Genomic DNA, 57671 nt, shown 5'->3' with positions numbered 1-57671 from the left:
GTTAAAAGTTGTGAACTTAGCAAATATATGCTGAATTTATGAGGTTTTTATTTAAAAATCTAAAAAAAATAGCCATTACCATCATATAATTAATTTATGTTACTAAATTGAATTTGCAATTTTGCCCTTTAATTTAAATTTAATCTAACTAGAAGATAAAGACTAAGTTTGTTTGTAGTAAATTTCTATTATTTTTCAATTTACCATCAGATTTATTTATTTTCAATGGCAGATGAAAATTTATTTCAAATTAATTGTCTTTCTAAGCTTTAAAATCTAGCTAAATATGCTATTTTTTTGGTTGTCCCTATCTTTTTAAGAAATTGGACGTGATATTAATCTATGTGGATTCGTTTATAAATGATAAAAATGCCTGGTTCTGCCACAAAAAATTCAATGTTAGCAAAAATTACTACAGAGTACCATTTATATTCATAAATCAGTTATTAATCTTGCTTTTTTCAACATAAAATTTAGCGCTGTTTCTTCTTTAGAAATAATATCGGCTTTGGCATTCATGCCTGGTTGAATACGGCATTGGTATTTACCATTTCCAAACGAAATAGTGTCAGGTTTAATTGTCACTTCAAAATAGCTGGTAACAGGAGTTGTAGAAACTGGTATTGCTACACCTATATTACTGATTTGAGGTGTGATTACATCTGGAGAAATAGCGTTGACAACACCATTAAGAGTGCCGTAATTAGGATAGGGGCAAGCATCAACGCGCAATTGCACTTTTTGACCAACTGTAACTTTTTGAATTTCTGCTGTAGGAATCATCGCCTTAATTACTAGAGGACTATTCTGAGGAACGATTTCAGCAATAGATTCGCTTGCACGCACTACTTGACCAGGGTTTCGTAAATTTAGCTTGAGGATGATGCCGTCACTGGTGGCGCGAATAATGCTACTTTGCAGTTGCATTTCCAGTTGCTGGAGTTCTTTTTGATATTGCTTGACTTGGTTTTGCATTTCAACTCGTCGCTGAATTAAAGATTGTTTTTCTTGGTTCAAAGTAGCGATTGTTGCTTCACCTCTAGCAGTTTCTTGGGCAATGCGTTCTCGGGCAATCGTAATTGTTGCCGTAGTAGGATTGATAGCTGCTTTAGCTGATTGAACTTTAGCTTTGGCAATGTTAACAACTTGTTTTTCGGCTTTAAGTATTAATTCTGTCTGCTCAACGACTAGTTTTTTCTGCTCAAATTCACGCCGACCGATTGCACCAATTTGCGCTAGCTGCTCATAGCGATCGCGATCCATCTTCGCAAATTCTAAATCTGCTTGGGCTTTTTGCAAATCTGCCTTTGCTTTTTCCAAGCTTGCCTCTGCTGCCAGCAATTCGCTTTGAGCGGTAATTTGGCGCGTTTGATAGTCCCATTGGTTGCGGGCTAAATCTGCTTTGGCGGATGCAACAGTTCGCGCTATTACTCTCCCCTCAGCTAGAATCTGGGCTTCTAAATCCCTGTTTTGGGCATAAATTTGAATTATTTGTAACCTAGCCTGTTGAATATTGTCTTGCAGTTGGCTCTTTTTGATTTGCAGTTGCTCAGTATCAAGATAAGCAATCTCATCCCCTTGTTTGACAATTTGATTTTCTTTAACGAAAATACTTTTAACAGTGCCGTCCTTTTCCGGTTGCACCAGACGAATTTCACCCATAGGACGCACAGTAGCAGCCGCTTTTACCGTTACATTGTATTTCGCCCATGAAGAGAGGCTAACTCCAGCAACAACAGTCCCGACGAGAATCATTCCTGCTAAGGATGTCCAACGGCTAATAGGAGGAAGAAATTCCTCAGTTTGAATCGATGGTAGGAGTTTTTGATTATGGGTGTAGAGCATATTATTTTTATATAATTAAGGAATTAAAAAATCCAAATGGTCTCCTGGTTTGGCTCGTAGATCCTCCAAATAACCTTGAAGTTTTAACCTTCCCTGATCTAGCAATACAACCCAATCAGCCCGATTAATTACCCTGGGACGGTGGGTAATTAAAATCGTGGTTTTACCTCGGCGATGCTTAAATAATTGATCCAAAACTTGAGCTTCACTCACTGGATCTAGTCCACCAGTTGACTCATCCAAAATTAGAATAGGTGGATCTGTGACAATAGCTCGTGCTATTGCCAATCGTTGCCGTTGTCCACCAGAAATATTAGCGCCAAATTCACCCAAAATAGTTTGATATTTTTCAGGAAGTTTACTAATAAATTCATCAGCCTCAGCAATTTGGCAAACTTTGACAATCTGCTCAAAGGTAACATAAGGTGCTCCTAAGCGAAAGTTCTCTACGATAGAACGACTCCAAAAGTGAGCATCTTGGGGGACAAGTGCCACCTGCTGCCGGAGACAATCAAGAGAAAGATCTTGTAGGTTATAAAGTCCAATCTGAATATTGCCCGATTGCAGTGGATATAATCCAGCAATTAGTTTAGCTAAAGTACTTTTACCACAACCAGATTTACCAATTAGTGCAGTAACTTTACCACCAGGAATTGTTAAAGAAAAATCTTCTATTAGGTCAAGCCGACCCATATAGTGAAAGTTAATCTTAGTGAAAACTATGTCAGCATCATTAGAAATATTAGCAAAAGGTTTCTTACCATCGCCTTGATTTTCTGGGGTGGCATCTATAACTTCTGTCAGACGTTGTGTGGCAGTTCTCGCGTGAGTAAATTGATCAACAAAACTGATAATAGTACCAATTAATCCTAAAAAATTACCGTTCATTGAGTTAAATGCAAGTAGTTGCCCTATACTCAGATTTTCAATCGGGTTAATTACCAAATTGCCGCCAAACCAGAGCAAAATAATGCCACCAATAGCAGAAATAAAACTAGAAAATGTATTATTAATAATGCCAATTTGCATTGTGTTAAATGTGATGGCAGCAAGCCGACCAAATCGGCTTTGTAATTCATCCAAGAATTGCGGACTAGATGTGGTAGTTTTGAGAGTAAGTGCGCCTTTAAAGGTTTCTACTAAAATACCTTGTGTTTCTGCTTCTGTAACTAAAAGCTCACGGGTTTTTTGCTGCAAAGTCGGCTGAAACACAATAGTAGATAGGGTCATCACCACAGCAAAAATTAAACCTACAGCGGTAAGTTTCCAGCTATAAAAAATCATCAAGCCTAGAGATATTAGCGCAATAAAAAATTGGCTGGGTAGACTGATAACGACTTGAGCAACTAATTGATTAATCTGTGCGATATCTTGCAAGCGGCTAACGATTTCGCCACTGCGACGAGCTTCGTAATAACTTAAAGGTAATCTAAGAATTTGCCGCCCAAATTCTAGAACTAGCCCCAGTTGCAGACGCTGAGCAAAGTGAGCAATTAAGTTAGACTGCACAAATGAAAGGCTATTAGAAATCAAATTCATCACTACTACGGAAATTGCCACAGTAGTGAGTAAATTGGTATCACCCCGAACCAGGACATCATCGGTGAGTAGTTGTAGCAGAAAAGGGGAAGCTAAAGATAGCAATCCTAAGAGCAAATTCAGGGGTAAGACTTGAGCTAAAATGGCTCGATAAATCCAGACGCGCTTGAAGAAACGCCAAAAGCCACCAATTTGATCATCCTTTTGGGCAAAAAAGCGAATTGGATCTGGTTCCAGTAACAGGATTAACCAATCTGTCCAACCTTCTGCTAAGTCTTGTTTAGAGAGATAACGGATGCCTACTGCTGGATCGACAACTAGACACTTTTTGCCTTTCTTGCCGTATAAAACGACCCAGTGATTCCCTTTCCAGTGAATAATGGCTGGTAAAGGTGCTTCATTCATTCGGTCGAGAAGTTCTGCTGAAGTTTTGACTGAACGAGCATTAAACCCAAGTGTTTCTGCTCCCCGCTTTAGCCCTAATAAAGTTGTTCCAAATTGTCCGGTGCCTACGGCTTCACGGACGTGGTTGAGGGTAAAACTTCGTCCATAATGTTTGGCAATAGCAGCAAGGCAAGCAGCCCCACAGTCTTCTTCACTATGCTGTTTAACAAACTGATATTTCATAAGCAAAGCACCCTACAGAAAAAATCAGAAGACAGAGGTAATGTCATTCTGTATATATATTTCTGGAATTATTGAACATAATAAAAGATAAAAAACAGCAACGAAAATTATTTTGGCTATCAATTTATATGATGAAGCTTATACTACAATATAGCAGGATAAAAATGTTTCTACTGCTCAAAATTTAACTAGTTCAGCTAAATTGCAGTACTTAAAATTATAGAATATTTAATTTCTAAATTTTAAATTTATTTGCGAAAACTTATATCTAGTTTCTTGTTTGTTATTAAAAACAATATCTCCTACGGAAATATTATTTTCTTGACTAGCATAAGTCTCTATATCTATCTTGTTAAAAACTAAACGAAATGGTTTTAAGTTAGAAAAAAAACCGCCAGATACGGCTTCTTGTTCCTGCTCAGACAATACGATAAATAAATCCGAATTTTGGTTTTTGATGTTATCAGACATTGTGTTGACTCAGCTATCTAGTACTATATACAGGTTTCTAAAACACGAATATGACACATTGATGTGTTAGTAGAAGGGGTCAGCTATCAGCAAGAGGTATTAATTAATCTCATCTCCGGAAATACTTTATAGCTGATAGCTGACCAAAAAGCAAAATCGATATCGATTAGAATGAAAACAGAATGCAATGACTTTATGTTTTTTCCCCGTACTAAACTAAACTTCTAATTTACACATTGAGCTAGAAAAGCGTTTGGCGTAAAATTTAGAAGGCAGGAGAAGTGATGTAATTTTGTTTAGGCAATAAATTAAATAAAACTTATTGCCTAATCTAATTACTGACTTATATGAGAACGATAACTTATGCTAATTTGAGCTTGTAATACTTGCTAGCGTCAGTCTTGATGTTCTCAGAAGTTGTGTATTGTTTAATCTGGCTACCATTCTTGTTGGAGGATACATCGCTAATGAGGGTGAAATTTTGTTGGTAGAAGTTAGTGTTTAGATAATCCTCAACTTTTGTGCCAACTGAACCACCAGATACAACTTCTTGTTGTTCGACAGACAATTCGGTAAATAGTTCGTAAGACATGGTAGAAGTTTCCTTGATTTGGATTATCGCTGAGAGTAAATCACCACTTTCTGGCTGCTTAACTCCCCGCTTGTTAATACAATACCGCCAAGTAAATAGCTAATTCATTTACATTTTATGCAAACTTAATTACCAGGTTTACAAACCTCAATTACATAATTAAGCCAGTGCAATTTCTGAAAAATACAAAAAATAAAAATCCCTCTTTGGCCTGTTTACTTCCAAGAGGTTAATCAATATCTTCCCAAGTATTCAGCTAGTAAATAAAATTTTTTGTTCCACTATAAGTTAACAAACTGAGTTTATGTTTACCTTCAGACTGAGATTTCCTTGCTCTAACCTCAAGACACCCGATTTTCTAGATTTCATCCATCTAAATGTGGCAGTACTAAAGCAGAATCGCTAACAAAGCTGCTTGCCAACGCTTACCTCATATCATGTGCGTCAAATTGCCCACAATAGCGGTTATTAGAAATTTTCAACTGGACATGATTTTGGAGGGCTATCTCTCGTACTGAGTAAACCCGGCGTTGTCAAATTGGAAAAGCTAATTTTATTTCAACCGGGCAAACAGAGACCCTGTGATTGTTTGTAGGGAAACCACAGGAGTAATGTAGTCCGTCTCTCAAGGCTTGTCAGCTGCTTGGTGAGGGCTAATCAACGGAAGATTATCGATCAGCCGCTCGCAAATCGCTGTTAGTTGCTCTGGAGTGCTAACCGGGCTTCGCGGCTGGGGCAGTTCGGTATTAGGCCAGTTGGGTAGATTATTACAAGGACATAACAATGCTGGCATGCCAACGCTGCGTATGGGTACTGGCATAGCACAACGTCCGCAAGGTAGCATCTCCCATGCTGGTGTCAGCAGTTCGGCAATAGTTTCATGGGTGCCCTCCAGGTAACAGTCACCAGTTTGCGGTGAGAGGATGCTTTGCCAGCACTCTTCAAACTCTTGACTATAGCGATCGCCTTTTAGCACTTGTTGCGGCAAAAAGCTTGTTTTACCGTTGCTCGCCATAACTTTCTTCCCTAACTGAAACCAGTAGGCAAGATATCCTTTTACTTCTTGTTTGGTTGCCATAGCCTAATTTTAGATTTTAGTTGGGAAATTTTAGTTGTTGAATCTTAAATTTTGAATTAAGACTTTGGTACTGGTAAGGTTGAACCAAGAAGGCTGAGATTGAGAACATGGCCGCCAGTGACTAAATAAACGGCTTCACAGGTTGCACCTAACTGGCGTACTAAAGAACCAAGGCGATCGCGAAATTTCCTTCCAAGGGGATAAGCTGGCACTATACCCCAACCTGTTTCTTCGGCTACAAATAGCATATCAGCTGCGACCAACTGCACTGTTTCTAGCAACTCTGAGAGGGTGTTTTCCCATTTCTGGTCGTCTTGTTCTAAAAGATTAGCCACCCAAGTTCCCAAAGAATCAACCAAAAGGCAGGTATTTGGTTTGGCATCAGCCAGGGTAGCAGACAGTTCCACGGGTACCCAGAGAGTCACCCAATCTTGAGGACGGCGTTTTTGGTGTTTTTGAATGCGTTGCTGCCACTCTTGATCATCTGGGTGATCACTAGCTGTTGCTACGTAAACTACTGTTTTTCCTGACTGCATGGCTAAAGTTTCTGCCCATTCACTTTTACCTGAGCGTGCTGGACCTGTAACCAAAATAACTTTGCTCATATTAATTTAATGGTAATTCTACCAGATTTGACAGCAGATAAACTTGCTGTGTCGGTTTTCATCACTGTTTCCGATAGTATGTATAAGAATAATATTTTTTTTCAAAAAAAAATGACGTACTCCTTAATCTTCTAGAACCCTGTTGCTTATTGTCGGAGTGCCTCTTGCCTGCCTACACAAGTAAGTTTATTAATCAAATCGGACTCCCATAGATTTTGCACCCTTGCTGTGAAAATTTATAATAATAGTCTGCCTTAAAGTATTATTCCCGCTATAGAATCAGGAAAAGTCACTCAATATTTGCCCTTTTAACAACTCTATTGTCAATTATTCAACGCCACTGGGGACAGAAAACTTGAGGTTATTTTTATGAAAGCAGGCTTAAAACGCATTGAAGCTACTCTACATGATTTAGGGAATCGTGGCACTGCCCTATCGGCAGAAGCAGGTGATTCAGCCAAGCGGTCTTTCTCCTTTAGGATCAGTATCAGCGCCACCGAATCCACAGTACATACACCGTCTTCATCTGATGAGGAAATAAAGACAGTTGACCTCAGCCCAGATACCGCAAATAGCGATCCCCCAGAAACAAATTTATTTCCCCAACATGAATCTGTGCAGACCTTTCCTGCACAAGACGGCGGTAGCAAAACACCTAGCTTACCCAAATTTAAAACTCCCAGCTTCAGTAGCCATCGTCATGGAGCCAATCCGGCTCTGGCAATGAATTTATTGCAAGAAATTCAGGAAACAGTCGCCAATTGGCAAGTAGAACTGCAAAAAATCCTCCAGCAAATTCAAGACATTTATTTAGAAGGTCCGATTGTTAATGGCTGGTTAGAATCGAATCCGCCAGAACCAGAACAGGCTGGAACAGCAACTCTGCGTCATGCAGAAGTTGACCGCCTGATGAACTACGTAGAAGAAATTTGCGGAAATGGTAGCACAGTATCCTATCAATCACCCCTTCAGGGCTACCGCCTTTGTGGTTTGGATACTGCGGGTAAAGTCTGGTCGCGTCCATGTCCACCAGATCAGGTTCCCACGGTTGGAATTGCGATCGCCCGTTACCAAAAATTACGCCAACTCCTAGGACGCAAGCAATATCTAGAAACTCGTCTGGGTCAACTGGCTGAAACTCTTGTAGTTTTACACAGCCACATCCAACAAGCGTGAAGTTTAAGAGATTATTTCCGCAAAACCTCGGTTGGTGGATTGTTCATTTTTGTTTTAAATTAACAGGCAATAGGCGATTATTAGATTGGCGATTCGATCTCAAATTCAAAATTTAAAATGCACAATCAACCCCATGCCAGAAACCCAAATCTCTGCCATTATTTGTACTCATAATCGAGATACCTATTTAGGTGCGGCGATTGATAGCCTTTTAGGGCAGGATTTTGCTGCTGACTTTGAAGTTGTGGTGGTAGATAATGGGTCTAGCGATCGCACCCGTGAAGTTGTAGAACAAAGAGCCGCCAATTCCCGCCTGAAGTATATATTTGAACCCATCATCGGTTTGTCTGTCGCCCGCAACACTGGTGCCAGACTTGCTAGAAGTGAGATTCTTGCTTATTTGGATGACGATGCCGTAGCTAGCCCTGGCTGGCTACAAGTTTTGTATTCTGCCTATCAAAATAATTCAAAAATAGCGATCGCCGGCGGCAAAGTTACTCTATTATGGCCCCAAGGAATCCAACCACCACGCTGGTTATCGCCCGGATTAGCCGGAAATTTGGGGGCATACGACTTGGGGGATAGCATAATCTACATTGATCAGCCTGGTTCTACCCCCAGAGGCTTGAATTACTCCATCCGTCGCAGTTTTTTGGAAGAAATTGGTGGTTTTGATGTTCACCTTGGACGTGTGGGCAAAAACTTATTATCTAATGAAGAACTGCAAATGACCGAATTTGCCTTAGAGCGTGGCTGGCAGGTCGCTTATCTTCCAGAAGCCATAGTTGCTCACAATGTCGCCCCAGAGCGTCTCAACCGCTCCTGGTTTTTAAACCGAGGCTGGTGGCAGGGTATTAGTGAGTGCTATCGGGAACAACTCGCGGGCAAAGCTGGTATTTCTCAATTGCCACGGGGTGGCGAAAGGTTTTTGCGTGGATTATATAAAGCATTGCAATATTTTTCTGATCCAGCAGAACGCTTTGATAAACTGGTTTATGCCTATGGTCAGATTGGTTACTTAAACGCTGCTATTCAAGGTCTGTTATCTACAGCAAATAAGAAATAAGAAATAATAACTTATATGTCATCAAAAATCCCAGTCACCGTAATCATTCCCGGAAAAAACGAAGAAGCAAACTTGCCTGCCTGCCTCACCAGTCTTCAGAATGCAGATGAAATATTTCTGGTAGATTCTCAAAGTAGTGACAAGAGCGTCGAAATTGCTGAGAGTTATGGTGCAAACGTCGTGCAATTCGATTTTAATGGACAATGGCCGAAAAAGAAAAATTGGTCACTAGATAACCTTCCTTTTCGCAACGAATGGGTACTGATTGTAGATTGTGATGAGCGCATCCCCCCTGAACTTTGGGAAGAAATTGATCAAGTAATTCGCAATGACGAATATGCAGGTTACTACCTCAACCGCCGTGTATTTTTCTTAGGAAAATGGATTCGCCACGGGGGAAAATATCCCGATTGGAATTTACGTTTATTTAAACATCAAAAAGGCCGCTACGAAAACCTCAATACTGAAGATATTCCCAACACTGGTGACAACGAAGTTCACGAACACGTTATCTTACAGGGAAAAGTTGGCTATCTCAAAAATGATATGCTCCACGAAGACTTCCGCAACCTGTATCACTGGTTAGAAAGACATAACCGCTATTCTAACTGGGAAGCCCGTGTTTATCTTAATTTGCTTACAGGTAAGGATGGAAGCGGCACTATTGGCGCTAATTTATTTGGTGATGCGGTGCAACGTAAGCGCTTTCTGAAAAAAATATGGGTACGCTTACCATTTAAACCATTATTGCGGTTTATTTTGTTCTACATTATTCAGCGCGGTTTTTTGGATGGCAAAGCTGGATATGTTTATGGACGCCTACTGAGTCAATATGAATATCAAATTGGGGTGAAACTTTACGAATTACGCAACTGTGGTGGTCAGCTAAATACTGCAATCACTCCTAAATCTGCTACGCCATCCTTAACTCAAGAAATTGAGCAAACAGCAACTTAGAAAAAGTTGAACCATGATTAATGACCAATGACCAATGACTAATGACTAATGACTAATGACTAATGACTAATGACTAATGACTAATGACTAATGACTAATGATGAACCTTTTGTAGATTTACGCAAGTATGACCAATCTTGGTTTGATCGGGGGCGTCCAGGTTGGTATATTTTAATATGGTGGCTGGTGCAGGCGATCGCCTTTCCCTTGACTCCCCAACCACTAAATATTTTGCGTTGTGCCATCCTGCGGCTATTTGGTGCTCACGTTGGCAAGGGCGTATTGATTCGACCCACAGCCCGCTTTACTTACCCTTGGAAAATCACCATTGGCGACTACAGTTGGATTGGAGATGACGTAGTTTTATACAGCCTTGATGAAATTCACATCGGTACACACTGCGTCATTTCTCAAAAAAGTTATCTCTGTACTGGGAGCCATGATATCCAAGACCCTGCTTTCGGTTTGAAAACAGCGGGGATCACTATTGGCAATGGGGCATGGGTGGCAGCATATTGCTTCTTGGGTTCAGGAGTGCAAATCGGGGCTAATGCTGTAATTGGCGCTCGTAGTAATGTTTTTACGCACATGCCCTCTGGGCAGGTTTGTTGGGGAAACCCCTGCCGTCCCCAGTATCCGAGGCAGAAACAAGAGAGTCAACAAATTCTCTAAGGCTTTGCTGAGACAATAGGTTCTGCTGCAACATCATCAAATTGGAAGCTCGCCAACAAATTTTGCCACTCTGCCTGAAGTGCTAGATCTTGGGGATATTGCTGGCGCAGTTCTGCTAGTTTCGTTAGTGCTTCATGCCAGACGCCATTTTGGGCGTATATGGCAACTTGTTGTTGCGGTGTTGCTGTTTTTAGCTTTTGGGCAACTTCCTGACTGAGGTTGACTCGTTGAATTACACCTGCAACATAAACATAAACTGGTAGTGATTCCTTGTTTTGGTTACAGTTGACGGTTAAAAACCAACGGTATCGTTTGCCCACTTCTAACCGGGAAGTATTGGCAGGCAGAGAAACGCGGATGATTCCTGGCTGATCTGGTAGGGAAAGAGGCACTATTTGGTAGATAGAGTTATCTTGCTCATCTTGCAAGACAAATTCAGCTGTATAGGCAGAAGCCTTGGTATATGGCACATAGAATAACCAGGTTGGGTTTTCTTCAGTCGTTAATCCCCAAACATCGGTCACGTAATCGGGTTCCTTGCCTTTCTTGGTAAATGGCACTAATGCAGTGAGTTCAGTATTGACTTTTGGACACTCACCACGCTTGGCTCCTCCACGGGAACGCCCACCAGGAGAAGGACCTGGCGGAGGTGCGGGTAAATTAAAGCTGGCGATTTGAGCGGTAACCGTTTTGCTATTAGTGCGATCGCTAAGTAGGCGACCAGACTTTAGTGGGGCTGGTTTCGCTAAAACTGCGGTCAGGCTACCCAGGAAGCTGGTGCCGCTCAGGGTTAGTGCTAAAAACAGTTTTATTGGTTGTGAACTTGGCTTCATAAAAATTTTCCCTTCCGTAAAAAAATCTTTTGGATTCAGCAATAACCAGAAACACGACAGGGAGACTTGAAAATCAGCACTTAAAACATCAAGTTTTGAACCAGCCCTAGGTATTTCAGCTTTTGAATTTTGAATTTTGAGTTGATATCAAGCCCACTGTCCCGACCAACGACAAAGCTGATGGCACAAATGGCACCCAAGTCCCCCAGATTAATAAACTAAAGCAAAGTATGTACAGAACGCCAGAGGTGATACCAACTACCAATGCCACTTGAGTAAACGATCGCCACCGCCAAACAAGCAGTACCCCCCCCACAGACCAGCTCCATATCCAAACCATCTCAACCCAGAGTGGCCAAACTCGCAGTAAGGGACGCTTATCCAGGACAGCACTGAGGATTTGGCTGACCATTTGCGCTTGCACCAGTACTCCTGGCATTTGTTGGTCTAAGAAAGTTCCGTAGGGCGTAGACCAGGTATCTGGAGAATCTCCTTTTGCCGTCACGCCAATCAAAACAATCCGGTCTTTGATCGCACTCGGGTTCACTTGACCAGCTAAAAATTGCGTTAGCGTCACCTGTTCAGCTATCTGCTTTGAGGAACGATAGTTAAGTAAGATTTGTCCCTTGGCCTCGATTTGATAACCGCTAGAGCGAGACTTAAGAGAGGAAAAAACCGTATCGCCCAGTTGTAAATCACCTTGTGTAGTGAAGCTAGCTTTAATTCCTAATGCCGATAGATAACGGAATGCCAATTGTGTACTCAGAGCATAGGGGGCAGAACACAAGGAGGCAGCCTCTTGGTTCATGAACATCAGATGCCGACGCACAACCCCATCATCATCATGAATGAAGTCGCTGAATCCCAAATTTTCCTTGGGGATTTCTGGCGGTGGCTTAATGCCTTTGGTTTTGGCTGTGGTATCGCTCCCCTTACACACCCCAATCAAGTTTCCAGTCTGCTGGAGACGAGAGCTTAATTCTGGCTGTTCAGCGGAAAAATCACGGTAGATATCCAAGCCAATGGCCCTGGGTTTGTACTCCTCAAATCTTGCCAGCAGTTTGTTGAGAGATTTATCGGAGAGGGAAGTTCCTTTTAAATACTCGCCATTTTGCCGTTGATTTGCCAGGTCTTGATCGTCAATTGTCACTACTAACAGGCGCGGATCAACGCCCTCATCAGGGCGCGATCGCATCATCTGATCTAGGGCTTTTAGCTCTCCACTTTGTAGCAGTCCCAAAATCCTCACCCCACAGACTAAGGCAGTGATCAACAGATTCGATAGCAACGCCACCTTCAAGGGGTGCCCGGGGGGTGGGGGTGGAGGAATTAATTTTTCGTCGTTTTTGTCCCTTAACTCGTCCCAAGTGGGTGGTATCTGCGCCGGATTTTGGCAAATCACTGGGAGCCAAGTTGCACAAGGAAATCTATCTTCCAGCCCTTGCAACCTTTCCCGCGCTTGCCGCACTGCTTGATATAAAGTTTCACCGCTAGCAAAACCTTGGAGAAAATACTTTAAGAACTCCTGGGCCACTTTATCTGGCACGGGTTCACGCATGACGATGATCTGAGGAATTTGCAAATCAGCTAGTTCTCGCGCCAACCCCAACCCATCACAAGAATTGAAAATTGCTAGCTGCAAGCCACGTTCAATGGCTTTTCTGAGTGCATACTTTAACTCGCTGATTGTCAGGCTATCGGTTTTATTCAGGTAGATCCGCCCAAATTCGCCATTTTCTTGACTGGAACTATGTCCGGCGAAGAACAGAATATCCCAGTTGTTTCCCCAGAGATGGTCTGTCAATTCTTGGCGCTGTGGTTCTACCACAAACTTGACTTTTGCGTGATTACATTGGTGTAGTAAAGCTTGGTCAGCGTCGGTGTCAATCCCCTGACTATTGCCCAAAATTGCCAGAATGTTTACCAACGGGTTGGGAGTGTGTGGCTTCTGAATGTGATCGTAGGTCGGCGAAGACAAAGCAAGTTCAGCTTTCGGGTAGCGTTCCAGCAAGTCCCAAAGATGCCAAGGTAATCGTTGCAATTGGCTATTTTCTGTTTGTACTATCACCCGTAATTCTTCTGAGGGCGATAATCTTTCCAGCCATTTCTCCCGTAGGGAACGAAACTCCGTTGCTTGGAGCCAGTGGTTGATGTGTGCCCGTAAAATACAAGCACTATTCTCACACTCTTGTGTCATGGACACATTCGTTACCTGGTCATTGTCAGCATGTAGGCGATAACGGTTACCCAACTGTCGATAACTAGACTGCCAATGGCTATAGTGCAATGGCATTTCCGGTGATGGAGGTAGCTTCCCCGATATTTCTGTTGAGGGGCGCTCGCGTTCTTCGCCAATCTGGAGAGTAACTGCAAACCCCTGGTCAAAACTACCCTCTCCGAATTTCAACACCACTAACTTACCCATGACTCAGTTATTGCGTCTTCAACTTTCTAGGACTGGTAATTACCAATTACTCACAGAGCTATGGAAATCTGCTGGCTTTAAATGATGAATTCTTCCATGACACTAGTATCATTTAAGGCTACCATAACACTAAACTGTTCTTTAGGTTCACCGCTTAACTTCAACTGTAGGTAGTTATCGGATTTTCTGGCTTGAGCGGCCAGAAGCACTGATCCTGACCCATCTAGAACGGTCAACTTTAATCCTTGTGGCAGGTGTATTTGATTACCTGTGGGCCATAACTTGAGGAAAATACCAGTTTGTTGGTTAGCTTCGGGGCAGATTTCGACTTTTAAGATAACAGGTTGGTTGTAGCCTTTAAGACCCAGATCAATCAATTTTGCCATGTCTGGTTGTTGTGGGACATTTTTTTCAACAATTTCTAACCGGCGAAAGGCATTAGCTGGGGTGAGTTCTGGTGTGTTTAATAAGGATTCAATACTTTGCCAGCCTGCGTCAAATATACCGGCAAACCACTGACTTAGATTCACCAATTGCTTCATTTGTCTGGGTTGCTTGATTGAGGCAGCGGAGAATTGCTGTTGATTTAAAGGCGATTTTTCAGTGGCAACATGAGAGACAAAACTCAGTTGTCCCAAGTGTTCGATTAAGGCTTCGAGGGGTTGCAGTTGACTTAAAGGTAGTTCTTCAGTAGCAACATGAGGAACAAAACCCATTAGTCTTACCTCTTGGCGCGATTCGTCAATTTTTACTACTACATAACCCACCCGCTCTTCCCATGTCTCTGGGGGAATGGAACATATCTGCTGATTTGGAAGCAGAGGACGACATTCCAGGCGTCCAACTGAGGGTAACTCCAAGTCAGCCACATTTGTACAGCAGCGCAAAATATGGTTCCAACTGTCACTGGCTTCAAGATCAGTGGGAATTGCCATCATTTGCATATAGTCATTCACCACCCACACAGCCAGTGTATTCAGCCTAACTTGCTCTGCTTTTTCAGAAGTAGGCTGTTGGCTTGCAAACTCCTGGGCAGTTTTAATAGCTTTTTGGGTAATTGGCAAGGTTAAAGCAAAATCGTCTAGCTGATAGGTGGTGTTAGTCATGGTTCAGTACCGAGTCATCAATGGGGTTATACACATATCGCTCGCATTCACGAAATTTATGCGAAAAAATCAGTTATGGATGTGGTTAAAGCCAATTACCAATTAGCACATAGGCAGCCCAAAACCCTGGTGTGTTGTAGTTCGGATGTTTTAGTAGGTGTAGCTGTGCACGGCGGAGAGCTTCGGCTTTAGTGACCTTGCTGCTTTTGAGTTGTCGATAGAATTCACCTACAAATAAGGCCGTCGATTCATCATCTATCTGCCACAGGGAGGCCACAGTACTGTGTGCCCCCGCTCTGACTGCTGCCCCTGCTAGACCAAGGGCGGCGCGGTTATCTCCGGCGGCTGTCTGACAGGCGCTCAAAACTAATAATTCTATTTTGGTTTGATTTTGATTGCTCAGGAGCTGATCGAAATCCTTAACTTTGATTGGACTATCAGCAGCCAAGATAAAGGTGTTTTCAGCACGGGAACTAAACTCACCGTGTGTTGCTAAATGCACGACATTAAATTGAGTTGCATTAATCTCACTCTTGAGTGCGTTTTGGGTAAACTGCTCATCCAGTAAGCTGGTGGTCGCCACTCCGGCTTGAGCAATGAGTTTTAATTCAGATTTGATGGCTGGCAAGGGTGAAAATCGGGAAAACTCTGGCGGGGGCTGGGTTAAGCCAGCAGTTAGGGCTTTTAGCAGTTGTGGCACTAACGGTTTAGGATCAAGGAGTTGCAATCCAACGCTGAGGGCGATCGCATATTTCTCTACTAAAAATTGTTTGCCATCATAGAGAGATGCCATTGGTAAGTTGCGTAACGGCCCATCTAGCACAAACACCAGCGTCTTTACTTCACTGGCCAGCAATTCTGACTCAATCGGTTGGAGCAGCCAGTTATAAACTTTTTGTGACTGGATTTTGACCGCTTTGAGTGCCGAGGGACTGACAAGATCAGCTCGCAGTTGTGTTAGTGTTTTTTCTACATCTGCTTGGGGAATTTTGGTTCTGTAATGCCGCAGGGGTTTATTGGGAATTTTGACAATGACCTGGACTTGTTGGGGAAGAATAATTGGATAAAAAATAGCGGTAGTCGGATTATCTTTGTCTACCAATTGATCGAGAGATACTTTCTGACCTTGCAGACAAGCTTCCCGAAAGAAGTTGTCTAATTCTGCCAATTGTAGGGCTTCAATCCGCTCTCTTGCTTTCTCTAGTATTGTTTCGTCCTGTTTTTCTTCTTGGGTTTGCAACAGTAACTCTACTGACTGTCGATACACTGGTTCTACACTGTCTCGAAAGTTGAATTGCACCTCTGGATTAACTGCTACTAGGTCACTGCGGAGGGACTGGAGGGTTTCTACAGCAGTATCATAGGCCGCGATCGCACCTTTGATGTCTTTTTGTACCCGCAGTAATCTGCCTAACTGCCACTGCAAGCGATAAGCAATTTCTGGTGCATTGCCGGACTGAGCTAGAAGTAATCCCTGCTGGGTGAGATTTTGTGCGAATGATATCTGTCCAGTCTTCTCGTACAAGCCGCCCAGACTCTCCAGTGTATAAGCCTCTGCCCGCTTGTCACCTAAACTGCGGGCTTGCTGGTTGGCTCTAGCGAGTAATAGAGCTGAATCTTTAGTAGTGAATACTGAAGGAGAACTATTACTTACCATCCTCGACTCAGCAGTTCTAACTTTGATCAAACTTTGGGCAAAGTTGATGTGAGCATAGACGCTGGCACGACTGGGGGGGAGTTGATCGAGTTGGGATTGAATCAAGGGTAATAAGGTTTGAGCTGCTGCCAAGTTTTTCGTCTCGATCAGTAGGCTGAGGTGATTTAGTTGTGCCTGGACTTTTGTCAAGGGTAAAGGAGATGCTGCGACTGTTTGTTGATAGTAGTCGATTGCCTGCTCTGTTTGCTTTATTGTCCGGGCGTAGTTCCCTAAGCTGAAAAAACTGGCTCCAATATCAACTGGCGATCGCCAGCGTTGAGCAATTGCTAGACTTTCTTCTAGTGCCTTGAGCGACTTTTCTGGCTCACCCATTAACAAAAAAGTATCACCGAGCGATCGCCCCCCTATGGCCTTTTCTAGAGAATCTGGTTGAGATTGTAATTTCTGATACACAAGTTCTAGTTTTTCTACAGCACGTTGGTAAAAACCCTGAGTTCGCCACGCTTGTGCTTGATTGAGGAGCGATCGCACTACACCGCTTTGATTTTCTGCTTGTTGATAAATTTCTTCTGTCTGCTTCCAAGTTGCCAAAGCGGCTTCTGGCTGTCCCATTAATAGTTGCAGACGACCTTGGATATCTAGTGACTGGGCTAATACTTGTAAATTTTGGCTTTTATCCTGTCCCTCTAGCAACTTTAAGCTATCTTTAACTGCCTGCTTCGCCTGAGTCCATTCACCGAGTTGCTGGTAAGCTAGGGAAGTATTGCTGAGAGTAGCAGCAAGTCTGAGGGTATCGCCCTGTTGTTGGTATTCCTGGGCTGCCTGCTTTAACACTTGCACGGACTGTGCAAACTTTCCCGAATCATATAACACTTTGCCCTGTTGTAGTAGTGACGCTGGGGCAGCCTCTAGTATTGGAGCATTAGTACCATTGATTGGCAGTTTGGATGAAGTATTAATTTCCGGAACTCTTGCCAGGACAGGGGAACCAAGAACGCACAGCAAAACCGTTAAGAAGTACAAAAGCAACCGAATTGCTTTTAGCCTTTTAACTTTGACAAAATTGGACACAGAAAGCCTATTTACTGTATTCATCGGCATGGCAAGAAGTACCTGATAAGGGAGTTTTACCAAACTGGAAGCAGGCAGGGAGCCAAGAGTAGGGGACAAAGAGTAATTATTGAATTGGTCTCTTTCCTGTCTCAGATAATGCCGAATGCCCTCGAATCTTCATAAATAGCCCTCAAATTCAGCAAATTTACGCAAGCGGGGGAGACATTGACGCTGATAGAAACTGCTTAATGTGGGAATTGACAGCCCGAATTCCGCAGACAATTCTCGCCAGCTAACTTCTGGAGGTAGGCGTTTCAGAATTAATACCTGACAATTTACGTCTGGACGTTCTTTAATGTAAGTACCGCGCAGTTCTCCATCCGAGTCTTTCTTTACCCAAATCTCCAAGTTTTCCAGAATGGGGGGGGCTTGGGGTGAGGCAGCTAAGTTATCTACAGGGTCAATAACATCATTGTTGTCACCCTGACGGATCTTGACAGAGACTATTGTGGCTGTTTCTTGGTGCTGGGTGAGGTAAAAGTCTTGTAATCTGCGTTTCAGATAAGCATTTAACCAAGTGATGATGCTGCCATAAGTGGGGTCATAGGTTTGACCTGTCAGACCTTCACAAACGTTGCGGCAAAAATACAACCAAGTTTGTTGGAGTGCGTCTTGATAGTAGGGAGTACTTTCCCTCCAAAGTTTACTTGTAGTCAAGCGAATGACTTGCGTGAGCAGCTTTTGACGCTGAGGGCTTCCAGGTGGATGTCCACAGGCTTGGGCAACTAAACAGCGTAGCTGTTCATCGAATTCAACCATAGCAATCTTGGCGAAGAAGGCAAGAATATCTTAGTATTGCGTATAAAAATTTTCTAGAAAATGATTTTTGTTGTGTATTTTGTTTATTTTACAGAATTTTACAGCAATACCCGGTAAGCGTAAAGCTCAGTGGCTGCGTCATGGATAGGGACGAAAACGCAGCTAGAAATATCCTTAGTCGAGGATTGAGTACCGTAGGGCATACGGGAACTTTTGCGCTAGACGCAAGCAACGCTTTAGGAGACAAGACCTCTATTCAGGTTGGAGAAATCCTATCTGAGTAAGTCATGTCTTTGATTAAAGAATCTCAGCGGCTGTCTTCCCTGAGAGTGTCAACTCAAAACTTTTATCTGTTTGCGGGGAAAACACAACCAGAGATGGAGACTTGCTCCTGGTATAAATGCGTTTCCCCACTTAACTAAAATCCCAGCCAAGAGACGAAATTTTCCCACCAAGAGTTTCTGTGATAGCCTCCGGTCAATTTCATTTTTTGGCGAATGTCTTGAATTTTCCAGTTGGTTAACTTGGCCAGGGTTTGCGCTTCTTGTTCAAAGCGTTGGGGCAAAGACCGCTGGTATTCTCTGCCAGCTTGACATTTGAGTGTACCAGTGAATGGATGTTGTAATATGTAACGTCCTTGGAAAGATTCGCGGTTGGCAGTTTCTTGGAACATCGGGTCTTCAGGAAATTTGTCACGGGTATAGCGGACATGCAGACGGGTGATGAAAACATTACTTGTCGGGAAGGGACGACGAAAGCCAGGGGGTGCAGATATATCCCTTGTATTATCATCCTGCCAAAATACACCTGCTTGTTTCAGTTCCTCTGGAGTTAGGGGATCAGCAGAACAGGGATCGCAACTACTCATATCCCAGGCGTATTCGACAAAAGCCACTTTTCGGTCTTCTTTGATGTAGGAAGTCTGGAATAGAGATTTATAAAATTCGCCAAATTCATTTTTGACAAATATGGGAATATTGGCGTTGGAGGGAATTTTCACCGTCCGGTAGTTGGTGATTTCTGAGAGTCCCTTCGGCGATAGGATGTAAACAATCAAATCCTGCTCGGCAGTGGCGTTGATCATTCCCAAACGAATGGGCAGCATGAACTTGGGCGACTTGTAGGAAATTTGCAGTGGACGCAGGAGTTGGTAGCCAGATTTCTCAAATTTATCTAGGTTGACTTTGGCTACAAAGAATTTCATTGAGGAACGAACGTAGGGTTTAAGTAACTGTTGCGCCCCTTTGGGAATTTTGTAGCCATTGCGGTTCAGCCAAGTTTCTAGTCCACCAGATTCTTTGGCACTGAGAATCAAAATGTCGTATTCACCAACGTTGAAACGCGCTTCAATTGTGACCCCCAAATTGCGATCGCGTCTGGCACTCTCTTGGGCAGGTTTTGCTGCTGCTGTAGGTGCTGGTATATTCCCTGCACGGTCTTCGTAAAGTGGGGCACAGGGATCAGAGTCAAAATATTCTACCAATCGCGGCGCACTAAAGGCATCTAAGCGTTCGATAATCTTCGGTTCGGCTACGCGAACTTGCTCTTTTTTCAGCACCGTCGGTACTGGGATAACGATCGCAAAATCTTTGACTTCGCCCTGAAAGTCGTTAGCCATTGTCAGCACAGTGCGATCGCCATCCCGCGCCATCACCACCTGAGAAGTCTTGTTATATAGCTTGGCATCAGCTTTAGCCACATAAAATCCACAAAATGCCCAAGCTGCGGGCGCAAAGCATAGCACAGCTACAAATAACAGCAGCAATGAAGCCAAGAATCGAAAATGTTTCATTTTTATACCTCAATGATATTGAGTTAAAACTCACTCCTTGATCAAAACTTCCCCAATTACCGCTTCACCCTCTGCTTTTACCCAAGAAAATCCTGGGGTTAACCAGAGAGTATCTAAGAGAATGGTTAATGGGGCTAGGGCAAACAGCGCCCAGAAAACTGCGGTGGAGACAAAAAAATAATTCCGCAAAATAAAAGTCAATATGGCGATCAACACCGCCCAAATAATCCGCCCAATTCGAGCATTGGGAATTGACCGGGGATCAGTTACCATAAACAGGGCAAACAGCAGCAAAGACCCGCTCATCAAGCGATGGAAGTATACATCCCAAGTCCAACCTAGCCACAGATTACGCACCGCCTCCAGCAAGGAATAAGCGCCTAAAAAAGCCGCTGTGGTGTCCCAGCGACCAACCCGTTGCAAAATCATGCCCCCAGTCCCAGCAAACAGCAGCCCATACCACCATTCCTCACCCCACTGTCCCGGCGTAACCCAAGCATCGTTTGTGAGTACTAAAACAGAAATGATGCCAAAATTGGCAGGATTAAAAAAATGCTTTTCACCGACTTGGAAAATAAATTTGCTAGCGATCGCCATGACTGCGGCTATTGCCATTGTCGTCCAGTGGTCAGTTCGCAACAATAGGCTAAGTCCGAGAGAGGTAATCAAGGCACTGCGGATATTTGCCGTTTGTCCTTTGAGGGTGAATGACAATAGCCATTGAGTTAATAAACAAGTGGCGATCGCTACCACAATCAACTCCGGTCGCATTGTCCAGTCTCTTGTGCCAATTCCCAAGACTAGGAACAAGCTGAGAAAGAGAATTTGATAATCTCGGATATCTTTGAGCAACATTACCCCTAAATACAGGGATTCCCCCTAGATGTGTCATCAATTTAGACGAATGTTCGCTTAAATAATGTTGCTGTTACAAATTTTGTTACAAAGTAATCTGCCAACAAAAAAAGGGTGTGCTCACACCCCTACATTGTTAACTTAATTGCCGAAAGTTGACTTCAACGACAAGCTTTTAAACTCAGTTGGCTGTAATGGGATTTTTATCTATGTAAATTTCCAGTTTAGCCTTAATATATACTACATTGTCAGCCTAGTAAATCCCGCAAAAAGTATTTTTTTCACTATCAAAACAGCAGGCAAGAATCAAGATGCATTTAGCATCTCTGTCCCCGATTATTTACCGTATTCTCCAAACGAGTTTTCCCAACTGTCTTTAGTGTGGGGATGAGAATAGAAAAGCGATCGCCATTTCATGGGCCAAAAAAAAGAGCGCGGTTACCTATGTTGATTAACTTAATCCAAGTTAATAATTGACACTCTCAGGGCTGAAGCCGCTGAGATTCTGCGGACAGAGTAAACTTAGGTAGTTTCCAAAGTCTAACTCTCGCTACGGTTGTCAAAGACCGTCTACCCAGTAAGCCTAAGTCTAAGCTGAGATTGCTGGCTACTTTTCTGAGAATATTTGCTGCACCATTAAGGTCAGCATTAACAATTGAACCGTTTTCTGACCGATATAATCCACGCTCAATCCGCCTTCCCGATGCTTTCCACCCCAGAGGTATTTCACCGTATTGGGCGTAATTTCCTGGTCTGCTTTCCCCACACATAGCTGCTTAAGCCCCCCCAGATGGGATGAAACTTATCAATTAGTAATACTCTCAATTTTCCCGGTTCAATTTCGGAGCGGTAGTTTGCCAATACTGTTTCAATCTCTTGCTTTTTGCGGCAACATTATCCGGGTCAGATTTGGGTTTTAACTTTTTGCTTTTCTTCCAGCTGATTCCAGCTGCATGGAACAGGTCATAGTAACTTTGTTTTGACTCGTAAACTACGCCATACTCAAAGGCTAGTTTATACTCCAATTCCCCAAGTTCCCAGGAATCTTTTGTTTGCAGCCAATTTAACACATCTTCTCGTTGTTCAGCACTCAGGTAGCTCTTCCTCCCTTTGTGGTTAAGCCGCAGTCCATCAATGCCATGTGCAAGGTAAGCTTGTTTCCAACCCGTTATCGAACCGATTGACACGTTGAGAATTCTTTGAATTTCTTCATATAAGTAGCCTTGATAAACTAGCTTAACTGCCAATGCTTTCCTCACTTCACGGGCATTTGAACCCACAGCTATAAATTCCTGTAGTTCGGAAATCGCCCTTTGGCTGATTTCATTTGGAAGCATCGCGGCTGCCACTTCTGCGGAGAGTATTGCGGTTTGTAGATGCTTTTTCATTGTCTGCTATTACACTAATACAGCATTCCGTATTCTCGTAATCTTTTTCAAAAATTAAATAGAATTTTTATACACATCTTCTGTCAAAGTGGGGTGAAACCTTGGATTTTCGTTGGCTGTAATGTCGCAAATTTGTTAATTTATCCAAAAATGACAAAAGAAAAATAGTACCCTTGATATTGTTGGCGTTATTTTTACCATAAATATCAGCCATGTCGATTTTCCCTTGACAGAAAAAATGAAGTTTGTAGTTAGGATCGTCTAATAGCAAATATCCGCTATCTGATTTTCTACAATTATTGAGAAATTGGAATCTATCTGAGGATAGAGGATATATCTCAAAGTATCAACGGACAAATTCCAATATTACACATGATGGTTTATTTATAAAGTGCGTCAGTTATATACTGGTGGAATTAGATAAGTTATGCAGATAAAGAATATTCTTTTTCTCTCTTCAGAAAATTTAGAGCTTTCCATGTTGATTTTGATTAAAGCTCCGATTGCCATTTTTTGTCTTAATTAGTACATTAAAAGTAAGCCTTTTTCTGTCCATCCTACTAAAAACTCAGTTTTGGCAAGGCTTTTGCCGATAATTTTATTAGCATTGCACAGTATATATACTAGATATTTATATTATAGATATAAAATTTAACTAAATAAGCAAGACTCAAAAATGATTATTTTACGTCTTTTATTTCTCTCGTTAAAGTAAATATAAAAGTCTGATTTAGATAGAGTTTGGCTTATTGATCCACATTTAAAGGTTTTTATTTAAACGCGATAGTTGATGGTTTTAGCCTATGAGGATTTTATTTTTGAGCCTGGATTATTCTCTCACCATAGTAATAATCAAGCGATTGCCGTTGGCACTGCGCCCTCGTCCTTAGGATGCGCTGTTCGCATTCGCGCAATCGCAATTTTGTAGGACAAAAAGAAGAGCATGGTTGTGCCGCTATGTTGGTTAACTTAATCCAGGTTAAAAAATGATTGCTACAGATATAGGTTGGGTTAAGGAACGTAACCCAAGACCAACATCTTGCCTCTGTTGGGTTCCATAACCTTCTACGCCACCTACCTATTTGTCGTATTCTCTTCTTAAACTGGTATTACTTGAACAGACATATCAGATGAACTTACAAAATAATTAAAAGCTAAGGTAAGACGCAAGATGCAGTTAGCACCTCTGTTTCCGATTATTTACCGCATTCTCCAACCGAGTTTTCCCAACTGTCTCTGGTGTGGGGATGGGAAAAATAAAGCGATCGCTCTCACATTTGATGATGGACCCCATCCGCTATACACACCGCAGGTTTTGGCAGTTTTAGACCGTTACAAAATTCCAGCCAGTTTCTTTTGGTTGGGTGCTGGCGTCAACCATTCACCAGATGTTGCCAAAGAAGTATGCGATCGCGGACACTGGATCGGATTACATGGTTACGATCATCGCTCTTTTCCTCTGCTCTCTTCAACTGACCTCAAGCAGAGTTTAGAAAAAACTCAAGCAGCTATCTATAACGCTTGCAACTTGCAACCTGAACAAATACGCGATGTTCGTCCCCCCAATGGTTTATTCACACCCGCCACTTTAAAATTATTCCTTCAGTGGAATTATCGTCCAGTAATGTGGAGCGTTGTTCCAGAAGATTGGGTGCGTCCAGGTGTCACTACTGTAGTGCAGCGAGTGCTTCAGCAGGTGAAAAACGGCTCGTTGATTGTCTTGCATGATGGTGTTTGCGGTGGACAGGATGTTGCTGCCACAATCGAAATACTCATTCCCAAACTACTACAACAAGGCTATAAATTTGTAACAGTTGATACTCTATGGGGAAATTCAAGAATTTGAATCTGATACTTTTTTAATTTATAGTTGTGAATTGGGGCGAAGCGACGCGGGTTTGAGTAGGGGATAAAATAATTGTCCGTTACTGACTGTGACACCAGCGCGATCGCCTGCTAATTTGCCGGTGCCTAAAAAGTAATCTACTCTGCCTGCACCTTTAATTGCACCTCCTGCATCTTGGTCAAGAACATAACGACTAACGGTGCGATGTTTTAGTTGATTGGTAGTGGTAGCAAAAGGAATAGCAGCACGAATCAAGGCTAAAGCACCAGGAGGCATGAGGGATTTATCGGTAGCGATTGAACGCTCTGCTGTCAGTGGTACGCTGATCGAACCTGTTGCTGGTGAACCGTAATTTTCTTGAAAAAACACAAAACTGCGATCGCGCGGGATATAAATATTTAATTCTTGAGGATACTGGTGGAAGTAGTCGAGAATCATCGGCATAGTCACACCTTCTACAGGTAGTTTGCCATCATTTATCAATTCTCGACCAATACTTTGATAGTTATAAGCGATATTACCTGCGTAACCGACGGTTGTCTGAGTGCCATCAGTTAGCTGAAGTCGCGCTGAACCTTGAATTTGTGCTAGATATGGTTCGAGGCGATCGCGAAACCAAAATAATTCTAACCCCCGCAGCTTACCTTTGGCGCCTTGCAAACCATCTGCACCTTCTAACGCTAAACGCGGAGGATGAGGTCTAGTCCAGGAATTTAAATCAGGTGGTAATCGATAAATAGGATAACGATACTCTGCTGTGGGAGTCCGACTTGCAGCATAAAGCGGTTCATAGTAAGCAGTAAACAAAACAGTACCTTTGCCATCTTTACCAATTGACTGGTAAAAGACAAATTCTTTTTCGATAGCTGCGTGAAGTTCTGCTGGGGAATTAGTTGTGAGTAGCAGTTCGCGAAACCTCTGCAAACTCTTGAAAACGCGATCGCGAGTAACACCCACCACCGGATACTTTTGATATGCAGCAACAGCGTTAGATGTTTGCAGGTATCGGAGACTGCGATCTATAGCCGTCAATATTGCCTTTTTATCGGCAATTTGGCCGTTTTCACCCTGATAAATTACGTTATCCAGACAAGAAGAATCATCTTGGCAACAAGTAACTGATGCTCTCTGGAACAGTGCCGGCGGTAATGGTGTTTTTTGCTGTTGTGTAGCCAAGTCAACTGGTAAATTCCACTTTTTTACCTGACATTCTGCCGGACTGAGTTCGCGATTTGCCATTGATTCCATCCGCACCAGAAAAATCAACAAAACTACAGGTAGGCTGATGGTGATGGCGGTTAGTATCTTTTTCATCCAAAAAATAAAAATTCCCAATCAATTTTAAATTCAAAAATTAAAACCCTATTACCCATTACCCATTACCCATTACCCATTACCCATTACCCATTACCTATTCATTCATATTGTGGTAAGTGGCAACTGCTGAAGGCGATATTCGGTTCAAGTAACGGAAAATCCAGTATTTAAAAATTGTATCTAAAATCACGGGAAATGTGGCAATAAATAAGAAGATAAAATCTCGATTTGCCGGTAGTCCCCAATGGCGTGATATCCCTTCAAGAATTACTTCCCAGCCATGAGGGGAGTGAAAGCCGACAAATACATCGGTAAACAAAATGATAATGAATGCTTTGGCACTATCACTCAAACCATAGACAACATTATCAAAGAAATCTTTTAGCACCATAATAGAAGGCTTGCTGATCAGCAGCAGCCAGATGAAAGCAGCAACAGAAAAAATATCTGAAAACACATTTTTAATAGCCTGGGAACTTTCGCCACGAAATTCTTCAGCTATCTCACGGGCTTTCTTTTTGATCTGGTCTTCAATTTTTTCATTAGACAGGGGCGGAGCATTTATAATCAGGGTTTCAAACTTGATTCTCTCTTCAAATTTTTGCAGTTCTTCAAGAGCTTCTTCTTCCATTTCAGCATTGAGAAATACTTGCACCGTCTCCGAGGTTCTAAAGTGATCAACTAACGGGCCTACTACCAAAAATTTTGATAGCTGATGAGTTAGCAGCGGTACTATAATTAGTAGTAAAATAAATCTGATAGATATAATTGTTCTTTTTTGCGCTTGACGAAAGTTTTTAACAACATTTTGTTCAGCATTTGGATCTAATTCTACTTGTAGACGAGTGATAGTAGTTAAAATTGAACGGGGTAACACACCCGTCGTGTCGGTTTTTCCCCGTGGTTTTCTCTCAAAGTTTTGAGCGGCTATTTTTGGGGCAATTGGTTGAGCAATTGCTGAATCAACTGATGTATTAGCAGATTTATTAACTAAAGCTGAAGAGGTTATTTCAGCATCTAAAGTAGTATATTTTGATATGACTTGATCGATAAATCTTAACTTTTCTAAAATTGACGAACGACTGGGATATTCTATACCAGCTTTAGCAGCAGCTTTTTGATTAGATTCATCTGAAAACCAACGGCTAGCTTTAAACTCTGTCAGCCGCATTCGGGCGTTTTTTAGAAGTTTTTTTAGGTCTGACTCAAAATAATCCATCACACTACTGCTGTACTTGGATGAGTCACGGTCTATTCTATTACCATCAAAATGCTTATCCTCGATTTCCTTAATTTTTAATGCCGTCTGGTAAGCTTCATCCAGTGAACGTTCTGGTGTCCTTAAATACCATCGGTAAGCAGCCAGTAAGTAAGGGTAAATTTTTTGGCTAAATACAGAGTTTTTCATCATCGACAATCATCCAGCATTTTTTGGTGATTCTTAAACTTAAGTTAACGCACGAGGCATACTAACAAATCTATAAGGAGACTTTTTATGGTTTCTCATTCTATTTGGATTGTTGGCACTAGTCGTAGTAGTAAGACTACTTGCTTAGTAGAGCGGTTTTGTGTTTGGATGCAAGGTAGTAATAAAAAGACTGAATCAGTTTATACTAAAAGTCAAGGGACGAAGAAACCCGATAGCACGCCTAAACCTTTGTACCTTCGGCAAACAGAACCAGGAGTTTTAGTCTTAGCTGCTAATGATGATAATCGCCGAGACTTGAGTGATGCAATTGTTACGAAGACTCTAGGTAAATATCCAATCCGAGCCAAGACACCACTGGGTTTTTTTCAGGATGAAGTTATTTTATTTTGGCCGTTGCTCATTCAGTCGTTACAGCTAAAAGGACAATTTCCGGTAAGATTACGCCCAGAAACTGAGCAGGAATTGGCAACAAAACTCTGGCGTTCTCAGTTAGACGAGGAAACTTTGCGTCGTGCGGGAGTGAATGAGTACCGCTTGGTGCGTCGCATCTTGGACTTATGGCAATTAGCAGCTTACAGTGGGACACCATGCGAAGATATTACCCAGATTTTGCAAAGCGGCTTACAGAAAAATGCCATAAATTTAGAACCAGAATTCCTGGTATCTTTACTGCTAGATTGGCGCAGCTGGTGTTTAGAGAGGGGATTGCTGACTTATGGGATGATTACCGAACTCTACAGCCAGCATTTATTAGCGAACCGCCAATATCAGCAACGTCTAGCTCAACGCTATCAGGCGGTGCTGGCAGATGACGTTGATGATTATCCTGCGGTAGCCTATCACCTGTTGAAGTTATTGTTAGATCAAGGTGCTGTTGGAGCGTTTAGTTATAATCCCGATGGTGGAGTGCGATGGGGATTGGGTGCAGATCCCAATTATCTGCAAGGGTTAGCAAGGCGTTGTCAGGTAATAACATTAACTGGGCCACCAGCAGATAGCTTGGCGAATAGACTCGCTACGCCGATGGTGGAATTAGTCACAGAACCGATGGAAATATTTAGTTTGCCGGATTCTGTGCAGTTAATTCAAACGACTTCCCGTGCTCAACTATTACGGCAGACAGCAGAGGTGATCATTAATGCGATTAAATCAGGGCAAGCGAAACCGGAAGAAGTAGCGATTATTGCCCCTGGGTTAGATGCGATCGCGCGTTATACCCTAATAGAAATTCTCACCAAGCAAAATATTCAGGTAAAACCGCTCAACGACCAGCGCCCTTTAATTAGTGCGCCTGTTGTTCGGGCATTACTCACCTTAATGTCTCTAGTTTATCCCGGTTTGGGACGCCTAGTGGATCGGGATGCTGTCGCTGAAATGTTGGTTGTCTTGAGTAAGAAACAACAATCGCCAGATAACACCTCAGCACTCACCAGTGATATTGATCCGGTACGCGCTGGATTAATCGCCGATTACTGCTTTGTACCCCATCCAGATAACCCGCACTTGCTGCCGATAACAGCTTTTGAGCGTTGGGACAGAATTGGCTACGTTGCCACCACAGCATATAATCAGATATTGCAGTGGTTAGAAAAACAAAAATCCCCACTCCCCAGCCCAATTTACCTGTTATACCTGGCAATTCAGCACTTTTTAGCTAACGATGTCAATCCTGCCTACGACCAACTGGCAGTATTGCGAGAACTACTAGAAACTGCCCAACACTACTGGGAAATTGACACTAGGCTCAAACAAATTGACTTGGTAGAAACAGCACCTCACACCACCATTGCCGAATTTATTCAACTGCTGCGGCGCGGCACCATCACCGCCAACCCCTATCCCATGCGTACCATCGGCGCAGCTTCTAAGGCTGTCACCTTAGCTACAATCTTCCAATACCGCTCTAGTAGACGATTTCACCGTTGGCATTTTTGGCTTGACGTTGGTTCACCCCTGTGGGCAAAAGGTGGTGCGGCTACTTTGTTTGGTGCGCCATTTTTTCTCCAAGAAAGGTTGGGAGAACCTTGGACAGCAGAAGATGAAGCATTGGCAGAAGAACAACGATTGCGGAGGATTTTAGCCGATTTACTCTCCCGTGTATCCGAGAGAGTTTATTTGTGCCACAGCGATTTAGCCGTGAATGGACAAGAACAACTAGGGCCACTTTTACCCTTGGTAAGTGCCTGTGTATCGGTGAATTCTGAGGTAGCTCTAATACCTTAAAGAGATTGAAAATTCCTATCCAGCATTTTCTGGAGCAAATATTCAGATAATTGTATAGATTTGTTATCTAGTAGCTGTGTAATCACTTAAAGTTAACCTTGGAGACGTTAACTAGAAAGAATAGCAATCAGCTAGGAATGCTTGCTCAATAGAAGATAATTTCGACCAAGCACTAGAAGTCGATGTTTTGGCGGCTGCCCTATCTATTAATCGTCAGGAATCTGGTGATCTGTTGGAATTACTTGCCCGTAAGTTCCAACTTTCTCTTCGGTACAGCCGTTAGGGCACGCGATGGGCTGCGCCCCGCCAAAGGCGATCGCGCGATGCGATCGGCTTTTTTCAGGCGATCCTGGCGATAGCCGACCGCACTGGCGCAGCCAATCGCTAAAATCTTTAAAATATATAAGTAAGGTAAAAATTGATAATACACATCAGAGTTAGAACCAATGGCGCTATTTGGATTTGGTAAAAAGTTGGCTATCCCCACTCCTGAGCAAGCTTTGCCAGGAAGAGCAGAATCTATATCTGTACCTGCTAAACATTATGTGAATGGCAATCCTCTCAAACCTCCTTTTCCCGATGGATTGGAACAAGCAATATTTGGCTTAGGCTGTTTTTGGGGTGCAGAACGTAAATTCTGGCAACTTGAAGGAGTTTATACCACCGCAGTGGGTTACGCCGCAGGCACCACGCCTAATCCCACCTATGAAGAAGTATGTACTGGCATGACTGGTCATAATGAAGTGGTCTTAGTAGTGTTTGACCCGAAAGTAATTAGTTATTCCCAACTGCTAAAAGTCTTTTGGGAAAGCCACAACCCCACTCAAGGGATGCGCCAAGGTAACGATACTGGCACTCAATATCGTTCAGGAATTTATGTTTATTCTCCAAATCAAAAGCAGCTTGCAGAAGCATCGCGGGCAGCTTATCAGCCAGCCCTCAGCAGTGCTGGTTATGGGCAAATTAGCACAGAAATCTTGGACGCGCCTGAATTCTACTATGCAGAAGCCTACCATCAGCAGTACTTAGCCAAAAACCCCAGGGGGTATTGTGGTTTAGGAGGGACTAATGTTGCTTGTCCTGTGGGAATCATTGAAACTCAAGTGAGTAGCTAGAAGCTAGGCATATTATCCATCCCCTCCCTCTTAGCGAAGCATAGGGAGGGGCAAAACTCCCTCTGAGCGATATTCAGCGCCAGCGAAACTATTGCCAGAAATGGGAGATAAAAAACTGATAATTTTAAAAAACTATGCTGCCATGAGCGCTGTAGTTTTTACTGGGTAAAAGCTGCCAAGTAGAATCGCCGTGTAGTTGTAAAAGCAAATGGTGATACTTCACCAAACTAGGACGATGTCCAATGCTGATAAAAGTAGTTTTCATCTGTTGCAATTTTTGATATATTTGCGCCTCATTGTTCATATCTAAAGCGCTTGTCGCTTCATCTAAAATGGCATAGCGAGGCTGCATTAGTAGGAGCCGAGCGAAAGCAATGCGTTGTTGTTCACCTAAAGATAAAACATAGTTCCAATCTAGTTCAATATCCCAGCCACCCACTCTAGAAGGTAAGTCTTCTAAATGTACTTGTTCCAAGACTTGATCTAGTTCTTCATCTGTCAATTTACGACTATTTTGAGGGTAGAGTAATTGGTCACGCAAAGAACCCAAAATCATATAAGGTCGTTGCGGTAAAAACATCATTTCGTCTAGATTGGGACGAAAAATAGCTCCAGTACCAGCATTCCACAAACCAGCTAGTGTTCTGACCAGTGAACTTTTGCCACAACCACTGTTTCCCATAATTAGCAGGCTATCACCATCTGTTATCGCCAATGACAAATCTTTGATTAAAGTCTTTTCATAGTTGGGAGTTTGCAAGGTGACATTTTCTAATATAATTTGGTTAGCTATAACTAAATCAATATTTTGTTGAGGGAAAAGTTTTACTTGGGGTTCAGATAATGCTTGATAAAATTCACCTAAACGATTAATTACAGCAGCAAATTTACTGATATTTTCAAATTGACTGACAATTACCGACAGTGCTCCTAAAACTTGATTACAAGCGATAATAGCTTGCATGATCACACCTAGTTCTATTTTACCATCTAGATATAAAGGTGCTACGACTAGATAAGGAATAATCAAAATCAAATTGCTGTATCCAGTGGTAAAAAATTCCATATTCCTCTGCCAGTCAATCATTCGATGCGTGTTTCGCATAGCATTTGAAAATCGCTGCTTTACCTGGCTAAATTCTTGTTCTTCACCCCCATAAAAAGCAATTGATTCAGCATTGTTACGAATATGTACCAATCCAAACCGGAAATTAGCTTCGTACTGAAGTTGTTGGGCGTTAAGCAGAATTAATCTTTGGCTTAAAAAAGTGGTGACAATATTACCAACTAGAGCATAAATTATCAGAATAGCAACTAACATTTTAGAAATAGACCAGAGAATTCCGCAGAAAGCTATCAGGTCAACAATTTGATTCAATATAGTCAGAAATAAATTTAGGCTTATATTAGTAAAAGAGCCAATTTCTAAAGATATTCTCTGGTCTGGATTGTCAATATCGACGTTAGAATTGATGTGATAATAAGCTCGGTTTTGAAAATATTTATATAAAAAATGATTAGTTAGCCACTGTAACCAGTGAAGAGTCAGTTTATTTTTGAGGTACTGGGAAAAAACAACAAAAACTGTAGTGACAACCAAGACAATTGCATAGATTATTAATATTCTAGAATATTCTGAGCTATTTTTGTTACTAATAGCATTTACTAAGTCACGCCCCACATAGCTACTAACTACATTAATGCCACTGACAGATAATACTAGAAATAATAGCAAAGCTAACATCATCCAGCCTCTCCAGTGAGATTTTAACTTTTTCCAGTAGTAGCCAAAAAAAAGTAGGGGAATAATACATAATAACCTAATAAGATTAATAACTGGGGAATTAATAATTTGAGTAATAAAATCTGGTAATCCAGGAGCAAGATTATTTAATAAATTAGGGAAATATTCTTGACCGATTAAACTAAAAGCTGCTACAGCAACAAAGAAAGAGCCAAATATGAAAGCCACGAGCAGTATTAACAGTACCAGAAAAGGTTTGGCATCAGCATTGATGGGAAACCAGAAAGGTTGGGCGACTGCTAAAAATTGTTGCCAAAATTGAGATTTAAATCTGTTCATCAGTTTGATTGGTGATTGCAAAACTTGAGCAGAATGGTGTAACTGCGTGCCACTCTCTTGCCACCTAATTGCTGATGCTGACTGTATGATTAGGAGGCTACCTGCTTTGGCGGTGTATCTAGCAGTAGAGGCGAGGGAATTAGCTGTGGATAAGCTAAACGCAAGAAGTGCATTCCAATACCGGCCAAGCCAGTCATTAGGTCAGGCAAAACATCACTACCGCCAGCACCGCAAGTCCAACGGTGGGCACGTTCAAAGTTACGCCACTGTGCTGTAGCCTGGACGTTAGCTTCCATTTGCAGATAAGGCTCGTCCTGAAGTAAGGCACACCTGAGTAATAACTCTGAGTTGCCTGATCTACCGTGACAGAGGGAATCATCGGTCAAGCGGTTAAAGTGGCGGAGGGTGATATCGAGTGCCTTTTGAGCTTCTCTCAAGATATTTGCGTCAGTTTTACCTAATGCAGCCCAGCTATCAATGCGACTCAAACCAATGCCTGCTGCACCGCTACACCAAAAATAACCAAACTTAGCACCGGGAGCTTGTTTAGTCATCACTGATGTTCGCAAATCATACCAATTGCCCTCTAGGTGATCAAATTGAGTGGCTTCGTAGGCAAAAGCTTGAAGACCAGTTGTAATGTATTTGGGCTGGTTGGTGTAGACTCCCAAACGAATTAGCGCCCAACCAATGCCAGCGACGCCGTGGGCAAAGCCGGTAAGATAATCTCGTGCTAACTCTGGGTTGTAGGGCCAAGCAAGTGTATCGCCTATTGGGACGGCATTTTGTAGTAGGTGTTCTGCACAAGCGATCGCACAATTCATCCCCTTACCCATTGTGACTTCAGCTAGTCCTAGCATCACAGGAATCACCCCTGATACACCGTTGATGATGTCGTAGTAATCGTCTTGGCTAATCAAGGGGTAGAGTTCATCGCATAAATCACTTGCTAATTGCCAAAGTTCTGGTTGCTTCCATAGCTGGCCAAGGTGGGTCAACAGATAAATTAAACCGGCTTTTCCCTGGAATGCACCAATCATGACGCGATCGCTTCCAGCGGGGCGTAGCCCATCGCTTCCAGCGGGGCGTAGCCCATCGCATTCTTCCATCCCATGAATCAGTGCCCGGTTCGCTGCTTGGCGAAATTCTGGGTGCGGTCGAATCACATCAAGATAAGCTAAAAACAGCGCAATTCCTGCGGAACCTGTATATATTGAGGAATTAATATCAACCAAACACTTAGCAGTGGCAGTAAAATCTATAGTTTTCCAAGGCGCTGACTCTGAGGAATCTTGTAGCAGTGAACATAATTCCCTACCAATTTCATAGGCATAATTCACTGCTGAATCAATAAAGTGTTGATTGTTAATTTCTCCTGTAGACAAGCTGGTATAAATATATTGATTTTGTCGCATTTGGCTCTCCACAGATAACCGCTGAATTCTAGCAATGGCGTTATCTAGTGGTGAAATCACTAAAGATTCAGGTAGCTGCTGCTGGTAGTTAAAAATCAGTTCTTTGGCATCTGCCTTAGCAGTAAAAATAGGAATGTCTAATTGCCATAAAGCAGTTAATTCTAGTTCAGCTAGCTGACCAGTATCATCCCACAGCCTTGGATGTTCTATTAATGTGTGGTAAACCAAATCGACTTCTAATGGTTCTGCTAAACATTTAGGATGTCGCGCCGAGTTCAGTAAATGGGCATAAACTTGTGTCGCCCGGTTAACAAAGCGCACTGAAGACCCGGCAAATAATTTTTCAAGCAATCCAATAGCTTGAGTATGGTTTTTTCTTACCCAGTCATAAACTTTGTTAAACCCGTCTAAAATGCACTGTTGATAATGATATGGATGTACGAGTTGACCTTGATAATAAATGCGATTTGTCCCCTCCACCTTTACTTCAACACCAACTTGGTGTTCAACTGTCAGAGCTAAAGACAGACGGTTATTTATTTGCGGGACAGCAAATGGTAAAGTGTATGACTCACCGCCAGTATAGCCACTCAAGCTGATGCGTTCCGCGCGATCACTTCCAGCGGGGCGTAGCCCATCGCCAACATCAGGTTTCTTAGTCGGAAGAGGCCAATCAAGCATTCCCGTACTAAACACCGAATCAAACATCGTATCTGGAGATTTATTCAGGCGACGCGGTACTACTTCCAAAGCTGTTTCGCAGTCGCAGATAAAAGCGTTACAGTTGGAAACAAGAATGTTTTCAAAATGCAGATCACTACCGCCTAAGATATGAAAAATAGCTAAATAACCACCCAACTGCTGATAAAAAATTTCGACAATTTTAAGGTTTTCAGCATGGTTTTGTACTGGCAAAAACTCTACATAACCATATCCTTGTTTACAAAGCAACCGATAATTACCAAACTGCACAACTTTCTCTCTAGTCAAAGTAGCAAGTAATCCTTGCATAGCTGCTTCTGATTGAATACAGCGTGGTTTGTAGACAATAGTTTTTGATTGAGAGTTAGCTAACTCTAAATCCACCATAACTACTGTGTGACCACCAGCATGGGCATCAGAATTACCTAAACTAAAACCAGTAATTTTCTCGATAGGAATATCATCAAAAAAAGTGGTGCTGATGTCTCTACGCTCACTACTTAACCGCTGTAGCAATTCCGCACCAATTTTGCTTAAAAAATCGCTAACTTGCGCTAAATGTCTTGCTAAAACCGGAAACTTAGCATAAAATTTGTGATAACCTTGCTCATTATTAAATGTTGCATCTAGGTAATCTATATATGCTTGAGAATCAGATGATTTGTTGATGCCATTTTGATAGCAATAAAGATTAATATCAGCTTCTATCACATGAGCTAACGCCCATTCAAAACGATTAACCAGTTCCAGTTGAATATCGGTGATTACTTCTAAACTAATTTTGTAATTAGCTATCGTTTGTTCAAAAAATTTACAAATAGGTTGCAGTTTTTGTTGTAGCCAACGTAAAAATGGTTCACAAACTTTAGCAAAACGACCGTAATAAATATTAGGCTGATAACAGCCACTCCCAGCAAAATTATCTGGCGATAAATCAAGGCTCATCAAAGCCTCTGTATACACTTTCAACCATGTAGCGTGAGGTTGAATAAACTCAGACCGCTCAGACTCAGACAAATTACTTAAATTTAACTCATATAATTTGTAGTCAGTTAGCAGTTTTTGCAAGTTAAGCTGTGTTGGTATATTTGTTGCTAATTGCTGATAAAGCTGCTGTTTAACTTGTGTTGCCGCTAGCTTACCAGCTAATTTGTTGAGAGTCCAAGTATCGAGTGGGCTTAGTTGTGCAGTACAAGATTCTAAAGCATTGCTAAAAGCCAATTTTTTACTAATCGCCAGACGTTCGGATAAATTACTTGCGCGACAAGCAAATTCAGCGATGGTAAGATTATCAAGCACAGTAAAAACTCCTGCAAAGCAATTTTTGATGTGTAGACAATTGCAAAAAACTTAGTAAGGCCAAAAGCCTAGATATGCTTTTGCTTCCAAAGGCATACCCGTTTGGTAGACAATTTTGGTGCAGATTGTAAAATTAGCTGATACATTTAATTCTTGTGGTTGAAATTCTGTCCAAGCCAAAACTGCCTTACTTTTAGCAAGACTACATAGCCCTTGACTAATCAGGTAATCTAAAAATAACTGCCAACGTGGTTCATCTTGTGGCTTGTCTAAGAGATAACATTCTAGTCCAATTCTGGGTAATACCGTCTCGCCAACGTCGAAACTCAAAACTATAGTATCTGTAAAAGCAGAAATCTTGCTGATAATTTCTTCTAGTTCAGAAACAGAACCATTCCAACCAATTTTGTCGAGATAAATTGCTAATTTGTCTTGTGGTAATCCGCTAATATTTAACCTCAAAATATCAGTATTTCGGGATAGCATTGCTGCAAGATAAATTATTTTAGCAGTATCAGTTAAGGTATCAAAACATATTTTTAAGTTAGTAGCTAGTTTACTTTTAATCTGATTTTCAAACAAGTTTTGTGCCATTTGTAATAGTAAGTTTTCATCCCAATTAGCTGCTAAATTTAATACCAAAAAAATACCGGGAATTGGTTGGTCTGATGGTTTGCCATGTAGATCAAACTCTAGCCAAATTTCCCTCAATTTTTCATTGAGAAAAGAATCAGGATTAGCCCAATCTTCACATATAGTTTGTAGGCGCTTCCAGACATGATGCTTCAAGAGATTCTTGGGTAGGTGAATGTCATGGTTAAGAACCATAGTAGATATATCTATTTGTGGGTTATTTACCGCTAAACGACATTCCAACAGGATATTTTCAAATATTGGCAGTCTTTGCGTTAATGCGTAAATTTTTGTTAAACTTTCCCCGGAAACTACTTCACTACCAAGCCGGGAGGCGAAAATTTTCAGCAGGTTATATTGTAAAAAATTAATCATTATTTCTACTCTAGAGTTAGAGTAACTTGCCAGTAAGAAATAATTTTCTTGGTTGCTGGCAAGTCGATTTCTCCGGTTCAGTCACTTATTACCGATGTTGACAAATTTAGATAGTGTGACTATTAAATTTGTCAATGCCAATGAACTATTTAAGAGTGATTTCATCTGATTCAATGTCAAGTTTGAGTTCAATTATCTGGCTGGTTATGATTTTTTTAGACTGTAACACCGTCGCAACGAATTGTGTAACCAGAAACACAAGTGCGCCGACAGTTAGGTTGAGTACTACCATCACAAAGAATGGTAAAGCCAGAGACACAGGTTCTTCCACAAGCAGCCCTGACCATATCGTCTTCGACGACTAACTCAACAAAAGACATATCCTGCTGTTCTACAGATGTGAGCAGAGCCAGATTTTCAACATCTGCTTTTGTGATGCCAAATTCTTCAGGACGAGACAAGAGTTCGATCCGAAATTCCGAATCAACTATTGCACGATGCAATAGCTGATCAAGGTAACTCATCGGAATTTCTGGCAATGTTTTATTAGACATGAACATACCTCAATCATGATTTTTTCGATGCATCTAGTGACATTGAGCTATCCCATTTCTTAAGATCCAACTGTGTTAGAAGGTCTTAAGATAATCATTCTTGTGAATACCGTCAATTATCTATCTTGACCAAGATATCTTTATTATTCTGGGCAAAATAGATAAGTGTAAATTATTTTTGCCTATTTATCTGTAAATGCTAAATTGCCAAAAATAGGTTTGAATCTATCAATTGAAATAGGTTATACTCTACCTGTTGGAGGAGCGATAATAGGCATTGAGTCAAGATACGCGCTGTGAAAGTCGTAGTTAGACGTAGTAACATATTTTGCTAATGAGTCATATTTTCCTGGGGTTTATTCTTCCCAGCCACTGGGGTGAAATGAGTAGTCATGCAGAAAGTTATATTAAGGACTTGATCACCCGTTTTCAACATCTTTCTTTAGCAGGGATAAAACTGTACCAATTGAACTATGGACAAAAAAGAGCAACAACTTCTCCAGTCATGGACAGTGAATGCCAAACCTTGGACGCGTGTAGTTCGTGAGCAGCTTCTTGAGAGCCGCATTCTGGTCACAAATTCCGCTATTTTAGAAGCCGTGATTAAACTTGAACCAAAAACCTTTTTAGACATTGGGTGTGGTGAAGGGTGGTTGGTTCATGAACTGTTCTCACGCGGGTTTGATGGGTGGGGAGTTGATGGCATTGAGGAGCTAATTGACTCAGCACGGTGTATTGGCGATGTCCGCTTTGTTGTATCTTCTTACTCAGATATTCCGTCACAGAGATTTGGCAGCATTAACCAGTTCGAGTGCTTTATCTGCAACTTTTCAATTCTCGGAGAATCTGCTCTTGGTGAGATAGCTGAGGCGGGTCATGGCCTGTTACAGTCCAAGGGCAAAATAATTATTCAGACACTTCATCCTCATATCGCTTGCGGTGATGCTCCATATGAGGATGGGTGGCGGGAAACTTGTTGGCTTTTAGTTGAAGACGAGCCGTTTCATCCTGCTCCTTGGTACTTCAGAACAGTTGAATCATGGATTCGTGAGTTTCATCTGAGGAATTACAGATTACTGAACTTAATTGAACCCGTCCACCCAAAGACCAAGAAACCAGTCTCAATTTTATTCATCTTTGAACGACTTTGACATCCTCCCCCAAATAGCTGTTGTTCCTTAAGTGTTGGCGGTGTGGGGTTTTGTAGCAAGTTATTCATATCTACGACTTACGCATCCCAGAAGATTGGGTAATTTATTTCTTGGAAATCCCTTATTTCACAGCTTTTATTTGCTGAAGTGGGTACATAAAAATACTGTCTTGATTATGTTTTATCCAAGAGTATTCTTGTTTCATTTCTTCTATTAGACAAGTTGCGATTCTGTCTTGAGCAATCAAGGCTGGAGCAACACTTAATATACATTCAACAAACCAATCAATCAAATTTATGCGCTGTGGAATATCTTTAATCCTGTCATCTAAGTAAATAGGAATACAGGCAGGATAAATTTGAGAAAAACCAGCTTTCAATGCCAAGTTATAAAGTTTTATACCTACATTTGGATCTCCGTTCAATTCCTTTTGATAACGATTGAGCATTTCCCAGTAAGTTTGAAAAGCTAGAGAAGTGGGATAGACATATAAACCCGCATTAAACGCTTCTGTGCAATAAAGACTACTACCTGATTTCATCACTCTTTTTATCTCTTTGAGAACATTGAGCGGATTGTGTGCATGTTCCAGAACAAAGCAGATCAATGCGCCATCGAAGGATTCATCAGGTAAAGGAAGCTCTCTACCATGACTAACATGCAGAGATACCCGTCCTGCTTCAATATGTGGCTTGAGAAATTCACTAGCACGACTAATTTGTGCTTGGGAAATATCAACACCAGTAATTTTTAAATGTGGCCAGCGATTTAATAGGAGTTGTATTTGCGCTCCGACTCCACAACCTAATTCAATAATGTGATGACAATGAGAAAAATCAACATCAGTATATATTTAAGGCTCTAAAAAATTGCTTTGTCTGATGAGGCGGTCTTGCTCATCCGTAGTGTAACCATGAATGTATTTGGTAGTATTGTGATTGCTGATTGATCTGGTAGATGTAAACATAAGTTACTTTGTTGTTTGAGGTAAGACTAAGGTCACAGCAGGGAGATTTACTCAGTTAGCTTCAGTCCAGATGGTAGCACTTTAGCTAGTGGCAGTTTTGACTCGGAAATTCGCTTATGGGATGTCGCTTCTGGTAAATGTCTCGCAGTTTTGCAAGGTCACACCAATGGGATATGGGCAGTGAATTTCAGTCCCGATGGTAGCACTTTAGCTAGTGGCAGCCATGATGGGACTATCAAGCTCTGGGATGTGAATACAGGTCACTGTATCAAAACACTCAGAGCCGAGCGTCTCTACGAAGGCATGAACATTACTGGTGTTACGGGTTTAACGGCAGATCAACGGGAAACGCTGAAGGTTTTAGGAGCCTTGGAGTCACAGCAAAGATTCTAGCAGATGAAATGCTGCAATCCACAACATCATACTCAGAGGTGCGCCAACGAGAACACCGGCGATTGCCCAACCTCTTTGATGTGCTTTAAATTGTTCAATACTATTCCATCGTCTACTTTTCCAAGCCCATTCATTACCTTTTGATCCCAAACCGATGGACATTACCCAGCCAATCTGGGGGATAAAACAAAATAGTCCAATCCAGACTTGATTAGTCCACAACCAAAACCAAGGCAGGAGAAATGCCCCCCAATTCCAGCCGAGAATTTCTTCAGGGACTGTTTCTGTTTGATTATTGATACCGCACCCTGAATTGTTGATGATTTCTTTTCGCAATACGGGCAGATTCTGAGGAGCAGATTTGACAGCTAAACCAGATTTCAGCGCCTCTATTGCTTGGTGGGCACTTGTAAACCTTTGTTCTGGTGAGGGTTCTAGCAACTTTTGCAGCCAATGAACAAAACTGGGACTGAGGTTAACTCGGTCAGCAAATTGCAGCCGTAAATCCTTCTGGGGTAAATCAGATGGAGGAGTACCAGTTAATAAATGAATTAAACTTGCTCCCAAGGCGTAGAGATCAGATGAGGGAACCGCGCGACCGCCAAATTGTTCCATTGGGGCATAACCATAAGTACCGACAACGGTAAAAGTAACGCCCTCTTTGGCAGCTTTATCCTGAACTGCACCGAAATCAACTAAATAAATCTGATTATCTTCGCCCCAGATTAAATTACTCGGTTTAATATCCCGATGCAACACGCCAGGATTTAATTCATGCAGATATACGAGAATTTTTAAAATCTCAACAGCAATTTTCCGCGTTTGCTTTTCGCTAAACCTTTTACCAAGAACAAGTTTTTCCTTGAGTGACTCACCAGGGATATATTCTTGGACTAAGCCAAACCAGAGATTGCGGTCATCGATACAAAAATAATCGATATATCGGGGAATGCGGGGATGCTTTAACTGTTTGAGAATCTGTGCTTCTCTCTCAAAGAGTTTTAGGTCATCCCACTGTACGGTACCGCCAAAGGCTAGGAGTTTGACAACAACCGATGAATTTTTCCCTTCAGTGGCTTGTAAATCCAATGCTTGCCAAGTTTGGCGAATTCCATTGTTGCCAAGTTGGCGCTGTATTTGATAACGGTCTTGTAAAATTTGTCCTGCTTGCAGCATCTGACACCTGCTGGCAATTTATACTAGGCTGATTCCCTTACTATTCAAGAATAGTCGTAATTTTTAGAAATGGCAGGAGCTGTTGGTGGTGTCAGCAGAATTTGGTTTGCCAATGTTGACGAAAGGCTTCTAGCAGTTTGAAAGTACCCACTACATTAGTTTGGACGAAAGCAGCAGGCCCGATAATTGAGCGATCAACATGAGATTCGGCGGCAAAATGAGCGATCGCATTAATATCTTCTTCTGCTAGTAAATTGTCTACGATCGTGCGATGGGCTACGCCCCGGCGTAGCCCATCGCAAATATCCCCTTCCACAAACCGAAAACTCTCTCGTCCCTCCAAGGACGCCAAATTGCGGCGATTTCCAGCGTAGGTAAGAGCATCCAATACCACCACCCGATCATTTGGATAAGCTTGACACCAGTGATGCACAAAATCTGCACCAATAAAACCTGCACCTCCCGTCACCAATAACCACCGAGTTGTCAACTGTTTTCTCCTGTGATTGCTTGGCGTTATCTCCGATTTATTACTTACTAAATTCCCTGAAAATACTTCTTTTTCAGTTTACCAAATATTCTTTTTGTGAATAACTTCACCGCACGGATTTTTGTCAAATTCTTGATATTTGCTGGCTGATGCCGTTTATGGTCAAAAAAATCATTTAATTCATCTAAAATCACTGTAAATTTATGAATAATATTTTCAGTTCGATACTCTGCCAAAACCTGTTCAGACAAAGTTAAAATTGTTGAAGATTCCAGAGCATTGAGGATACGTTGAACGTCATATTCTTGAGAATATCCAGCAATTTTATAGCAATTAAATCCTGGATCTAAATAATCTGCTAGTCCACCATTGACGCTAGAAAAAACTTGACAGCCACAGGCTAGGGCTTCCATTGGTTGCAAACCAAATCCTTCGCTGACGCCCTGTTGTGCCCAGTATTCAGCGGAGTCATAGAGATAAATTTTGGCTCGATTGAATAGTCCAGGCAGATCCTTGACATAAGAATCAACAACATAGACTTTACAGCGTTGTTGTAATGCTGGAACCAATTCTTGAATTAAATATTCTGAAGATTTTCGCGACTGAACTAAAACATCAATATCGCGTTGAAGATGCAAATTTACAAATTCATCAGCAATTTGATTGGGTAAATAATAAATTAAAGAATTAGGTGATTTTTGCCCCCAATATCCCATTGTACTGCGGCTGACAGTGATGATGGGTATACTTGCAGGTAAATTGAATTTATAACCCGCACTGTGGGCATGGTAAACGATATTGTATTGCTTGAGTTTGGCGGCAAGTTGAGCTATGTCAAATCCCCAGCTAATGACAAAAATTACATCATCTAAGTTTTTCTCTTTGAGCAGATCATCGATGAACAGCTTGCCTGTTTCTCGCTGACGGTAAGTTACAACATCAGCACTACAGATTTGCTGGGCCAGGTTAACTGTTTTTAACTCTGCCCAGAGTCCACCACAGGCAAATCTGCCATCTGTCCCAGGTACTAAGAAATAAAGCTTTCTCATTTTTTCTTTGTTTAATCTTGCCAGCGCACCTTGACTAAATGACCCTGTCTTCCCCAACCATCGCGGGCGATCGCAATATTATCAATTTCTAGGTTAAAGGGAATGGCTGTTGTCAGGTAACGCTGGGCCATGAAACCCACATCAGGTGCGATTTCAGCCGCTGTCGTCGCTGCTATCCCCAAACCTATCAGTTGTTCAACTGGCCGGAATGGTAGCAGCAAATGCACACCCACCGCTAGTCCAGCCGTTAACAGCATCGCTACTGATAAATTTGTGCCGCAACGGGGATGTACAGCCAAATCCCATTCTCCACTGAGCAGGCGATGTCGGGCAAGAGTTACCGCCCGCCGCAAATCACTAATATTCACCTCACCATAGAGGTAAAATCCCTGTTCGGTAGATAAACCGCCTAATAGTTCGTTATCAACTTGAACATTAGTCGCTTCTCCCGTGGGAGAATAAATGCCTTTAGATTCGCTGAGTACCCAAACTGTAGCGTGTTCTAAAGCGTGAACCTGCCGCAGCGTGAGAATTTCTTTCAGCCCAGGAATAAACGATAGCTGTTTGAGCAAATCAGCATCTTGGGTGGGATGCGGCGCTGTAAAGTCAAAGCTAAAAAAATCAAAGGTAGACGAGCTACCTGGAAAAGAAGCAGAAGTATTCATCGGAACACTGCTCTCCAAGCCGATAGTGCAACATAGATTTCTTTCAAATGTAGCGCTTGCACCACGAGATTGTTGCTAATTTTTGTTGTCGCTTCGATCAAAGTCCGGGGTAAATTTCCCATTAGTAGACAGAAGTGGGGCGAGGGAAAAGGAAAATGAGATCCTTTTACCCCTTTACCTTTACCCTTTTGGGAGATCCAAAAAATAAAATGCCCAGCCGGGTCAAATATATTTTGGTAAAACCCAAGAATTTAGGGGCTTTCGCCTGGGCATTTGATTATTGGTAACTGCCTTACCCGACTTTTGCAAGCAGTTGCTTAAACCAGTTCTCTGTGCTGCTAAATTTTGAGATGAATTCTGATCTACAGGTTCCGTGTTCGTTATAAGGCCTGCTCTATGAGCGTAAATTGCCACTGGGTGAAAGCTACGGAACTTGTGGTAGAGGTTCACACTGAAATCAAGGCGTGAGGAGGAGGACAATCAGTAAACCTCAAAATTGACGAGTGAGCATCCCAGAGTGGTTGGCGCATTCTACTGGCAAATAGTTTAATCGTTCTGGTTAGGCAGAATACAACAATTTACATCGTTCAAACAAACTTTTCCCCACTGCAAAGCCCAGCGGACTAGCGCTACTCGGTTTTCCGTTTGGGTTTTGGTGAGGACGTTGCTGATATGGTTATCAACTGTACGTTTGCTAATTTCCAGTTTTCCTGCAATCTCTTGGTTAGTTAAGCCAGCGGCCACTAAGTCGATAATTTGCAGTTCTCTGTCTGACAGACTAACAGGGGTCCCAGACTCACTAGCAGCCATGACTTATTCATTCCTCCCTTGGTATATGTACTCAATCGCTCATTCTAATTCTAGAAGATTCTTTTCAAGGTAGGGTTTTAAATGTTAGTAGTAATTCGATTATCAATATTTTCTTTGGATTTGGGCTTGGCAGTAATTCAAATCCTAGCAAAAAAAGTAACAAATATCACAGTTAACTCAAAAAATATTTTGACTACGGAGATAAAAAATCTGAGTTGAGGAAGAGATATATCCCTGAGCAGTAGCAAAAAATTCTATTTTATTCTATAAATGACAGGCGACAGATTAGTAAAGAGTATTGTAGATTTTATACTGATGTTCCTAATCCCAAATCGAAAATCTAAAATGAGATGAGCAATCCCCGTGTTTTGTGCCTTGGTGAAATTTTGTTCGATTGTTTAGCTGATCAATTGGGGCTAGATCTGGAAGACGTGAAAACCTGGACTCCCTACCCTGGGGGAGCACCAGCTAACGTAGCCTGTGCTTTGGTAAAACTGGGAACTCCAGCAGGTTTTATCGGCTCTGTTGGTGAGGATGAACCGGGAAATACACTGGTCAAACTATTAGAAGAGGTAGGTGTAGATACAACAGGGGTGCAACGCCATGCCACAGCACCAACGCGACAGGTTTATGTGGTGCGGGATCTGGATGGCGATCGCACTTTTGCCGGCTTTGGCAAGTATGATACTACCGAATTTGCCGATACCCATCTGCAAGCCAAGCAATTACCGCCATCGCTGTTTGAAGAAGCAGATTTCCTGATTTTGGGTACTTTGGAATTAGCCTATCCTGAAAGTGAGCAGGCGATTCACCGCGCCCTAGATTTGGCTGAACAATATGACCTGAAAATTGTCCTGGATGTCAACTGGCGTCCTGTATTTTGGCAAGATGCCGACATAGCGCGGCCAAAAATTCAGGAATTATTAAAGCGAGTCGATTTCCTTAAACTTACCAAAGAAGAGGCCCAATGGCTTTTTGATACCGCTGATGCGGGAGCCATTACTTATCGCCTAAATTCAGTTGATGGGGTGCTGGTGACTGATGGGGAACATGGTTGCAGCTATTGTCTGGGTGAAAACGAAGGCAAATTAAGCGCATTTTCGATCTCTGTTGTTGATACCACCGGTGCGGGGGATAGCTTTTTGGCTGGGTTTATTCACCAGTTGAGTCAGCAAGGTATCCACCAATTGAGTGATCCAGAAACGGCAAAAAGCCTTGTAACCTATGCTAGTGCTGTGGGGGCGCTGACTACAATTAAACCAGGTGCGATCGCTTCTCAACCAACCGCTGCTGAGGTTGAAGCTTTTCTCGCCTCCCATCAACTTTAACTTGTGAGGTGTGGGGATAAATATTAAATCCCCATGCTTAATTGCATAAACAGGAATTCCCAAATATAAAAGTAAATAGAATTTCTCAAGGATAACTTATAGTAGTTTTCATTTATTTGAACCACACCTGTTCTAGGGGGACAGTCTACCCTGTGAGTCTATTTACCTGAAAATCGCTGTAATTATAATTAATGCAAATGAAAAACATCACAAAATGGCTATTAGGCTTGGCAATTGTTCCTGCTGGTTTGGTACTTGCATCTCCTCAGGCTAAAGCTGGACTTGTTGCCAGCGAGTGGTTCTTTGGCAGATGGGATTGTAATATTGACGGTAGGCCAGCCCAAATGCAGTGGAAGGTAGTGGATGACTCACAAACTACTTGTAATGGTGATACTTGCTCTAGCACTTCCGGTGTCCGCATCGCTGGGTGGTTTAGTGATAATGGTGGTGCGTGGGTTCCTCTAAAAAAACGTTTCGCCAACAAACAAAGACAAGAATTAGGTATTCGTTATCTAGGTAAAGAACAAGATAACTGGTATCTAAAATACAATAGTCGGACTAAAGTGGCAGATGGTTGGACAACATGGCGGGGTCAGCGTTACCCACTCCAATGCCGTAACAAAAGATGAGTGCTAGCCAATTTTAGTATCTTGTTGCGTTCTTGTCTCTGCGCCCTCGCCTCTCATCAACTTTAAGTAGTAGTACAAGCAACTGGGATATCAGCTAAAATCGGCTGATACTCCCAGCTTGAAAATGGCTGAAATTCCTCATCCCATTTTGCCGTCATATTACACAACAAACGTAGCTGTAGTGGTGCTGGTACTGGGTTGATGCGTTCAACTTGTACTTTTACAAGTTCTGGATTTTTGTTCTTGAGTTTAAAAATATCATCCACGATATACCGAGGACAATAACCAACAATGTGATGATCCTTCGTACATAAAAGCAAAGCACGAGTATCATAGGGATTTTGAAATTCGTTAGCTAAATACAACAATTCGCTTGTTTGTAATTGATGAATTCTTTCAATTGCAGATGGAGGAAGGTGTCGCAGTCCATGTACAAAAAAATGGATGTTATATGAACCATTTGCATCTGGTTCTGGACAGGGAAAAACCTCATAATTATCAGTTACCTTTTGCCCACCACTACGAGAAAGGATGGTAATTGGTTCATCCTCATGTTCAGGAATATTTAGCCATTCAATATAATTTTTATAGTCAGGGCGAGAGGGTCGCATTAATCTATTAGAAAATAAGGGAAAAAGTTCAACAGATGTATATACTCTGTTCAATTCTGGAAATGAATACAATAATTGAAAACCAAATTTAGTTTGAGCTTCTGTGGCTCCTTGAGTATACACAAACTGGTATTGTGTCCCATCATAAGTTAATCGACCAACGGGTAACCAAGACCGACTTTTGGGATCTTGCCAAGCTAAAAAAAGTGTTTTCATAGTAGGGTGTCTCGTAGCTTCAGTAGTCTATTTTGATTTAATTCCAATATCTTCTGTGCAAATTCAGTTGCAGTTTTTGATATTCGATGAGATGGAATACGCTCAAAAAGCTCTAACGTATCATTGCTTGACACCTTTGCTAGATTATCTAACCATACTCTTGCTGCATCTGGATAGCGCTGTCGCACTTGATAAAACACATCAAAATTTTTGAGCGTTTTTTTGTCTCTAACCCTAGCATACAAGTTGGAAGAACATTTTTCCACATATGCATGGACGGAAAAGCCCACGTCTTTAGTAATTAGCCTTTCTTTCCTTTTTGAGTCAGGTTCATTCCTACCAAGGCAGGAACCGTGATCGTATGTTGGCGCTAAATAAATCTTGTCTTCGACACTGATAAATGCCCAGTTTTCATGGTGTCTATCCGTGTTACCTATCCATGCATCCAATAGTAAGTAGCCGACAAATGTATCTACAGCATTACTAATTCCCTCAGGTGGTTTCCAGCCGATGGGTAAATTGACTTCAGAGCCTCCAATAGCATTTAATACATTATCAATTGTATGTTGTGAATGGTCTCTCAAATCTTGTGGATAGCTAGGTAATCTTCGAGCTAGAATTTCATTGCCAGTGATCAGACTCCCATTTTTACATAAAAAAGAAGGCGAAATAGTACCATTGTCGCCGTTCAATGTTGCTAGTTCATGATAGGCATGAGGCAGTCCAAGCAATTCGCACAATTCAGCAGCAATTTTCTCTGCCCAATCTTCTCCTGTGTTTGGTCTAGCTTTCTTGAATAGACAATGCCCTAGATCCTGATGACGGAACCAAAATTTTTCTTTAGTTCCCAAATCCTCAATATGCTGAGAGGCATCTGGTGGAACTTCAATTATAGGAAATGGCTCTAACATGATTTATTTTCAAAGCCGACATAATATATAGCAATCTTAAATCCCTAACGCTGCTCTCAGGTTTTTCACAATCACCTCTGGTGGCTCGGAAATCTCCACACAAATAGCATTAACTGGCTCCTCAAGGGCATCAAACTGGCTTTGGAGAAGTTTCGCGGTCATGAAATGATTTTGCCGCTCTTGCAGGCGCTTTTGGAGGATTTCAAAAGTACCCTTGAGGTAAACTAGCTGGATGCGGTTATCAAATAAGAGAAATTGCCGATAACTAGCTTTGAGTGAGGAACAAGCTAGGACAACATTTTTATCTTCTTTTAACCACTGTTGGATAGCTGTTTGCAAATCTTGCAGCCAAGGCATTCTATCGGCATCATCGAGGGGGATACCACGCCGCATTTTTTCGAGATTCGCTGGTGAGTGGAATGTATCAGCGTCGCTAAATTCCCAGTTTAATGATTCTGCTAGCAGTTGGCTGATGGTGGTTTTACCAGCACCGGAAACACCCATTACTAAAATAATCATTTGAAAATCATCGGTTTGATGTTGGTGATCAAATTTTTAGTTTTGCCAGACCTAAGTAACGAATGCCTTCGGGGGAAACATCAAAACGGCAGGGTAGGACTTCTAAGCCAAGTGCGATCGCATCCCGCAATAATTTACCATATACAGGATCTGTGGTGTCACCAGGGGCAAACTCCTCACAATCACCCCGATTGATAAAATAAAGCATTACCGCACGAGTTTGGGGTAAAAGTGCCATGAGTTCCCGCAAATGCTTTTGTCCCCTTGTCGTCTCTGTATCGGGAAATAAAGCTAAAGTTCCTTGACACCAAGTTGTGTTTTTCACCTCTAAATAAATCGGCCGTTGTTCTTCACTTCCTGTCAAGAAAAAATCTACCCGACTTTTTTTATCTTGCCCATAAACCACCTCGCCCTTAATTTGGCTATATTCCCCCAATTCTGGAAACAGATATTTTGCCAAAGCTAGCTTCACCACCCGATTTGGTAAAGCTGTATTCACTCCTACCCAAGTTGGCCCGTTATCTTTTACCTCAATCAACTCTAAGGTGTAAGCCAATTTGCGGTTAAGATTATCGCTTTTAGAAAGCTGTACCGCACTCCCCAGGGTGGAAACGCCAGTCATTGGCCCTGTATTGGGACAGTGTGCTGTGACAACTTCGCCAGAATCAAGTTGAATATCCGCAAAAAATCGCTTGTAGCGTTTGAGCAAAATACCGGGATATAAGGTTGGGTATTGGTAAAGCCAATCAATCATTGTCAGAGTAAGCAGATTATGCCATTTATTACATTACCTAAAGTAGCTCCATAGTCCCAGTTTTTAAAGGGAAGATTAAATATATTGCTTTAGGGGGATGCCATGACAAATAAAATCGACTCACCACTTTATTGCAAGCTGCTAGTGGATTCGCAAGATATTGGCATTCAACACTATCTACAGGAAATGGAACGTTTGTTGCTGGCGCTGCAAGATTTGTCTTTAGCCCGCAGTTTGGAACGGATTATGGAAATTGTCCGGGTGGTGGCGCGGGAATTAACTGGGTCAGATGGCGCTAGTTTTGTACTGCGGGACAATGGTTATTGCTATTATGCCGATGAAAATGCGATCGCACCTTTGTGGAAAGATCAACGATTTCCGATGGATATCTGCATCAGCGGTTGGGCGATGCTCAACCGTCAGCCTGCAATCATTGATGATGTATTCGTTGATGAGCGGGTTCCCTATGCTGTCTACAGACCCACATTCGTTAAAAGCATGGTGATGGTGCCCATCCGCACCCTAGACCCAATTGGCGCTATCGGCACTTACTGGGCAAAGCACCATCAACCGACAATGGAAGAAGTGAAGCTGTTGCAAGCACTGGCTGATACCACAGCGGTAGCGATGGAGAATGTGCAGGTGTATTCTGAATTAGAGCAGAGAGTTAGCGATCGCACCGCCTCCTTAAATGCCGCTAACATCCACCTACAACAAGAAATTTACGAACGCGAAGCCGCCGAAGCCGAAGTCCGTCGTCTTTCCCTCACCGACGACCTAACCGGACTGCACAACCGGCGCGGCTTTTTCTTATTAGCTGAACAGCAGCTAAAGTTATCCTATCGCTCTCATACCCCTATCAATCTGCTGTTTATCGACCTCGATGGACTCAAAACCATCAACGACACCCTAGGACACGAAATCGGAGACGCAGCCATTGTTGCTGCTGCAAACTTGCTCAAGGAAACTTTCCGTAATTCTGACACTATAGCCCGACTGGGGGGTGATGAATTTGTGGTACTGATGCAGGGTAATGACCCCAATTCCGAGGCAATACAGGAGCGACTGCAAGCTGCTATCGACCAATTTAACCAGACTCAACAGCCGCCGTTTCATATATCGATGAGCATTGGTATTCAGTCTTATGACCCCAACCAGCCGATTTCACTAGATGATTTGATCACCCTAGCCGATATCCAGATGTATCAACAAAAGCGAGCTAAACGAGCCAACCGATAGCCGAGTCATCTCCTATCGCACTATCATCTCGAATTTTGAGGATATTCACATATCATAGTTTGGTAACTTTTGCAATTAAATAGGCGACATTTTTATAAAAATAGCTTATATTAGCTTTTATAAGCCTCCCCTCAAGAAAAATTGGGGAGAATTTCAAAATTCTAAGGGGTAAATTCTATGCAAAAAGTATCAGTTGCAACAGAATTAGAATATGCTTTTCTTTTCAGCTTAAGAAAGGTAAATTCCATCAATCCCGCAGGTTTTAAGCCGTTTTTTAACGATTTGCCCCTTGATAATTATATCAAAGGTAAATATCGCTTTAGACGATTATCTCGGTTCATGGTGTCTGGGGATAACTTGATTAAATTACCTCATGGCTATCTTTTACAAAGCAAAGAATATAATCCAATAGTGGGTGACATAAAACGAGAGTTTGCCGAATTAGATAATGCACTCATAGAACTGGATATTTTTAAACATCTTGTTTTGGCATTTAGTGATTCTTGCAAACTTCACCCTGAAGCCGAAATCGGAGTTCACCAAATCAGAACTACCTGTTCACCAACTAATTTAGGAAATCCTGCACCTGAAGGTATCCATCAAGATGGTACTGATTTCATCGGTATCTTCTCGGTTGATAGAGATAATATTCAAGGTGGAGAAACACACTTATACTCTGCCAAAAAAGAAAAGCCAGTTTTTAACAAAATCCTGCATCCAGGAGAACTACTTTTGGTCAACGACCACGAATTTTTCCACTTTACCACTCCCATTAAACCGCAGACTGATGCACAGGGAATTAGGGATGTATTTGTTTTGAGTTCTCCTAGTTTACTTTCAGAGTAATAATTTATTAGTGATATAAGATCCCCGACTTCTCAAAGAAGTCGGGGATCTGTGGCTTCAGTCAACTGCAAATATTTGGCAATTTACAAGATATGGGGAGTTGAATACAGTTAATTCCCCAGCTTTTTTACCTGGGATCGGAAATAATCTGGCTGATAGTGGTTTATTTAGCTTAACGGCTAAAGTTGCTATGTCAATTAAGATCGCGGCAATTTTGTCAATGGTAATATCTCCTGGTATGGGAACCGTATCTAGTCCACAACCACAAACCGCCGAATATAATAATAAATTAGTAATATCATAAGTTTGCTCATTAGCTCTTACTGCTAAACCAATATCTTCACAAACTGGCAGCATTAAACCAGAGTAACCACAAATCTTTACTGATACATTTTTAATCACACGAGTCAGCATTCCAGAAATAGCCAGTGTTCCGGGATGTCCAAATTTTCCCTTTATCAGTTTTTCATAAGCAAAAGCAATACTATTATCTTTATCCAAAGATGGCGCTAGGGATGTGTCAATACCGTTATAGTCTAAAGCAAATCTTTTAGCTATTTTTTCAGCAATTTCAGCAATTATAGTTAATTCTCTTTCTAAGATTAATTGCAGATTTTTCTCTGCTGTTTGGATATTATCAGCGTGAGAAAATGCTTGCATTACCCAGTCACAACATTCTAAACCAATAGCAAAAGAGGTATTACCTTGATGGTATGATGTCGGAAAAAAGGGAATTCCTGGTTGGCAGTTTGTCCAGGCACAAAAGCGAAAATTACCAAAGCCATTTTCACTTTCTTGAGAAATGCGTTTAATCACTTTGGCTGATTCCCAAGCATTTTCAAAGTTGATGCCTGTTTGTTGATCACCAATTTTGGCAGAACAGTAAATAAACGATGTGTTTTTGTTGATATCAGGAATGATTGCGATGGTTTCCGGTTGGCTGGCGTAACCAATATTGAAAAATCCTATATTTAAAGTTTGGCAAAGTTTTTCTATTGTTTGAATTTCTCTAATAACTTCGCTGTTTGATAAGCCTTGTAGGTATTCTTCCCAAGTATTTGTGGTTATCCTGGTTGTTTGCACCTCATATCCTTGTTGTTCAAATAAAGCCTTGGCTTGCTGATTAAACTCAGCAGCTTGCTGAATTTTCTCTGTTTCTTTTGGAGATTTCAGCGAGATTCCTGTGGTGATTGTTCTAATTTTCATTTTATTTGGACAAATTTATGGTTGCGGGTTGGTTTGGTGTCGCCGAAAATGAGAGATAGGTCAATACGGTTCAGTTAACGTTTGAATCTATCGAAGATCCCCCCAACCCCCCTTAAAAAGGGGGGCTTTTGACTCTCTTTTACTCGTTTAGAAAGGGGGGATTTTATGAGAGATAGGTTAGATTCACGGGGAATCCTCACATCTACCTGCTTGTACGTGAAATCATCAACTAAAAAATCCTATGAATGACGAATTTTACAATCGGGGCTTAGAAAAAGCTAAACAAAAAGATTATGACGGGGCGATCGCGGAATTTGACCAGGCTATCAGGGAAAATCCTGTCTTTGACACAGCTTATTTACAAAGAGGTTTGGCTTATTATGAGTCAGGGGCAATTCTCCAAGCTGTTTCTGATTATACTGAAGCTTTAAAGCTGAATTCCCAAAATGTAGAAGCTTATTATTATCGCGCTTTAGCAAGAGTGGATCTGAAAAATCTACCGGGGGCGCTGGAAGATGTGGAGAAAGCGATTAAGCTGAATCTTAATTATGCTGCTGCTTATAGTTTGCGGGGAGTAGTGCGGCGCAAAGAGGGATATATTCAAGATGCGATCGCTAATTTTAAAAAAGCCGCCGAATTATATCTCCAAGAAAAGGATAAGGAAAATTGTCGCCTTTGTCTAGACAATATTAAACAGCTACAACCACCAGAGAAACCAGCACCAACGCCAATAACGGCCACAGTTGCAACCATTAGAAGCACAGGGGATTATTTCACGCAACTATTAGACAAGGCTGAAAAAGGTGATACACGGGAAGCGATCGCTGATTTAAACTGGGTATTGCAAGCTGATCCCCAAGATGCACAAGCTTATTGCTGTCGCGGGGTGGTGCGTTGCAAGATGGGGAACTATCGGGAAGCGATCGCCGATTTTAACTCTGCACTACAGTTAAAGTTTACCGATGCGATTGTCTATCGTAACCGGGGAAAGGCGCGTTCGCAGTTAGGTGATCATTTGGGTGCGATCGCTGATTTCAATCAAGCAATCGAAATTCAACCCGACGATACCTTAGTTTATATTGCCAGAGGCAACGTGTTTCGGGCAATGGGGGATTATCTCGGCGCGATGAAAGATTACACCCAAGCATTGCAGATTAATGCCGATGATGCCCAAGCTTACTACAATCGCGGCATTGCCTATACTTTTTTAGAAGAACTGCAAAAGGCGATCGCTGATTTTCAAAAGGCTGCAAGTATATTTTGTCTACAAGAAGACTGGGACAATTACCAACAAGTGTTAACTAGCCTGAATAAAATCCAGTCATCTAGTCCAGAGTCAACCAAAGCAACGTATAACACGCTACGCCAACGATTATTGAGTATGGTGGGGGGACATTGGGAAATCGCCCAAAGACTAATTCGGCAGCAGCGAGATTTTCAGCCGGGAATGTCTGAGGAGTGGTATCTGCAAAAAGTGATTTATGATTTAGAGCGCGATCGCGGTAAGTAGTATCAAGTCCTATTCAATGCTTACAGGACTTACGCAAAAGTAACGGAAAAAGAACCGCAGAGGAGGACACTTCTGTGCGGGGGTTCCAAGAGTTGAGGAAAGTGTCCGTCGCGCAGAGGACACAGAGGAATAACTGTTTGAGAGGTTATTTGCGTGAGTCCTAACTTATTATATACTCACATATCCTCACAGCTTCTCCTCGCTTGCTTTGTCGGAGTGGGGTTCTTTGCCTACGCCACGCTTTGCGAACGGGAATATAAAACCTAGACGCTTTCTCTGCCCAATGGTTGAGTAGAGACGGGAATTACCTCAAAAATTGTGTATAAATCAATATCCACAGACTCAAGCTCGATTGGAGGTTTGATTTGAAAGCTTTTCCAAACATTCTTTTTTACGCCATATTTGGAATTTGGAATGTAGTTTTTCTGCTAGTTGCCTATACAGGATTATTACCTATAATCGGTGTACCATTGGTTCGGGCTACCTTGGCGGGTGATATCCCCATTGAGTTTTCCTTGACTCTGGCAGCTTTGGTTGCAGTACCAACCATTTGTACTTTAGTTGGATGCTTAAATTTTGCCAAAAAGCCTCGGCAACTGATCCGGCTATTTTATGGCGTGGAAGCACCACTATTATTAATATGTCTACTGCGTTTATTTGTAATTCGGGAACTGACGCCGGCTAGTACTCAAATTATCGCTACACTTGGCTTGTGCATCGGGGCGTTTTTCCTAGAATTAATCCACGGCTACGCTGACAGGCAAAAAGCCACAGCATGGCTACAAATGCTCATTCATAGCTTAATGCTGCTCATCGGTTTGTATGTCGGCGCTGTGCTGCTGTTTTATGCAGTGCCTTTGGCAGCGGTGATTGTGCAAGAATTTTTTAAATTCCAGTGGGCGACAATTCTTTTGCAGGCATTGACTATAAATTTATTCTGGTTATTTCCCGGATTGATCCTTTGGGGTTTGAGCACTACATTATTTGTTTTCATGCCTTTAGCGTTTGTCGGGTTGTATGTTGACTCTGCACGACGGATATTAGTCAGGTTTGCCTCCCAGTATGGCCATAAGCGATCGCTTACAGGTTCATTTGCGATCGCCTTTGCCTGGATAATCATCTTCATTTCTTTGCAACAACAGCCACAGGTGCAGGCATTTTCTCTCCTAAAAAACCCGGCAACTACCGATAGCAGCCGGCAAGCGCTTTTAGCAAAATCGAATGTAATTCGAGAAGGTTTAGTTAACGCTTACTTGTCCGATTATCGCTACCTCAGCAGCATCAAAGAAAATGACCACATCCACGCTATGTATCGTAGCGTTTTTAACTCACCAGAGTGGCTGTGCCAGTTTCTACAAGCGCAATACAATCAACTGATGTCGCCTTGGTTGTACAACGGTTCTAGTGAGGATAGCGAAAAAGCGCAAAAGCTGTATGCCGAATTTTTTGATACCCCGCTGCAAAAAGCCGAACGCAGTGCAGTCAGCCATGCTGTCCAATCTACATTTAACCAGCAAGAAGTGAAAGCGGGACTGCTGAACATCAACGAAAAAAAAGTTTGGTTGCGATCGCAACAAGTTACAGTTGCAGAACATGGTGATTGGGCTGATGTCGAACTTTACGAGGTGTACAAGAACGAAACACCAGAAGTTCAAGAAATATTTTACTCGTTCTCATTACCAGAAAGCGCCGTCATTTCCGGATTATGGCTGGGTGACACCAGCGACGTCAGCAAGCGCTTCCCCTTTGTTGTCGCCCCTCGCGGTGCAGCTCAGAAAGTTTATAATTCACAAGTCAGGCGTACACGTCCTGTAGATCCAGCTTTGTTAGAACAAGTCGGGCCAAGACATTATCGCCTGCGGGCATTTCCCATCCCCCCGAAATCGTTACCAAGTTTTGACAATGCAGCACCACAGCGCCCGACAGAAATGCATTTGTGGCTGACTTACAAAGTCATGCGACAGGATAAAGGCTGGGCGATGCCAAATTTAGGGGAAAAACGTAATATTTTCTGGACTAAGTACAGCCAGCGCCTCCGTCAGGGTAAGGTGGTATCGCCAGCGGGAGATGCTTGGTTAGAACCATATTTAGCAGCTAGTACACAAGCAGAACCACGATTGCATCAAGTTAATTTTAGCGATCGCTACAGCATCACAGCAAAGCCACTTGCCAAAAGCGATTACTCCTTACCCAAAGGCCAGCGATTTGCCATTGTCATCGACAGTTCCCGGAGTATGGGCAACCACCTCAAAGAATTATCTTCAACCCTCGCATGGGTACAAAAACCAGACTTTGCTAATAATAATCATGCCGATGTTTATATCACCACTGCCAAAGGTGTAGCACCTCAAAGGTTAGACGATATCCGACAGTTTAAAGCCGAAAAAATCACCTTTTACGGCACAATTCAACCTGTTGAGATGGTACAGCAGTTTAATCAGTTACGCGGCGATACATCCTATGACGGCGTTTTGCTAGTAACTGATCAAGGCAGTTATGAATTAACTGCTGAAAATAAGGTAAAAAAACAGGGTGGCACCTATCCCGCCATATCTGCGCCCTTGTGGATGGTACATTTAGGAGATTTGCCAGCAGCTTATGATGATGCCACGATCAAAGCGATGCAAGATAGCGGTGGCGGAATTTCACAGCAACTTCCAGAAGTTTTGCAACGCATAGCCACAAAAGCCGCTTTAGGGGAATCTGCGGTGAATGTTGTGGATGGCTACGCTTGGTATCAGGTGGCTTCCCCTGGTTCACCAACCCAAAACGACGATTTTCAGCAACTAGCGGCACGGCAATTGATTCTGGGGTTGAGTAAACAGATCAACCTCAATCAGTTGGCTAATTTGGATGCTATTCACGACATAGCCAAAAAATCGGAGATTGTCACCCCATATTCTTCGATGATTGTGCTGGTGAACGACGAACAAAGGGCAGCACTCAAACGCGCAGAGGCAGAAAGCGATCGCTTTAACCGCAAAGTCGAAAACGGCAAAGAGGAGTTAAGCAAACCCAACAATCCTTTAAAGGTGAGTGTACCCGAATCATCCAACGGCTGGGTTATCGGCATAACTGCGATCGCGCTTTTACTGTTTACCAGACGTCAACGCCGCACTCTAACTCCTGAAGGCATGATCAATCAGCCCAAAGACTAATTCAACAGCAGCGAGATTTTCAGCCGGGAATGTCTGAGGAGTGGTATGTGCAAAAAGTGATTAATGATTTAGATCGCGATGGCGCAAAGCGATCGCACTAAGGGTGATCGCGGTAATTAAAACCTAGATGCCAACCCGTTATTCCAACTTAGTCTGCATACAAGCTGCTCCTCTGGGGTGGCTTTTTCTATAAAAATCACATTGATTATTGACTTAAAAACCAAGCTTTATTTCTTTTACTCAGAGAAAAATATAAAAAAACAGCATAGAGTATATACTGAGCGACAAGACTAAAAATATTCTCTATAAAGTTGTGAAAATTCAACAACTGAGTGAGTCAGCAGCAGAGAAATATCAGTCTAAGCACTTGCTTCTCTTGTAGCTAACTTGTGATTGTTGGTGCTAGTAAGTTGGGTGAAAAGCGGAAATCATCAAAAGTGATATCTGGCAATAACTTGTAAAAACTTCAACGTCGAGGATTGAGTAAATGTACAGC

The 57671-nt window shown here is 42.1% G+C and carries 47 protein-coding genes and 4 pseudogenes (1 of these 51 only partly in view); 18 read left to right on the top strand and 33 right to left on the bottom strand.

From position 1 onward, the window contains the following. Positions 1-432: 432 nt before the first annotated feature. The 6 genes from CYLST_RS08040 to cobU all read right to left on the bottom strand — a co-directional run bounded on the left by CYLST_RS08040 (position 433) and on the right by cobU (position 6757). The gene (locus CYLST_RS08040) at positions 433-1845 is read right to left on the bottom strand and encodes a beta-barrel domain-containing protein (RefSeq protein ID WP_015207210.1); all 1413 of its coding nucleotides are present in this window, start codon (positions 1843-1845) and stop codon (positions 433-435) included. A gap of 15 nt (positions 1846-1860) precedes the next feature. Then, on the bottom strand, positions 1861-4011 hold the full coding sequence (locus tag CYLST_RS08035; RefSeq protein WP_015207209.1) for a peptidase domain-containing ABC transporter: 2151 nt from the start codon (positions 4009-4011) through the stop codon (positions 1861-1863). A gap of 228 nt (positions 4012-4239) precedes the next feature. After that, entirely contained in the window at positions 4240-4482 is a 243-nt protein-coding gene (locus CYLST_RS08030; protein WP_015207208.1) for a hypothetical protein, read from the bottom strand. Positions 4483-4843: 361 nt separating this feature from the next. Beyond that, positions 4844-5074 (bottom strand): CTB family bacteriocin, encoded by a 231-nt coding sequence (locus tag CYLST_RS08025; RefSeq protein ID WP_015207207.1) that lies wholly within the window; start codon positions 5072-5074, stop codon positions 4844-4846. 625 nt (positions 5075-5699) lie between these two features. Next, the gene (locus tag CYLST_RS08020) at positions 5700-6152 is read right to left on the bottom strand and encodes a hypothetical protein (RefSeq protein WP_015207206.1); all 453 of its coding nucleotides are present in this window, start codon (positions 6150-6152) and stop codon (positions 5700-5702) included. 56 nt (positions 6153-6208) lie between these two features. Continuing rightward, the gene (gene cobU / locus CYLST_RS08015) at positions 6209-6757 is read right to left on the bottom strand and encodes a bifunctional adenosylcobinamide kinase/adenosylcobinamide-phosphate guanylyltransferase (protein ID WP_015207205.1); all 549 of its coding nucleotides are present in this window, start codon (positions 6755-6757) and stop codon (positions 6209-6211) included. 369 nt (positions 6758-7126) lie between these two features. Here cobU and CYLST_RS08010 point away from each other — a divergent pair, with 369 nt between their 5' ends. The 4 genes from CYLST_RS08010 to hpsU all read left to right on the top strand — a co-directional run bounded on the left by CYLST_RS08010 (position 7127) and on the right by hpsU (position 10628). Further along, positions 7127-7933, top strand: coding sequence for a hypothetical protein (locus tag CYLST_RS08010; protein ID WP_015207204.1), 807 nt, complete (start codon positions 7127-7129; stop codon positions 7931-7933). Positions 7934-8066: 133 nt separating this feature from the next. Continuing rightward, complete coding sequence (locus CYLST_RS08005; RefSeq protein WP_015207203.1) at positions 8067-8999, top strand: glycosyltransferase family 2 protein; 933 nt, start codon at positions 8067-8069, stop codon at positions 8997-8999. 15 nt (positions 9000-9014) lie between these two features. Continuing rightward, positions 9015-9956, top strand: a complete 942-nt coding sequence (locus tag CYLST_RS08000) for a glycosyltransferase family 2 protein (protein WP_015207202.1) — start codon at positions 9015-9017, stop codon at positions 9954-9956. 90 nt (positions 9957-10046) lie between these two features. Continuing rightward, on the top strand, positions 10047-10628 hold the full coding sequence (hpsU, locus tag CYLST_RS07995; protein WP_015207201.1) for a hormogonium polysaccharide biosynthesis acetyltransferase HpsU: 582 nt from the start codon (positions 10047-10049) through the stop codon (positions 10626-10628). Here hpsU and CYLST_RS07990 read toward each other — a convergent pair. The 5 genes from CYLST_RS07990 to CYLST_RS07970 form a co-directional block, all read right to left on the bottom strand. Next, entirely contained in the window at positions 10625-11461 is an 837-nt protein-coding gene (locus CYLST_RS07990) for a DUF928 domain-containing protein (RefSeq protein ID WP_015207200.1), read from the bottom strand. The genes hpsU and CYLST_RS07990 overlap by 4 nt on opposite strands. A gap of 115 nt (positions 11462-11576) precedes the next feature. Then, positions 11577-13886, bottom strand: a complete 2310-nt coding sequence (locus CYLST_RS07985; RefSeq protein ID WP_015207199.1) for a CHASE2 domain-containing protein — start codon at positions 13884-13886, stop codon at positions 11577-11579. A 77-nt stretch (positions 13887-13963) separates the two neighbouring features. After that, complete coding sequence (locus tag CYLST_RS07980) at positions 13964-14992, bottom strand: DUF1822 family protein (RefSeq protein ID WP_015207198.1); 1029 nt, start codon at positions 14990-14992, stop codon at positions 13964-13966. A gap of 85 nt (positions 14993-15077) precedes the next feature. Further along, on the bottom strand, positions 15078-17750 hold the full coding sequence (locus CYLST_RS07975) for a CHAT domain-containing protein (RefSeq protein ID WP_015207197.1): 2673 nt from the start codon (positions 17748-17750) through the stop codon (positions 15078-15080). A 129-nt stretch (positions 17751-17879) separates the two neighbouring features. Further along, positions 17880-18521: a hypothetical protein gene (locus CYLST_RS07970; protein WP_015207196.1), complete on the bottom strand. Its 642-nt coding sequence runs from the start codon at positions 18519-18521 to the stop codon at positions 17880-17882. Positions 18522-18652: 131 nt separating this feature from the next. Between CYLST_RS07970 and CYLST_RS35810 the strand changes: the two are divergent. Then, positions 18653-18805 (top strand): annotated as a pseudogene (locus CYLST_RS35810) (RNA-guided endonuclease TnpB family protein); the annotation flags it as partial. 134 nt (positions 18806-18939) lie between these two features. Here CYLST_RS35810 and CYLST_RS07965 read toward each other — a convergent pair. From CYLST_RS07965 to CYLST_RS07950, 4 genes and pseudogenes are all read right to left on the bottom strand, one after another. Further along, positions 18940-20313: a DUF2330 domain-containing protein gene (locus CYLST_RS07965; protein ID WP_015207195.1), complete on the bottom strand. Its 1374-nt coding sequence runs from the start codon at positions 20311-20313 to the stop codon at positions 18940-18942. 30 nt (positions 20314-20343) lie between these two features. Beyond that, positions 20344-21168, bottom strand: a complete 825-nt coding sequence (locus tag CYLST_RS07960; RefSeq protein WP_015207194.1) for an RnfABCDGE type electron transport complex subunit D — start codon at positions 21166-21168, stop codon at positions 20344-20346. Positions 21169-21650: 482 nt separating this feature from the next. After that, complete coding sequence (locus tag CYLST_RS34295) at positions 21651-21938, bottom strand: hypothetical protein (protein ID WP_051056107.1); 288 nt, start codon at positions 21936-21938, stop codon at positions 21651-21653. Next, a pseudogene (locus tag CYLST_RS07950) lies at positions 21910-22556 on the bottom strand (helix-turn-helix domain-containing protein); the annotation flags it as partial. The pseudogene CYLST_RS07950 and the gene CYLST_RS34295, both read right to left, overlap by 29 nt. 1171 nt (positions 22557-23727) lie before the next feature. Here CYLST_RS07950 and CYLST_RS07945 point away from each other — a divergent pair. Further along, complete coding sequence (locus CYLST_RS07945; RefSeq protein WP_015207192.1) at positions 23728-24402, top strand: polysaccharide deacetylase family protein; 675 nt, start codon at positions 23728-23730, stop codon at positions 24400-24402. Between the two features lie 18 nt (positions 24403-24420). Here the strand turns inward: CYLST_RS07945 and mltA are convergent, their stop codons facing one another. Both mltA and CYLST_RS07935 read right to left on the bottom strand, forming a co-directional pair. Further along, complete coding sequence (gene mltA, locus CYLST_RS07940) at positions 24421-25716, bottom strand: murein transglycosylase A (protein WP_015207191.1); 1296 nt, start codon at positions 25714-25716, stop codon at positions 24421-24423. 97 nt (positions 25717-25813) lie between these two features. After that, the gene (locus CYLST_RS07935; protein WP_172642151.1) at positions 25814-27136 is read right to left on the bottom strand and encodes a proton extrusion protein PcxA; all 1323 of its coding nucleotides are present in this window, start codon (positions 27134-27136) and stop codon (positions 25814-25816) included. Between the two features lie 78 nt (positions 27137-27214). Between CYLST_RS07935 and CYLST_RS07930 the strand changes: the two genes are divergently transcribed. Continuing rightward, positions 27215-29371, top strand: coding sequence for a PD-(D/E)XK nuclease family protein (locus CYLST_RS07930; RefSeq protein WP_015207189.1), 2157 nt, complete (start codon positions 27215-27217; stop codon positions 29369-29371). A gap of 238 nt (positions 29372-29609) precedes the next feature. Here the strand turns inward: CYLST_RS07930 and CYLST_RS34290 are convergent, their stop codons facing one another. Then, positions 29610-29801 carry a hypothetical protein gene (locus CYLST_RS34290; protein ID WP_157162548.1) on the bottom strand — a complete coding sequence of 64 codons (192 nt, stop codon included), beginning with the start codon at positions 29799-29801 and terminating at the stop codon, positions 29610-29612. Between the two features lie 16 nt (positions 29802-29817). Between CYLST_RS34290 and msrA the strand changes: the two genes are divergently transcribed. Continuing rightward, positions 29818-30486 (top strand): peptide-methionine (S)-S-oxide reductase MsrA, encoded by a 669-nt coding sequence (gene msrA, locus CYLST_RS07925; RefSeq protein WP_015207188.1) that lies wholly within the window; start codon positions 29818-29820, stop codon positions 30484-30486. 124 nt (positions 30487-30610) lie between these two features. Here msrA and CYLST_RS07920 read toward each other — a convergent pair whose 3' ends face one another. The 4 genes from CYLST_RS07920 to CYLST_RS07905 form a co-directional block, all read right to left on the bottom strand. Then, on the bottom strand, positions 30611-32569 hold the full coding sequence (locus CYLST_RS07920; protein WP_015207187.1) for an ABC transporter ATP-binding protein/permease: 1959 nt from the start codon (positions 32567-32569) through the stop codon (positions 30611-30613). Positions 32570-32658: 89 nt separating this feature from the next. Beyond that, complete coding sequence (locus tag CYLST_RS07915; RefSeq protein ID WP_015207186.1) at positions 32659-35985, bottom strand: type 2 lanthipeptide synthetase LanM family protein; 3327 nt, start codon at positions 35983-35985, stop codon at positions 32659-32661. A 51-nt stretch (positions 35986-36036) separates the two neighbouring features. Continuing rightward, on the bottom strand, positions 36037-36993 hold the full coding sequence (locus tag CYLST_RS32195; protein WP_015207185.1) for a hypothetical protein: 957 nt from the start codon (positions 36991-36993) through the stop codon (positions 36037-36039). Between the two features lie 215 nt (positions 36994-37208). Then, positions 37209-37547: a cinnamycin family lantibiotic gene (locus tag CYLST_RS07905; protein ID WP_015207184.1), complete on the bottom strand. Its 339-nt coding sequence runs from the start codon at positions 37545-37547 to the stop codon at positions 37209-37211. A gap of 473 nt (positions 37548-38020) precedes the next feature. Here CYLST_RS07905 and CYLST_RS07900 point away from each other — a divergent pair, with 473 nt between their 5' ends. Next, entirely contained in the window at positions 38021-38698 is a 678-nt protein-coding gene (locus tag CYLST_RS07900) for a class I SAM-dependent methyltransferase (protein ID WP_015207183.1), read from the top strand. A 121-nt stretch (positions 38699-38819) separates the two neighbouring features. On the opposite strand, the gene CYLST_RS33200 is transcribed toward CYLST_RS07900, so the two are convergent. Next, a complete protein-coding gene (locus CYLST_RS33200) occupies positions 38820-39551 on the bottom strand; it encodes a class I SAM-dependent methyltransferase (RefSeq protein ID WP_085960580.1) in 732 nt (243 codons plus the stop codon). A gap of 159 nt (positions 39552-39710) precedes the next feature. Here CYLST_RS33200 and CYLST_RS36730 point away from each other — a divergent pair. Beyond that, a pseudogene (locus CYLST_RS36730) lies at positions 39711-39794 on the top strand (hypothetical protein); the annotation flags it as partial. Positions 39795-39845: 51 nt separating this feature from the next. Beyond that, positions 39846-40058, top strand: a complete 213-nt coding sequence (locus CYLST_RS36725; protein WP_041233014.1) for a WD40 repeat domain-containing protein — start codon at positions 39846-39848, stop codon at positions 40056-40058. Here CYLST_RS36725 and CYLST_RS07885 read toward each other — a convergent pair. The 5 genes and pseudogenes from CYLST_RS07885 to pedR form a co-directional block, all read right to left on the bottom strand. Next, positions 40041-41234 carry a serine/threonine protein kinase gene (locus CYLST_RS07885; protein WP_015207182.1) on the bottom strand — a complete coding sequence of 398 codons (1194 nt, stop codon included), beginning with the start codon at positions 41232-41234 and terminating at the stop codon, positions 40041-40043. The two genes, CYLST_RS36725 and CYLST_RS07885, sit on opposite strands and share 18 nt — an antisense overlap. A gap of 100 nt (positions 41235-41334) precedes the next feature. Next, positions 41335-41724, bottom strand: a pseudogene (locus CYLST_RS07880) (GDP-mannose 4,6-dehydratase); the annotation flags it as partial. Positions 41725-41771: 47 nt separating this feature from the next. After that, on the bottom strand, positions 41772-42773 hold the full coding sequence (locus CYLST_RS07875; protein WP_015207180.1) for a glycosyltransferase: 1002 nt from the start codon (positions 42771-42773) through the stop codon (positions 41772-41774). An 11-nt stretch (positions 42774-42784) separates the two neighbouring features. Continuing rightward, complete coding sequence (locus CYLST_RS07870; protein ID WP_015207179.1) at positions 42785-43438, bottom strand: DUF6391 domain-containing protein; 654 nt, start codon at positions 43436-43438, stop codon at positions 42785-42787. Positions 43439-43984: 546 nt separating this feature from the next. Then, positions 43985-44248, bottom strand: coding sequence for a photosynthetic electron transport-dependent transcriptional regulator PedR (gene pedR / locus CYLST_RS07865; RefSeq protein WP_015207178.1), 264 nt, complete (start codon positions 44246-44248; stop codon positions 43985-43987). 350 nt (positions 44249-44598) lie between these two features. On the opposite strand from pedR, the gene CYLST_RS07860 reads away from it, so the two are divergent. Together CYLST_RS07860 and CYLST_RS07855 are read left to right on the top strand one after the other, a co-directional pair. Continuing rightward, on the top strand, positions 44599-45576 hold the full coding sequence (locus CYLST_RS07860) for a carbohydrate kinase family protein (protein ID WP_015207176.1): 978 nt from the start codon (positions 44599-44601) through the stop codon (positions 45574-45576). A gap of 197 nt (positions 45577-45773) precedes the next feature. Then, positions 45774-46205 carry a DUF6006 family protein gene (locus tag CYLST_RS07855; RefSeq protein WP_041233502.1) on the top strand — a complete coding sequence of 144 codons (432 nt, stop codon included), beginning with the start codon at positions 45774-45776 and terminating at the stop codon, positions 46203-46205. Between the two features lie 62 nt (positions 46206-46267). On the opposite strand, the gene CYLST_RS07850 is transcribed toward CYLST_RS07855, so the two are convergent. From CYLST_RS07850 to sfsA, 4 genes are read right to left on the bottom strand one after another with little or no spacing between them, the layout of a single operon-like run. Next, on the bottom strand, positions 46268-47032 hold the full coding sequence (locus CYLST_RS07850; RefSeq protein ID WP_015207174.1) for an HIRAN domain-containing protein: 765 nt from the start codon (positions 47030-47032) through the stop codon (positions 46268-46270). Then, a complete protein-coding gene (locus CYLST_RS07845; RefSeq protein WP_015207173.1) occupies positions 47029-47943 on the bottom strand; it encodes a HipA domain-containing protein in 915 nt (304 codons plus the stop codon). Before CYLST_RS07845 ends, CYLST_RS07850 begins: the two co-directional genes overlap by 4 nt. A 36-nt stretch (positions 47944-47979) precedes the next feature. After that, positions 47980-48462, bottom strand: a complete 483-nt coding sequence (locus CYLST_RS07840) for a gluconokinase (RefSeq protein ID WP_015207172.1) — start codon at positions 48460-48462, stop codon at positions 47980-47982. A gap of 28 nt (positions 48463-48490) precedes the next feature. Continuing rightward, positions 48491-49216 (bottom strand): DNA/RNA nuclease SfsA, encoded by a 726-nt coding sequence (sfsA, locus tag CYLST_RS07835; RefSeq protein ID WP_015207171.1) that lies wholly within the window; start codon positions 49214-49216, stop codon positions 48491-48493. A 102-nt stretch (positions 49217-49318) separates the two neighbouring features. Between sfsA and CYLST_RS07830 the strand changes: the two genes are divergently transcribed. Both CYLST_RS07830 and CYLST_RS07825 read left to right on the top strand, forming a co-directional pair. Then, positions 49319-50455, top strand: coding sequence for a sensor domain-containing diguanylate cyclase (locus CYLST_RS07830; protein ID WP_015207170.1), 1137 nt, complete (start codon positions 49319-49321; stop codon positions 50453-50455). Between the two features lie 177 nt (positions 50456-50632). Beyond that, entirely contained in the window at positions 50633-51301 is a 669-nt protein-coding gene (locus tag CYLST_RS07825) for a 2OG-Fe dioxygenase family protein (protein WP_015207169.1), read from the top strand. A gap of 57 nt (positions 51302-51358) precedes the next feature. On the opposite strand, the gene CYLST_RS07820 is transcribed toward CYLST_RS07825, so the two are convergent. After that, positions 51359-52507, bottom strand: coding sequence for a DUF711 family protein (locus tag CYLST_RS07820; protein WP_015207168.1), 1149 nt, complete (start codon positions 52505-52507; stop codon positions 51359-51361). 241 nt (positions 52508-52748) lie between these two features. On the opposite strand from CYLST_RS07820, the gene CYLST_RS07815 reads away from it, so the two are divergent. The 3 genes from CYLST_RS07815 to CYLST_RS35495 form a co-directional block, all read left to right on the top strand. Next, the gene (locus CYLST_RS07815) at positions 52749-54017 is read left to right on the top strand and encodes a tetratricopeptide repeat protein (RefSeq protein ID WP_015207167.1); all 1269 of its coding nucleotides are present in this window, start codon (positions 52749-52751) and stop codon (positions 54015-54017) included. 365 nt (positions 54018-54382) lie between these two features. Further along, positions 54383-57175, top strand: a complete 2793-nt coding sequence (locus CYLST_RS07810) for a TIGR02921 family PEP-CTERM protein (protein ID WP_015207166.1) — start codon at positions 54383-54385, stop codon at positions 57173-57175. 487 nt (positions 57176-57662) lie between these two features. Further along, a protein-coding gene (locus CYLST_RS35495) for a restriction endonuclease fold toxin (RefSeq protein ID WP_015207165.1) crosses the window boundary here: on the top strand, positions 57663-57671 show its 5' end (the start). It continues 2505 nt past the right edge of the window; 9 of the gene's 2514 nt are visible here — the first part of the coding sequence; the start codon lies at positions 57663-57665; its stop codon lies beyond the right edge, outside the window.

This window comes from Cylindrospermum stagnale PCC 7417, assembly GCF_000317535.1.
GTDB lineage: Bacteria > Cyanobacteriota > Cyanobacteriia > Cyanobacteriales > Nostocaceae > Cylindrospermum > Cylindrospermum stagnale.
The sequence above is the reverse complement of the archived record's forward strand: the minus strand, read 5'-3'. Positions and strand labels throughout refer to the sequence as shown.

What these genes read in the sequence shown, in the direction of transcription:
- CYLST_RS08040 (WP_015207210.1), bottom strand. Translation starts at nt 1,845, where the DNA reads ATGCTCTACACCCATAATCAAAAACTCCTACCATCGATTCAAACTGAG.
- CYLST_RS08035 (WP_015207209.1), bottom strand. Translation starts at nt 4,011, where the DNA reads ATGAAATATCAGTTTGTTAAACAGCATAGTGAAGAAGACTGTGGGGCT.
- CYLST_RS08030 (WP_015207208.1), bottom strand. Translation starts at nt 4,482, where the DNA reads ATGTCTGATAACATCAAAAACCAAAATTCGGATTTATTTATCGTATTG.
- CYLST_RS08025 (WP_015207207.1), bottom strand. Translation starts at nt 5,074, where the DNA reads ATGTCTTACGAACTATTTACCGAATTGTCTGTCGAACAACAAGAAGTT.
- CYLST_RS08020 (WP_015207206.1), bottom strand. Translation starts at nt 6,152, where the DNA reads ATGGCAACCAAACAAGAAGTAAAAGGATATCTTGCCTACTGGTTTCAG.
- cobU (WP_015207205.1), bottom strand. Translation starts at nt 6,757, where the DNA reads ATGAGCAAAGTTATTTTGGTTACAGGTCCAGCACGCTCAGGTAAAAGT.
- CYLST_RS08010 (WP_015207204.1), top strand. Translation starts at nt 7,127, where the DNA reads ATGAAAGCAGGCTTAAAACGCATTGAAGCTACTCTACATGATTTAGGG.
- CYLST_RS08005 (WP_015207203.1), top strand. Translation starts at nt 8,067, where the DNA reads ATGCCAGAAACCCAAATCTCTGCCATTATTTGTACTCATAATCGAGAT.
- CYLST_RS08000 (WP_015207202.1), top strand. Translation starts at nt 9,015, where the DNA reads ATGTCATCAAAAATCCCAGTCACCGTAATCATTCCCGGAAAAAACGAA.
- hpsU (WP_015207201.1), top strand. Translation starts at nt 10,047, where the DNA reads ATGACTAATGATGAACCTTTTGTAGATTTACGCAAGTATGACCAATCT.
- CYLST_RS07990 (WP_015207200.1), bottom strand. Translation starts at nt 11,461, where the DNA reads ATGAAGCCAAGTTCACAACCAATAAAACTGTTTTTAGCACTAACCCTG.
- CYLST_RS07985 (WP_015207199.1), bottom strand. Translation starts at nt 13,886, where the DNA reads ATGGGTAAGTTAGTGGTGTTGAAATTCGGAGAGGGTAGTTTTGACCAG.
- CYLST_RS07980 (WP_015207198.1), bottom strand. Translation starts at nt 14,992, where the DNA reads ATGACTAACACCACCTATCAGCTAGACGATTTTGCTTTAACCTTGCCA.
- CYLST_RS07975 (WP_015207197.1), bottom strand. Translation starts at nt 17,750, where the DNA reads ATGCCGATGAATACAGTAAATAGGCTTTCTGTGTCCAATTTTGTCAAA.
- CYLST_RS07970 (WP_015207196.1), bottom strand. Translation starts at nt 18,521, where the DNA reads ATGGTTGAATTCGATGAACAGCTACGCTGTTTAGTTGCCCAAGCCTGT.
- CYLST_RS07965 (WP_015207195.1), bottom strand. Translation starts at nt 20,313, where the DNA reads ATGAAACATTTTCGATTCTTGGCTTCATTGCTGCTGTTATTTGTAGCT.
- CYLST_RS07960 (WP_015207194.1), bottom strand. Translation starts at nt 21,168, where the DNA reads ATGTTGCTCAAAGATATCCGAGATTATCAAATTCTCTTTCTCAGCTTG.
- CYLST_RS34295 (WP_051056107.1), bottom strand. Translation starts at nt 21,938, where the DNA reads ATGTGTGGGGAAAGCAGACCAGGAAATTACGCCCAATACGGTGAAATA.
- CYLST_RS07945 (WP_015207192.1), top strand. Translation starts at nt 23,728, where the DNA reads ATGCAGTTAGCACCTCTGTTTCCGATTATTTACCGCATTCTCCAACCG.
- mltA (WP_015207191.1), bottom strand. Translation starts at nt 25,716, where the DNA reads ATGAAAAAGATACTAACCGCCATCACCATCAGCCTACCTGTAGTTTTG.
- CYLST_RS07930 (WP_015207189.1), top strand. Translation starts at nt 27,215, where the DNA reads ATGGTTTCTCATTCTATTTGGATTGTTGGCACTAGTCGTAGTAGTAAG.
- msrA (WP_015207188.1), top strand. Translation starts at nt 29,818, where the DNA reads ATGGCGCTATTTGGATTTGGTAAAAAGTTGGCTATCCCCACTCCTGAG.
- CYLST_RS07920 (WP_015207187.1), bottom strand. Translation starts at nt 32,569, where the DNA reads ATGAACAGATTTAAATCTCAATTTTGGCAACAATTTTTAGCAGTCGCC.
- CYLST_RS32195 (WP_015207185.1), bottom strand. Translation starts at nt 36,993, where the DNA reads ATGATTAATTTTTTACAATATAACCTGCTGAAAATTTTCGCCTCCCGG.
- CYLST_RS07905 (WP_015207184.1), bottom strand. Translation starts at nt 37,547, where the DNA reads ATGTCTAATAAAACATTGCCAGAAATTCCGATGAGTTACCTTGATCAG.
- CYLST_RS07900 (WP_015207183.1), top strand. Translation starts at nt 38,021, where the DNA reads ATGGACAAAAAAGAGCAACAACTTCTCCAGTCATGGACAGTGAATGCC.
- CYLST_RS07885 (WP_015207182.1), bottom strand. Translation starts at nt 41,234, where the DNA reads ATGCTGCAAGCAGGACAAATTTTACAAGACCGTTATCAAATACAGCGC.
- CYLST_RS07875 (WP_015207180.1), bottom strand. Translation starts at nt 42,773, where the DNA reads ATGAGAAAGCTTTATTTCTTAGTACCTGGGACAGATGGCAGATTTGCC.
- CYLST_RS07870 (WP_015207179.1), bottom strand. Translation starts at nt 43,438, where the DNA reads ATGAATACTTCTGCTTCTTTTCCAGGTAGCTCGTCTACCTTTGATTTT.
- pedR (WP_015207178.1), bottom strand. Translation starts at nt 44,248, where the DNA reads ATGGCTGCTAGTGAGTCTGGGACCCCTGTTAGTCTGTCAGACAGAGAA.
- CYLST_RS07860 (WP_015207176.1), top strand. Translation starts at nt 44,599, where the DNA reads ATGAGCAATCCCCGTGTTTTGTGCCTTGGTGAAATTTTGTTCGATTGT.
- CYLST_RS07855 (WP_041233502.1), top strand. Translation starts at nt 45,774, where the DNA reads ATGAAAAACATCACAAAATGGCTATTAGGCTTGGCAATTGTTCCTGCT.
- CYLST_RS07850 (WP_015207174.1), bottom strand. Translation starts at nt 47,032, where the DNA reads ATGAAAACACTTTTTTTAGCTTGGCAAGATCCCAAAAGTCGGTCTTGG.
- CYLST_RS07845 (WP_015207173.1), bottom strand. Translation starts at nt 47,943, where the DNA reads ATGTTAGAGCCATTTCCTATAATTGAAGTTCCACCAGATGCCTCTCAG.
- CYLST_RS07840 (WP_015207172.1), bottom strand. Translation starts at nt 48,462, where the DNA reads ATGATTATTTTAGTAATGGGTGTTTCCGGTGCTGGTAAAACCACCATC.
- sfsA (WP_015207171.1), bottom strand. Translation starts at nt 49,216, where the DNA reads ATGATTGATTGGCTTTACCAATACCCAACCTTATATCCCGGTATTTTG.
- CYLST_RS07830 (WP_015207170.1), top strand. Translation starts at nt 49,319, where the DNA reads ATGACAAATAAAATCGACTCACCACTTTATTGCAAGCTGCTAGTGGAT.
- CYLST_RS07825 (WP_015207169.1), top strand. Translation starts at nt 50,633, where the DNA reads ATGCAAAAAGTATCAGTTGCAACAGAATTAGAATATGCTTTTCTTTTC.
- CYLST_RS07820 (WP_015207168.1), bottom strand. Translation starts at nt 52,507, where the DNA reads ATGAAAATTAGAACAATCACCACAGGAATCTCGCTGAAATCTCCAAAA.
- CYLST_RS07815 (WP_015207167.1), top strand. Translation starts at nt 52,749, where the DNA reads ATGAATGACGAATTTTACAATCGGGGCTTAGAAAAAGCTAAACAAAAA.